This is a genomic window from Paraburkholderia sp. RL18-085-BIA-A, from assembly GCF_046027075.1.
In the GTDB taxonomy this organism is placed as follows: domain Bacteria; phylum Pseudomonadota; class Gammaproteobacteria; order Burkholderiales; family Burkholderiaceae; genus Paraburkholderia.
This window is the reverse complement of the sequence record NZ_JARESU010000017.1, coordinates 1-55,827: the sequence shown is the minus strand read 5'-3', so window position 1 is coordinate 55,827 and position 55,827 is coordinate 1. Positions and strand designations below refer to the sequence as shown.

Sequence of the window (55,827 nt, the reverse complement as noted above, 5' to 3'; positions counted from 1 at the left end):
CGGTGCCAGGCCCCAGGCCGATCACTGTGAGACGGCCGCGCGCACGGCCGATCGTGGCGGGGTCGATTGCGAGCGGCGCCAAGGCCAGCGCGACGCCTGTGTCGATGCCGTTGTGCAGTGTTTCGTATGGGATGCGCAGCGCGGCATGCAGCAGGTTGGCGGGCGGTTCTCCATCTTCTGGGCGGGTCTGCGCGAAGCGCAGCGGCACGCTGAAGCTTGCGGCGGCTTCGGCCAGCGTCGGGTCGGCCATGCTATCGGACGAAGCGAGTAATGCCGCAAGAGAAAGCGGCGCGAGACCGTGTGCATCCAGCGCGTCACGCACGCGTGCGACGATCTCCGCACCCGCACCCGCACCCGCACCCGCACCCGCACCCGCACCCGCACCCGCACCCGCACCCGGACCGATCACCGCCGCCACCACGCTGCGCGGATGAATCACCAACTCGTCCTCACGCCCGTTCCACACGCGCGGCGTCACGCGAATCGCGAGCCGCGCCGATGCGGAGCGCGGCAACTGCGCGTCGTCGAGCCACGGCGCGTCGCCTTCGATGCGCGTGCTTTCTCCCGCCAGCAGATCCGACACGAAGCGTTTGCCTTGTCCAATATCGGCAAGCGCGTAGCCATCGGGCGGATTGAGCACGCAGGTGCCGAAGCGCAGTTCGCCGCTCGTCGTGATCGCGGGCGGCACCGCCAACGCGGCGGCGATCTCGCGCGCCATCACGTTGACGCCCGCCAGCCCGCCGAGCAATGGCACGACCGCGCTGCCGTCCTCGGCGACGGCCAGCACCGGCGGCTCCATGCCCTTGTTCGACAACAGCGGCGCGATGCAACGAATCACGATGCCGGCCGCGCACAACGCGACGATCGGCGTGCCGCGCGCGTACAGCTCGCACAGGTGCGCGCCGAGTTCGGTGTACGGCACGTCGGCGTCGACTCGTCCTTGCAACGCATGCACCTGACAATTCGCACCGGCGTCACGCTCGACATACAGCGCCTGAATGCGCCGCGCGGTTTGTAACGCGCCCGCGCCGAGAATCACGATCGCGGGCGCCGTCATCCTTGCCATTTTTCCCCCGGCACGACGAGCAGCGAAAAATACGGCGACGCCATCGGATCGACTTCGGCGAGCGGCACGATGCGCTGATTGCCCATCGTCGCGCGTTCGACGTAGAGCGCGCGCTGCGCGAGACCGAGTTCGCCGAGCACGCGCCGCACCTTGTCGAAATTGCGGCCGAGCTTCATCACGACGGCGGCATCGGCATCGGCGAGACGGCGGCGCAATTCATCTTCGGGCAGAACGCCCGACAGCACCGAGAGACTCTGGTTGCGATACACGAGCGGCGCGCCGAGCACCGCCGCGCCGCCGAGCATCGAGCACACTCCGGGCACCACTTCGCTTTCGTAGCGCGGCGCGAGCCGGTCGTGCAGGTACATGTACGAGCCGTAGAAAAACGGATCGCCTTCGCAGATCACGGCGACATCGCGGCCCGCATCGAGATGACCAGCGACGATCCCGGCGGCGGTGTCGTAGAAGTCGGCGATGATCGCCTCATACGAGAGCGGCGGTTCGAGTGCTTCGGTCGTGACCGGATAGACCAGCGGCAGATGCTGCTGGTCATCGTGCAAATGCGCTTCGATGATGCTGAACGCGTTGCCTTTCTTTCCCTTCGCGACGAAGTACGCGACCACCGGAGCCGCCTTCAACAGCCGCAGCGCCTTCAGCGTGATGAGTTCGGGGTCGCCGGGGCCGACGCCGAGTCCGAACAGACGTCCTTGCACGCTCATTTATTCGACCTCCGTCGCCAGCGCGTTGACGGCGGCGGCGGCCATCGCGCTGCCGCCGCGCCGGCCGTGCACCACCACATAGGGCACGCCGCGGCTGTCCGCGGCGAGCATCGCTTTCGATTCTGCCGCGCCGACAAAGCCCACCGGAAAGCCGAGGATCAACGCGGGCTTCGGCGCGCCGGCGTCGAGCATGTCGAGCAGATGAAACAGCGCGGTCGGCGCATTGCCGATCACGACGACGCTGCCCGCCAGTTGCGGACGCCACAATTCGAGCGCGGCGGCCGAGCGCGTGTTGCCCAGCTCGCGCGCGAGCGCCGGCACGTCCGGGTGCGTGAGCGTGCAGATCACTTCGTTGTGCGCGGGCAGCCGTGCGCGCGTGATGCCTTGCGCGACCATGCCGGCATCGCACAGAATCGGCGCGCCTTGCGCGAGCGCCGTGCGGCCCGCGCTGCCCGCGTGCGCGGAAAACTGCAGCGCGTCGACCACGTCGACCATGCCGCACGCGTGGATCACGCGCACCGCGAGTTTTTCGAGGTCGGCGGGAATGCGCGAGAGATCGGCTTCCGCGCGGATCGTCGCGAACGATTGGCGATAGATCTCCTGACCGTCGCGTATGTAATCAAGCATCTGTGTCACTCCGGGACAGGTGGTCGAGCATGTCGGCGGCCTGCGCGATCGTCAGTTGGTGCGCGACGCACTGGCCGAAACCGGGCTGGCCGTCGCGTCGATAAAGGTCGTAGAGGCCGGGCGCGGCGGCCAGCAGCGTGTACGGCGCGCAATGCGCGGCGGCGCAGGAGCGTGCGCAGCCGCTCAGATGCACGTCGACGTTGGCGGGCAGCAGCGCGGCGAGTTGCAGCGCGTCGGCTTTGGTGTCGGCGAGACTCTTTGTGCAGCCGCTCGAACCGGCGCACGCGATTAGCCGCGCGATGGGTTGCGCGGGATCGCAGGTGAAGCCGAGTGCGTTCAGTCCGGCCAGCGCGGCAGGCAGCGCGTGCGTCGGGATGTCGGGCAGCAGCACGCTTTGCCAGGGCGTGGCGCGCAGTGTGCCATTGCCATGTTGCTGTGCGAGCGCGGCAAGGCCTTCCAGCATCGCGGCGTCGAGACGGCCGAGCGGCGGTTGGCCGCCTGCGTGCCACGTTCCTGACACGCGTTGAGCGTGCGCGCCTAGACGAAGTGTGGGATCGGCTGGGGTGCTGCGGCGCCATTCAGTGAACGTTGCGTCGCGTGATAGCGGGAAGTCGGCGTAGCGTTGGGCGTGCTGCAACAGTGCGTCGACGTCGTGCGTGGCGAGCAGGTGACGCATGCGGGTGGTGTCGGCGGGCGCGAGGTCGAGGAACGTATGCAGCAGCGCGCGAGAGAGAGCGGCAACTTGCGAAGGCAGTACGGCAGCTAGTGCGCCTTTGGCGTTGACGCGAGATTGATGGTGGGTTGGGGTGGCCGCGTTTTGTGCGCCGATCGCCGCCTTGGTAAGCGAAGGCGAATTGGCAACCGCGCTCGCATTTTCTTGCGCGAGTGCAAACGCAGGCGGACAACCCGCCAACCCGAACACGAATCGCACGCCATCGTGACTTTCCGTTGCCGCGAACCAGACATCGTGCGGATGATCGATTCTCGCAAGACGCTCACCGCCGTCGAGCAGCAGCGCGAATTTCGGCGACAGCGTCGCGAAACGCGATTCGCTTTGCAGCAGCGTCAGCAGTTCCGCGCATAGCGATGTCGTATCGGTCAGCGCGAACGGGTCGCGTCCGGCTGCGGGGCTGATCATCACGTTGCGCACGTCGTCCGCTGCGCTCGCCGCTGCGGTGCTCGAAGGGTCCGCAGCGTCGGTGGTTCGCAGAGGCGTCGGCCCAAGCGCCGCATCGACCAGCTCCGCGATCAGCGCCGCTTCATGCCCGCTGCGCACGCCGCGCACTTGCAGGTTCGCACGATTGGTCAGCTCGACCACCCCGGCCGCGTGCCGTGCGCTCGCATCGGCGACGACGCGCGCCTGGTCCGCGCTCAGTTCGCCGCCCGGCAGTTTGATCCGGCAGATCCCGCCGTCGCGCGCGGCGACGATGCGCAGCAGCCCCGGACACGCCGAGAGCCGCGGTGTCGCAGCCGCGTCGGGCAAAACAGTGGAGGGCGATGCTTGAGTCAAGAAGGACACCGGGTTTAGCGTCGCGCGACGGCCCGAGCAAGCCGCGAGGCGGATTGCTGCGGCATCGGCACACCCCGCCCGATGCTGGCTGGCACGAACAGTCTCGCCGGCAGGTCTCCTGGCTGGCAGGTCATCGTCCGTCGCGGCCGTTCCGGTCGAACCAGTGGCGCGCAGCGCAGGCAGACTCGCTGCATATAGTTGCGGGGTAGTTCCAAGGGTTCATTGCAGGCGATGTCAAAACCCACGTCAGGGTCGCCTTTGCGGCGTTTCTCGATGCCGGAAATACGGCCTTAAAACGTGTTTGGGGCAATCTGTGGGCATTGGCGGGCCATTATAGCGCGACCTGGTATCTTCCCAAGCCCCGCACATGCTTTATTCAGGGCGGGACGCCCCTCCGGCGCGGCCCTTCGGTCCAGCCTTCCTGCAGCACTCGCTCAATCGCGCACTGCGATTCGCAGTCTGCCCCACGCATTTTTTGTGCAACATCTTCAGGGATGGGCGCGGCTAACTCGCATGCGAAAAAGACCTTGGTGGTTTTGCGTGTGGCGGGTTGAGGCAGGTTTGCTTCAGCGGGTGGCAGCGGCTTCGTGCTGATTTTCAGCGCGAAGCCTTGATGCGTTGTCTTGCCGCAGGTCCATGAATTGGGGGACACGGTTGTTTCTGATCAGTCCGATCCTGGACGGAACATCCCTGACATATCCTCTCATTGAACATTTTTGAGGTCCTTACGGAGATTGCCATGAGCCCCTTTTCCCTGATTGAAGTGACGCATCTGCACAGCCGCGCAGGCATTACGCGCGACAGCCATTTCCGCCTGAATCCGTTGCGTCTGTTTTCCCCATTGCGCAGATTGTTCGCTTCACTGCGCACTGCCTGCGATTGCCGTTGAACAGGGCAGGACACGACACGATATGAATCCCTTTTACGTGGTCGCCTTGCTCGCTATATTGATGATCTGGTTCGGCGTCGTCGTGTGGCGCGGCCGGAGCGGGTATCAGTTCGACCGTGGTGATTCGTCAACTTTGCCGGCTTCGGCCACCGCGACGCTTCTGGACAGTCCGGAAGCGTCAACCCCAGTTCCTTCATCAGCCGGATTTCGGTCGCGCGCTGATGCTGCACTTCTTTGTAGTCCGGTCCCTTCTCCACGCATTCGCGCTTGAGCGAGGAGAGTGCCGCGTCCATGCCCATTATCGCGGCGGCTTTTTCCTTGGTCGGATCGATCCCGTCGCACGTAACCCCATCCATGAGCAGCGCGCGTAAGCCGAACGCGCACCGATGTAGGACGGCGCACCTTCGGGCAACGCCAGTTCGCCCCGGTCCATCACTTCCCATAGCGACATGCCATAAAACGGCGACGCGAAGTTCAGACAGAACTCATCGCGCCGCATCAGTGTTTTCCATGCTTTGAGCAGGGCTGCGTGTGCGTGCCAGTCCCGATATGAATCCCAGGAGGAGGCCACAAACAGATGCGCGCGAAACGTACATGACGACAACGGCGTTCTGCGCGAATCGCCGTATGAGCCGACAGCTTTACCAGCGGCTGAAGAAGAACGGGCGCGGCCCCGACGAAACGCGCTTCGGCAAGCGTGAGGTGCTGATTTCGCTCACGGCCGCGCGCGAGTTTCTTGCATGGCTTCAGGCCGAAGAGAAGCGCCTGAAGGCGCAACGCGCAGCCGAGGCGGCACGCGAAGCGGAACGGGCCAGCCGTGCCATGTTCAAGCCGTTCACATGAAAGCAATCCCCTTGCGGACGGCCAGGGGCTTCATGATCCGGCTGCGTCAGGCCGCGATGCGGTTATCCTGCTGCACATTCTGACGGGCCTATTGTGCCGTCGCTTTCATGCGCGCGACTGCGCTCTTGCGCTGGTTACGGTCGCTATGGAAGTACTTTTCGGTCGTCTTGATCGTGCTGTGACCCATCAGCACGGGGACCGATTCCATATCCGCGCCCGCTGGCACCAGCCGTGTCGCGAGTGTGCCGCAGATCGTGAAGCCGTGCGGTCGGCAAGCCAGCACCCTTTCGCACAGTTTGAGCCTCGCCAGATGCTTTTTGCGCCACCTATCGAAAAAGCCCGGCTGGATTTCATCGGGTTTCGTTGTCAGCGGTTCGCAGAAGTCCTTGCCGAGTCGCCGCGCGCCGAGGTCGCCGGTGTTGGAGAACGACACAAGATGGGCGTATAGCTTTCCAGCGGGTAGTAGCCGAATGCTGGCACGTCCGCGACGCGCCGAACCTCTTCACGCTTCATCTTCCGTTCGGTCTGGTCGGGTAGGGTGTCGCCCATGTGATCCAGCAGCGCCGACTCGCGCCGCGCCTTTGCGCGGGCTTCCTTTGGGCCAAGCCCCTCGTCATAGCAGCCGACCGTCAGGCGGGCATGCTTGCCGGTTGCCCGCCGCCAGCGATAGGAATACGTGATGCGCCCGGCAGGTGGGACACGCACGGTAAAGCCGTGCAGTTCGGCATTGGCGTATTCCCGGGAATGGCCGGTTACCGTGAGTTTCCGTATCAAGTTTTTCGGTGATGCGGAACCGGGTATGCTTGCAGGCCGGGCGATTGCTGGCGGCGATCATGCCGTCGGTGCTGCTCACGTCAGTGACGCCTGGGTGTCGCGAGATCTGCCCCGGCCCGCGTGGGCAACGTGGCAATTACGTTTATCCAGTACACCCGGCGTGACTCAAGAAGTTCAAGAATAAGCGCTTGCGTTACTCCAAAGTACTCCTCGTTACGCTGCGGGACACTCGAAATTACAGTTGCGAGGGCAGACACAGTCGCACTGTGTTCCCTCTTCGGTCCCGAAGGGCACCGGCGGCTGTATGATGCCTTTTTTCGAACCGCGCAATGAGGCTGGACGCTTTGACCAGCGTGGCCGAGCGCACTAGTTAAACACACAGATGAGGATGGTTGCATGCCGGCGTGGCTGACCGTGGTGGGCATTGGCGATGACGGCTTCGCCGGTTTGGGGCGGCCCGCGCGGCGTGCTTTGCTGACGGCGTCGGTGGTGTACGGCGGCGAGCGTCATCTGGCGATGCTGCCCGCGCGGCTCGCCGCGCGCCGCGCCATGTGGCCGCGTCCATTCGATCTCGCGCCTCTGCTGGCCGAGCGCGGCGGCGCCGTGTGCGTGCTGGCGAGCGGCGATCCGATGCTGTTCGGCGTCGGCGCGACGTTGGCGCGGCAGTTGCCGGCCGGTGAATTGCGGGTGCTGCCCGCGCCGTCGTCGTTGTCGCTGGCGGCCGCGCGTCTTGGCTGGCCGTTGCAGGAGGTCGCGACGGTGTCGCTGGTGGGCCGGCCGTTAGCGTCGCTGAATGCGCATCTGCATGACGGCGCGCGCGTGTTCGTGCTGAGTGCGGACGGCCGCACGCCGGCGGCGCTCGCCGAACAGTTGGGCGAGCGCGGTTTCGGCGCGACCCGCATGATCGTGCTCGAACACCTGGGCGGCAAGTTGGAGCGCCGCCTCGACGGCCGCGCGGATCAATGGTCCGCGGGCAATGTCGCCGCGTTGAATCTGATCGCGCTCGAATGCCGCGCGGCGGCGAGCGCGCCGCGTCTGCCGCTGACCTGCGGCTTGCCCGACGACGCGTTTCGCCACGACGGCCAGTTGACCAAACGCGACGTGCGCGCGATCACGCTCGCGCGCCTCGCACCGACGCCCGGCGAATTGCTGTGGGACGTGGGCGCGGGCAGCGGCTCGATCGGCATCGAGTGGATGCGCGCGCATCCGGCTTGCCGCGCGATCGCAATCGAAGCCCATGAGGAGCGGCAGCGCTTCATCGAACACAATCGCGATGCATTGGGTGTGCCGGGGCTGCAACTCGTCGCCGGCCGCGCGCCCGACGCGCTGCAGGGGCTGCCTGCGCCGGATGCGGTGTTCATCGGCGGTGGCGTGACGGCGCCGGGCGTGCTCGACGCGTGCTGGGCGCGTCTGCGCGACGGCGGCCGGTTGGTGGCGAACGCGGTCACGTTGCAGGGCGAGGCCGCGCTCGCCGCGTGGCGCGAGCGGCACGGCGGCACGCTGACGCGGATCTCGCTCGCCCACGCGCAACCGCTCGGCGGTTTCGATACCTGGCGCCAGGCGTTGCCGATCACGATGCTTGAAGTGACGAAGGGGGCGGGTGGCGGTGCCCCCGGCCAGGCGTAATGCGCGACGAATCACCCGAACAACCCGCGCCGCTGCGTAGCGGCTACACGACCGGCAGTTGCGCGACCGCGACTTCGCTTGCGGCGGCGCGTCTCCTGCTGGCCGGGGTGGTCAGCGAGGTTGCGGAGATCGTGCTGCCGAAGGGCCAGCAGGTGCCGATGCCGCTCGAGTTCTGCCGCCTCATCGGCGACGGCGCCGAAGCGGGCACCATCAAGGATGCCGGCGACGACCCCGACGTGACGCACGGCGCGCTTGTGTTCGCCCGCGTGCGTCTGCTACCCGAACCGGGCGTGACATTCCGCGCCGGACCAGGCGTCGGCACGGTGACGCGCGCGGGCCTGACGCTGCCGGTCGGCGAACCGGCGATCAACCCCGTGCCGCGCAAAATGATCACCGACCATCTGACCGAACTCGCGGCGGAGCACGCCTATCGCGGTGGCTTCGAGGTGACGATCGGCGTCGAAGGCGGCGAGCAGCTCGCGCTGAAAACGATGAACCCGCGCCTGGGCATTCTCGGCGGTCTGTCGATCCTCGGGACCACCGGCATCGTGCGGCCGTTCTCGTGCTCGGCGTATATCGCATCGATCCATCAGGGCATCGACGTCGCGCGCGCGAACGGTTACATGCATCTGGCCGCATGCACCGGCAACGCGAGCGAAGACGCAATGCGCGCGCGTTATGCTCTGCCGGATATCGCGCTGATCGAGATGGGCGACTTCGTCGGCGCGGTGCTCAAGCATATGAAGCGCGCGCCCGTCGAACGTTTGAGCATATGCGGCGGCTTCGGCAAACTCAGCAAGCTGGCGGCGGGCCATCTCGATCTGCATAGCCGCAATTCGAGCATCGACCTCGAACGGCTCGCGCAATGGGCCGCGGAACACGGCGCCGAAGCTGCGCTGCAGACCGCGATTCGCGCGGCCAACACGAGCCAGCAGGCGGTTGCGCTGGCGCACGCGCAGCAGGTGCCGCTCGCCGATATCGTCTGTCGGCACGCGCTGGCGGTGGCGCGCGAGATCGTGCCGCCCCAGGTCAACGTGGAGATGTTCGCGATCGATCGCCAGGGCAATCTGATCGGAGTGGCGCAATGACGCGGGTCCTGTTGCTCGGCGGCACCGGCGACGCATTGAAGATCGCGCGCGAACTTGGCCCCATACACGTGTACAGTCTCGCAGGCCTCGGCAAGGTGCCGGATGATCTGTCGTGCGCGGTGCGCGTGGGCGGCTTCGGTGGCGCCGAGGGTATGGCGCGCTACATCGAAAGCGAAGGCATCGACCTCGTGATCGACGCGACGCATCCGTACGCCGCGCGCATCAGCGCGAACGCGTTTGAGGCGTGCCGCGCGGCGCGTGTGCCGTGCTGGGCGCTGCGCCGTCCGGCCTGGCAGCCGCAAGCGGGCGACGACTGGCGCATGGTCGGCGACTGGAATGAACTGACCGCGGCGCTCGCGCCGTTCCGGTGGCCGCTTTTCACGCTCGGCCGCGAACCGCTCGCGCATCTCGACGAGATTCCGCCGCGGCAATTCTGGACGGTGCGCTGTCTCGATCCGCAGCCGGATCACGCACGGGCGCGCATCCTCGCGGCGCGCGGTCCGTTCACGCTCGAAGGCGAGCGCGCGCTGTTCGCGCTGCAAGGGTTCGACGTGGTGGTCAGCAAGAATAGCGGCGGCAGCGCAACCGAAGCGAAGCTCGAAGTCGCGCGTGAGCGCGGCTTGCCGGTCATCATGTTGCGTCGTCCGCCGTTGCCGGAGGTGGAGCGCGAATTCGACCGCGTAGCCGATCTGCTGGACGCGCTGCGGGCTCATCAGGTCGAACTTCGAGCCGTGCCGCACGCACCCGGCAGCGCGGCCAAATGAATCATTGGAGTACTGAATGACGGTGTTTTTTATCGGCGCGGGTCCAGGCGACCCAGAACTGATCACGGTGAAAGGGCAGCGCCTCGTGCGCAGTTGCCCGGTGATCCTGTATGCGGGGTCGCTCGTGCCGGCCGCGGTGCTCGAAGGTCACAGCGCGGAGCAGGTCGTCAACACCGCGGAACTCGACCTCGATCAGATCGTCGCGTTGCTCAAGGCCGCGCATGACAAAGGCCAGCACGTGGCGCGCGTGCATTCCGGCGACCCGTCGCTGTACGGCGCGATCGGCGAGCAGATCCGCCGCTTGCGCGAGTTGCGCATTCCCTACGAGATCGTGCCTGGCGTGACCGCGACGGCCGCGTGCGCGGCGGCGCTCGGTTGCGAACTGACGCTGCCCGACGTGTCGCAGACGCTGATCCTCACGCGCTACGCGAGCAAAACGACCATGCCCGAAGGCGAGCAGCTCGCCGACCTCGCACGGCATCGCGCGACGATGGCGATTCATCTCGGCGTGCGGCATCTCGCGCGCATCGTCGATGAATTGCGGCCGCATTACGGCGGCGCGTGTCCGATCGCGGTGATCTATCGCGCGAGCTGGCCGGATGAGGAGAAGATCACTGGCACGCTCGACGATATCGTGGGCAAAGTGCAATCGAGCGCGATCGAGCGGACCGCGCTGATCCTGGTCGGCGAGGTGCTGGCCGCCGAGGGCTTCTCGGAGTCGACGCTGTACGCGAAGGGCGGTTGAACAGCATGCGCGGCGCGCGCGCCCATCCGCGAGGCTTGAGTCACGGATGGGCGTCGCGGCGGCAATCCGGCAATCCAACTAGCTAGCCAATTCAGGCTACCGAGCCGCGAGCTTCACGCGCAAAGCCTTCGCCGCCTGAATCATGTTCGTCAACGCCGCTTCCGTCTCGGGCCAGCCGCGCGTCTTCAGCCCGCAATCCGGATTGACCCACAGGCGCTCGGCCGGAATCACTTCGCACGCGCGTTCCAGCAGCCGCTGCATTGCTTCCGCGCTCGGCACGCGCGGCGAGTGAATGTCGTAGACGCCGGGGCCGATCTCGTTCGGGTACGCGAAAGCGCCGAAGCCGTCGAGTAGTTCCATCGCCGAACGCGAGGTCTCGATGGTGATCACGTCGGCGTCCATCGCCGCGATCGACGGCAGAATGTCGTTGAATTCCGAATAGCACATGTGCGTGTGAATCTGCGTGCGGTCGCCGACGCCCGCCGCGGAAATGCGGAACACGCGCGTCGCCCAGTCCAGGTACACGGCCCAATCGCCCTTGCGCAGCGGCAGCCCCTCGCGAAACGCGGGTTCGTCGATCTGGATGATGCGGATGCCGGCCTTTTCCAGATCGACCACCTCGTCGCGGATCGCGAGCGCGAGTTGTAGTGCCGTGGTTGAGCGCGGCTGGTCGTCGCGCACGAACGACCATTGCAGCATCGTCACCGGGCCGGTCAGCATGCCTTTCATTACACGCGGCGTGAGCAATTGCGCGTAGCGGGTCGCGTCGACCGTGATCGGTTCGGGACGGTACACGTCGCCGTAAATGATCGGCGGCTTCACGCAGCGCGAGCCGTAGCTTTGCACCCAGCCGTTTTCCGTGAACGCGTAGCCCCACAACTGCTCGCCGAAATATTCGACCATGTCGTTGCGCTCGGCTTCCCCATGCACGAGCACGTCGAGGCCCAACGCTTCCTGTTTGCGCACGGCGAATTCGATCTCGGCGCGCATCCGTTGCAGGTAGTCGAGCGCGCGCAATTCGCCGCGTTTGTACGCGGCGCGCGCCTGGCGGATCGACGCCGTTTGCGGGAACGAACCGATCGTGGTGGTGGGCAGCAAAGGCAGCTCGAGCGCTTCGCGCTGCACGCGATTGCGTTCGCTGAATGGGCTTTGACGGTCGGTCATCGCATCGGTCACGGCGGTCACGCGCTTTTGCACCAATGCATTCACGACCGCGCCCGATTCACGGCGCGCCGCGAGTGCACGCTCGGCGGCAGCGAGCTTCGGTTCTGCCGCAACGGGATCGCGCAGCGCGAGAGCGAGCGTGCCGACCTCGTCGAGTTTTTCGGTGGCGAACGCGAGCCAGGATTTCAGATCGGCGTCGAGTTTCTGTTCCGCGGCGAGCGAGACCGGTACATGCAGCAACGAGCACGATGGCGCGATCCACAAACGCTCGCCCAGTTCGGCACGCAAGCCCTGCAACGAATCGACGATCTCGCCGAGATTCGCGCGCCAGATATTGCGGCCGTCGATCACGCCCGCCGACAGCACCGCATGCGCGGGCAACGCCGCGCGCCACGCGTCGAGCTGCTGCGGTGCGCGCACGAGGTCCAGATGCACGCCGGCGACCGGCAGCCGCGCGACGCGCGGCGCATGTTCGGCGGTGGTGTCGAAATACGTGGCGAGCAGCAGCTTCACGTCCGACGTGCCGAGCACGTCGTAGGTGGCGGAAAACGCTTCGAGCCACGGCGCGGGCAGGTCGACGCACAAGGCTGGTTCGTCGATCTGCACCCATTCGATGCCGCGCTGCTTGAGCTTCTCCAGAATGCGGCTGTAGCGGATCACCAGCTTCGGCAGCAACGACAAACGGTCGAAGCCGGCGACGTGACTCTTCGACAGCCACAGGTAGGTGATCGGCCCGATCAGCACCGGCTTGACCGGCACATTCAGCGTGAGCGCTGCGTCGATCTCGTCGAACAGCCACTCGACACCGCCGTCGAACGAGGTCTGCGGTCCGAGTTCGGGGACCAGATAGTGGTAGTTCGTATCGAACCACTTGGTCATTTCCATCGCCGGTTGCGCGGCGTTGCCGCGCGCAAGTTCGTAGTACTGCGCGAGCGACAGCGCCGCCGGATCGAAGCCGAACCGCTGTGGCAACGCGCCGAGCAGCGCGCTTAGCGTGAGCATCTGGTCGTAGTACGCGAAGTCGCCGGCGGTGATGAAATCGAGCCCGGCGTCTTTCTGCAATCGCCAATGGCGCGCGCGTAAGTCTCGCGCGACGCCACGCAGATGGTTCTCGTCGGTTTCGCCGCGCCAGAACGACTCCTGCGCGAATTTCAGTTCTCGCTGCGCGCCGATGCGCGGAAAGCCGGGGATGTGTGTGCGGGCCATGCGAAATCCTGTTGAGCGTTGTTTGAATTGGCGCCCAGTGTGCGAGTCGGGCTATGATTCATCAAGCGACATGTTTTCACCAATGTATGAGCCATATTCATATCCAGAGAATTTCCTTCCGCACGGAGCAATCGCATGCTTGAGCTTCGTCACTTGCGTTCGCTGATCGCGATCGCCGATTCCGGCAAGCTGGTCGCCGCCGCCGAACGCGTTCACTTGAGCCAGTCCGCGTTGTCGCATCAGATCCGCGATATCGAGGCGCATTACGAGGTGTCGCTATTCGAGCGCACCCGCCAGGGCCTTCGTTTCACCGCGGCGGGTGAGCGGCTGCTGGCGCTCGGGCGTGAAATGATCGCCGCGCTGAGTGCGGCCGAGCGCGATCTGGTGCGCCTGAAAGGCGACACGCGCGGCGAATTGCGCATCGTGCTCGAATGCCATACCTGTTTCGACTGGCTGATGCCGGTGATGGACGAGTTCCGCCGACGCTGGCCCGAGGTCGAGGTCGACCTCGTCGCGGGTTTTCATGCGGACCCGCTGCGTTTGTTGAGCGACGCCAAGGCTGACGTGGTGATCGGCTCGAAGCCGGCGAAGCGGCGCGGCCTGCACATCGCGCCGCTATTTCGTTTCGAGATTCTGGTGGTGCTGGCCAACGAGCACAGGCTGCGCAACAAGCGCCGCGTGATAGCAGACGATCTGCGCGACGAGACGCTGATTACCTATCCGGTGCCGGAGGCGCGCATTGATCTGATCCGCGAGGTGCTGGAGCCTGCCGGCATCAAGTTAGAGCGGCGCACGGCCGAGCTGACCATCGCGGTCATGCAGCTGGTGGCAAGCCGCCGGGGCATCGCGGCGCTGCCGAACTGGGGCGTGAAGAACTACGTCGATCACGACTACGTGCAGGCCAAACGCGTCGGCCCGCAGGGGTTGTGGAGCGAGCTGTACGCGGTGGCCGCGAAAGGCTTCGCGAGCCGGCCTTACTTCGCTGATTTCGTCACGATCGTGCGCGATACCTGCGCGGCGCAACTGGACGGCATCGAGTTGCTGACGGCGGACGAGGCGGGCTGAGGCGCGCCGCAGCGGGCGCGCGACCACCACGCTCCCGGCACCTCAGTGTTCCATCGACGACAACGCCTCGACCGGCACCTTCTTGCCAGTCCCGATGCTGATCGGCGGCACGAACGTCAGCAGCGCAACCACGAAAATCGCGATCACGAAGATCGACACGAAAGTCAGATGCAGCGACTGATGCAACACCAGCCGGATCATGTCGCTGTCGCCGAGACTCGCGGCCTGATTCTGCAGCAGCGCCTTCAACTGGTCCGACGTGACCACCCCCGCGCCCTTCGAATGACTGAGCCCGAAGTTGAGCACCGCGCCGAACAGTGTCGCACCGAGCGTGCTGCCGAGGTTGCGCGAGAAGAGATTCGACGCGGTGGCGCTGCCGCGTTCGTCCGTGTTGACGATCTCCTGGATCAGCACCAGCGAACTGACGCTCGACGTGCCCATGCCGAAGCCCATGATCAGCGAGGCGAACGCGGCGAGCAGCGGCGACCCGCCGGGCGACAGGAACAGCAGCAGCGCCGCGCCGAGCGGCACGAATGCGCTGCCGCCGAGCAGGATGCGCCGCAAGCCGAGGCGGTGGAACGACTTCGCCGCGAGCGTCGCGCCGGTCGGCCAGCCGACCATCATCATCGTCAGCGCAAGGCCGGCGACCACCGGGGAACGATGCAGCACGCCCTGCACGTACATCGGCAGGAACGTGGTGGAGCCCATCAGGATCATGCCGGACAGCAACGTCGAGCCGTTGCACGCGGCAATCGGCCGGTGGCTCCATAGCGCGAACGAGATCATCGGTTCAGCCGCGCGGCGCTCCTGCAGCACGAAGAACAGCACGCACAGCAGGAAAGCGCCGGCCGCGAGCGATGCTCGCGCGGTCTCGTCGTCGCCAGCATAGGTCAGCGCCATCATCAACGCGGCGATCGCCGCCATGAACAGCGCCGCGCCGCCGAAATCGATCGAGGGGCGCGCGTGCCGCTCCGACTCGCGCAGGAACGCAATGAAGCCCGCGGCCGATGCGAGGCCGATCGGCACGTTCATCCAGAAGATCCACGCCCACGACAGGTTGTGAATGATGAAGCCGCCGACCATCGGCCCGATCACCGCCGAGATCGCCCACACGCTGGCGAGATAGCCCTGCACCTTGCCGCGTTCGCGCGCCGGGTAGAGATCGGCGACGATGGTGAGCGTAACCGGCTGGATCGCGCCCGCGCCGACGCCCTGGATCAGGCGGAACGCGATCATGGCCGGCATCGACCACGCGAAGCCGGCAAGCACCGAGCCGATCAGGAAGATCGCGATGCCGGCGAGTACCACCGGCTTGCGTCCGTAGAGGTCGGCGAGCTTGCCGAACACCACCGTCATGGCGGTTTGCGTGAGCAGGAACGACGAAAAGACCCAGCTATACAGATGCAGATCGCCGAGTTGCGCGACGATCTGTGGCATGGCGGTGGAGACGATGGTGGCTTCGATGGCGACCATCGCCATGGAAGCCATGACGGCGGCGATGACGGGGGCGCGCGATGATTGAGGGCTGCGGGACATGGAGGCGTTAGTATGGGGTGTTGGGCGCGTCTGACGGCCTATGAGGAGGCAGGGCCGCGACGCATCAGCGCGGCCGCACGTGGCGGCCGATGTGGAGTATGCACCTAGCGGAGAATGCGCGCTCGGCGCCGTTCGCCTCTGCCGCAAGGCTCGTGGCGGCTTGGCACAGGGTTTGCGCGTTCACAGGTCTCTTTGGACACATGGAGGATCATTATGAGGATCGAATTCACCGGACGCCGTGAAGTGGTGGCGGCAGCACGCGTCGCCTTCGAGGCCAATGTGGATGGGGCGGACGTCTGGTGCAGCGTGTCGCTGGACGCGCTGAACGACCATTTCGGCAACGGCGGTCCATCGGCCCACGATCTGGTGGGCACCTTCGAGGCCAACCGCGCGCGGATTGAAAATGCTACCCGACGGGTGCTCGAAAAAAATGGTGGACGGTCCGTGGAACTCGAAACCGGGGATTTTAACAAGGTTTAAACCGGGGCCCTGGCTGGTCTCGGACATTCAGGCGGTGAGGGCCCGGCGTGTGCGCGCCGGGCCCGGAATTGTCTGGAGCCCGATGTAACCCTGATGTTGCCTTTTCGTTTTTCGCCCCTTTTGACCTGTTGTTCTCGCACAACTTCCGCTTGTGGCATGAAGGCGCGGCGACGCGCTCGAGGCCAGTCAAAACACCGCGAAGTCCGCGCAAGCCCGCGGCGAATCACGATTGCTGCACCCCCATGACCGATTGTTCCTGATTCCATAAAGGACTGCTCCAGGCCTCGCGCATTCGTTTTCGAGGTCCGCGTTTTTATACTCCGCGTCGCTGTTCATGACCCCATTCCAGCTACGCAGGAGCTTTACGTGAAAAGGATTTCCGCCGCACTCGCGGCGCTTGCAGGGCTTGCCGCCGCCACAGCGGCGCAGGCGCAAAGTTCGGTCACGCTGTACGGCCTCATCGATGCCGGCGTGATGTACACCAACAACGTCAAGAAGGGCGGCTCGCAGGGCGCGCTGGTGCAGGCGACGAGCGGCAACATCAACGGCAGCCGTTTCGGCTTGCGCGGCGGTGAGGATCTCGGCGGCGGCCTGCAGGCGATCTTCGTGCTCGAAAACGGCTACAACGTGCAGAACGGCAAACTCGGGCAGGACAACCGGGTGTTTGGACGCCAGGCGTTCGCGGGCCTGAGCAGCAAGCAGTTCGGCACGCTCACACTGGGCCGCCAGTACGACTCGCTGGTCGACTTCGTCGCGCCGCTGTCGGGCACGGCGGGCACATTCGGCGACGCCGGCTTCGCGCATCCGTTCGACAACGACAATCTGAATCACTCGGTGCGGATGAGCAACGCGGTCAAGTACACCAGCGCCAACTATGCGGGCCTGAAATTCGGCGGCCTCTACGCGTTCTCGAACAACACGGACTTCGCGCTCAATCGCGCGTACAGCGTCGGCGTGAGCTATGGCAACGGGCCCTTCAAGGCAGCCGCGGGATATTTGCAGATCAACGGCTCGAACTCCACCACGAACACCGCCGGCGCGGTCGATCTCGCGGAGTCGGCGGCGAACGGCACGGCTGGCTTCCGGCTCGGCGCCGACGTGCAGCGCACCGCCGGCGCCGCGCTCAGCTATGGCTTCGGCCCGGTGACCGCCGGCTTCGTCTACACGCACAGCCAGTTCCAGGACAGCGCGTCGTTCGGCGCGACGCATGGGTCGATGCGCTTCGACAACTACGAAGTCAACGGCAAATACGTGGTGACGCCCGCGTTGAGTCTCGGCGCGGCGTACACATACACGGACGCGCACGTGAGCGGCACGTCCACCTTCGGCTCCGATCCAAAATGGAATCAGGTGAATCTGCAAGCGGTCTACGCGCTGTCGCTGCGCACGGACGTGTACGCCGAGGCGATGTATCAGCATGTCAGCGGCAAGGGCTATACGGCGTTCATCAACACGGCGGGCGGCGCGTCGTCGACGGGCAATCAGGTGGTCGGCACCGTGGGTCTGCGCACGCGCTTCTGAGCATCATTCAGCAAGGGGCCGCGCGCTGCCGATGTCGCTACCGACACGGCCGCTGCGCAGTGCGCGGTCCGCCGATTTCTCCAGATTCCTCAACAATCCCTTCGACGCGGGGCCATTATTCTCGGACGAAGCGGCGCCTATATTGAGCCCAGCGGTCGCGCAGAGAAACACTCGACGCACCGCTGACCCTCAATTAATGGAGCTTGTTTTCATCATGAAGTCCTTGATCAACGCTGTTGTTGTCGTCGCTTCGCTGGCTGCTTCGGCCACGGTTTTCGCTCAATCGAATTCCCCCATCACGCGTGAGCAGGTGAGAGCGGAACTGGCTCAGCTCGCACAGGCCGGCTATCACGTTGGCGACGGCGACCAGGCCCGTTACCCCGAAGCGATTCAGGCCGCGCAAGCCCGCGTTGCCGCGCAAAGCAACAACGCCAGCGCTTATGGCGGCAGCGTTGCGGGTTCGTCGCAAAGCGGCCGGCCGGCGGTGTCCGCTGCCGACTGGAACGCGATGTACAGCCGTTGAGGCAAGAGCTTGCGCGCCACGAGGCGTGATGAGAGGCGGGTAAGGCGTGAAGCGGTTCGACACGTCTGGTTGTGTTGCGCTTATGCGTGTCTGGCGTGTTTGCGTGTGGGTTCGTGGGCATGCTCGCGTGTAATTCCGCGCATTAGCGCAACGCATTTAGATTCGAACCGCGCTGGAAAGGACTCTTCCAGCTTGACGCATAGATCCGCCGCGTCGACGTGGGTAAAGTAGTCATGCACGCACGGCCTCCGGTGTGCGAGCGAGAGAGTTGGCCCCGGCTGGCAACAGCCGGGGTTTTTTTATTTGTTCAAGCGAAGGTTCTCCCGGTGGACTTGCCTGAACTCGTCGAGCGAGTCGATAAAGACACGACCCGCCAGCCGATTCGGCGCGCCGCGCGGCTACGGTATAGTCACTCCCACCGACGGCACGCATGCCCCGCCTCACCCGCGCATGCGCTGCGAACGCAGTCCCGGATTGTCTGGAGAACATCGTGCAGGAAATCATCGAAGGTTTCATCCGCTTCCAAACGGAAGTTTTTCCACAGCAGATCTCGCTGTTCAAGCGTCTGTCGACGGCGCAAAGTCCGAGCACGCTTTTCGTGACCTGCTCGGATAGCCGCGTGGTCCCCGAGTTGCTCACGCAGACAGAGCCGGGTGCGCTGTTCGTGATCCGCAACGCCGGCAACATCGTGCCTTCTTACGGCCCGGAGCCGGGCGGGGTGTCGGCCACCGTCGAGTACGCGGTGTCGGTCCTCGGCGTGCGCGATATCGTGATATGCGGCCACTCCAACTGCGGCGCGATGACCGCGATCTCGACCTGCATGAACCTCGAGCATCTGCCGGCGGTGGCGGGCTGGCTGCGTCACGCGGATGCGGCCAAGGCGATCAACGCGTCGCGCACCTATCACTCGGACGCCGAGCGTCTCGATGCGCTGGTCAAGGACAACGTGATCGCGCAACTCAGCAATATCCGCACGCATCCTTCCGTGGCCGTGGGGCTCGTCAACAAAACGCTGCAACTGCATGGCTGGATCTTCGATATCGAAAGCGGCGTGATGCTCGCGCTCGACGGGCGAACCGGCAAGTTTTTGCCTCTCACGGAGAACCCGGAAATTTATGCCGTCTAACGCGACGGTGCGTAGCAGCGGTCGCGAGTAAAGCGCTTCGGCGTCGCAGGGAGCCGCCTATACTGCTTGAGCGTCTGAAAGCGAGCACGCCGTTTCGCGGCGTGTCGCAACGCAATCGACTCTGCTCGTGAGGTGGCTATGAATATCCTGGTGGTACTGACGTCGCACGATCAGCTCGGCGATACCGGCAAGAAGACTGGCTTCTGGCTCGAGGAGTTTGCCGCGCCTTACTACGTGTTCAAGGACGCCGGCGTCGCGCTCACGCTCGCTTCGCCCAAAGGCGGCCAGCCGCCGCTGGACCCGAAGAGCGACGCCGCCGACGCGCAGACCGATGCGACCCGGCGCTTCGGGAAAGACCCGCAGGCGCAAGCCGCGCTCGCGAACACGGCGCGCCTCGCGACGCTCCCGGCGGCGGACTACGACGCGCTGTTCTATCCCGGCGGCCACGGGCCGCTGTGGGACCTGGCCGACGATACACATTCGATCGGCCTTATCGAAGCCTTCCACGCGTCCGGCAAACCGGTCGGCGCGGTGTGTCACGCGCCCGCGGTGCTGCGTCATGCGAAGACGCCGGACGGCGTGCCGCTCGTGCGCGACAAGCCGGTCACGGGCTTTTCGAATTCGGAAGAGGCGGCCGTCGGTCTCACCGATGTCGTGCCGTTTCTCGTCGAAGACATGTTGAAGAAAAGCGGTGGCCGCTATTCGAAGGGGCCGGACTGGCAGTCGCATGTCGTTGTCGCGGGGACGCTGATTACCGGGCAGAATCCGGCATCGTCGGAAGCGGCGGCGCGGGCGCTGCTGACGAAGCTCGGCGTGGCGTGAAGTGACGCTGTGCCTCGCGGTTTGACAGGTGGAGCGGGGGCGTTTCCGACGATGAACCACCGCCCTGGTTGGCGCGCTGTGGCGAGTGGCCCCGCCTCACTCGGCGAAGCAGCGAAACGCAAGACTGATACGCGGCCCGCAGGCATCGGCGAGCTTGGGAATGCCGTGCTCGTGAGTGAATTGCGACGCGTAGCTCATCACGAGACAACTGCCTGGCTCCAGTTCGACATGAATGCTGCGGCCCGCGCCGGTCTTCGGGCGGATCGACATGCGGCGGCTTGCGCCGAGCGAGACAATCGCGATCGGCTGCGCGGGCACCAGCCTTTCCGTCTTGTCGCCGTGAAGCGCGACGCTATCGTTGCCGTCGCGATACAGGTTGAGGCCGACCCGATTGAACGGCGCGCCGACGAGCGCGCGCACGGCTTCGAATGCTTCGCCCAAGGGCGCGGGCAAATCCGCGGATGCGCGCGAGAAGGTGGCGAGCAAACGCGGCACGGCAACCTCGCGCTCGTACATCTTGCGTTGCTGACTAAGCCAGCCGACGTTCCGAAGCGCCTGCTCGAACCATTGCTGCGCGACGCCGGCCGGGATCGACTCGGGCAGGTAGCGGATGCCGCCTTCTTGATCGCGCAGAAGGGATACGGGCTCGGGAGCGAAGAGGGCTGGCTGGGAGACCATGGTTGAGGCGGCGCCCGGGCGCGCGCTATTGAGCAGCGGGGCGCTCGCGGAGTGATTGCGGTTCGGTCATTATACTGTGTTTTTATACAGTATTTTTTGGTTGCTCCCTGCATGAAAAAACGCGGCGCACCCAAACCGGATGCGCCGCGTCGCTCAGTCAACAGTCCAGAATCGACCGCCGGCCGCTTTCATTTACCCACACCTCAACTCGAAGTCACCAGCGAATCGGACGGCACGATCCGCAGCACGCCCGGATTATCAGCTGCCGGATTCGACCACAGCAGATGCATGCTGGCGGAGCCGGTGCCGTGCACATACTCGACCTTGATCGACGCGCGCTGCTTCGCGGCGAGCCGGACCTTGCCGCTCACGGTCGATTGCGACGCGCTCTTCTTGTCGATCACTTTCACGCCGTTGATCCACAGCCGCGCCACGTTGTCGCTGTCGATCGAGAACGTGTAGGTTCCGTCCTGCGTCGCCTGGATCGCGCCGGTCCAACGCACGCCGTAGCCGGTCGCGTTGACACCAGCGGACGCGTCAGGCGAATCGGTGCCGCGCTCGGTGTTCAGGTCGAAGTCGATCATCGGCGTGATCGAGGTCTTGACCGGCGCGCTGTTGAAGGTCGGATCGTTGTAGTAGCCGACCTGCAGCACCGGCAGTTTCACATTGAAGCCGCCCGTCAACGCCTGGGTCTCCGAGGTCTGCCACGGATGGCCGTCCGGATAGATCGTGCCCTGGAAGGGCGTCGCCGGTTCGACCGTGGCGGGCGCGTCCGGCACCTGGCCCCAGTGGAAGCGCGTGTTGGTGCGGCCGATCATCAGCTCCCACACGATGAAGCCCGTCGTCCCGCCGTAGTTCGCGACGATACCCGGCATGGTTTGACCCGCCGTGCCCGTGAACCCGCGTTGCAGCGTTTCCGAGTTCAGCGCGCTGACATTGCTGCCATTCACCGGACCCGTGTACGGGTTGCCATACGGATGGAACGCATAGAAGTCCGAGAAGTACGTGCCTTCATCCTCCTGCACCTGGGGCGCGTTGACCGGCTGCGTCGCGCCCGCGTTCAGGATCGCGATGCGCGCGTCGTTCATCAGCACCGCGCGGGTGTTCTGCAACGAGCCATTGCCGCTGCAGCCGGGCTCGTTCATCGTCTCCCAGAAGATGACGCGCGGATCGTTGCGATGCGGCGCGACGAAGTCGGTGATGTAGCTCGCGAGACTCGCCTTGTACGTGACGGCGGCATTGGTCGCGCTCGGCTGGAAATACGCCTGCTCGACCGGCGTGCCTGGCGACTGCACCCACCGGCTGTTGTGCACGCCCCAGACCGGCGCCGCCTGCGGGCCGTATTGCGGCGTCGGATTCCAGCAGTCGTCGTAGAAGATCGGCGAGACCTTGATGCCGTGGCGCGCGGCGATCTTCAGCAGGTTATCGAACTTGCTCAGGAATGCCACACGATCGTTGGCCCACACGAGGTAGTGCAGGTACACGGCGATGGTGTTCATGCCGTAGGTTTGCGCGTACGAGAGCTCGCGATTGACGATCTCCGGGTCGTAGTTCTCCCAGAAGTCGATCGCGTTCACCGCGTTGGACGGTGTGTAGACCGCGCCGACCACCTTGGAGAAGTCATAGCTCGGCGACGTCACGGTCGGATAGGTACGGATCGTGATGTTGCTGAAGGTCGCGCCGACGCCGAAGCGCCGCAGCCCGAAGCTGCCCGACTGGAATACCACGGGCAGCGCGTTGGTCGCGTCGTTGACGCTGATCACGCGTTGCTGGTCGAGCTCGACGGTAATCGCGGTGCCGCTCGTCGTCACTTTCAGATGATGCGTGCTGCCGCCGACGATCGTGCTCACCGGGTACGCGATGAAGTTCGTCCAGTTGTTGTTCTGGCGTCCCACCTGGAGCGAATGCGTGCCGGTGTCGAGGCCGATGTAGTAGCCGGTCAGGCTGTCGGGGCCGCCGGCCGTCGGGTTCGTCGTGCGCACGATGAAGCCCGCGTTCGCCGCGCCGCTGCCGACCGGCGCGCTGACCGTCACGTCTGCTTCGTACGAGGCGGTCGCATAGGTGCTGGCGAGCGCGACGGTTTTGTCGCCCGCGCCGGTGCCGTTGGTCGCGGGCGCGGGAATCGTGATGGTCGAATTGCTGGCGCCGGGGCGCCAGCCTTCGGTCGAGCCGGGCGCGAGAAAATTCGTGAAGTCGCCGAACGACAGGGTGGTCGTAGAAACCGCCTTGGGGGCCGCGGGCGGCGTGTAGGGCGGCAGGTTGAGCGTGGGATCGGCGATCACGAGCGGCGGGGTGGTCGTTTTCATTCCGAGCGGAATGGTCTTCGCGGCCTTGAATTCGCTCTCGACATTGGCCGCGTCGGCCTGTGACGCGGCGGAGGCCGCGGCAGCCGCCGACGCCGAGGAATCGACCGCGTTGACCTGCCTGTCCGCCGCTGCGGACGCGTTCGGCGAACTGTCGTTGCCACCACCACAAGCACCCAGCATGGCGAGAGTCGCCAGCACAAAGTAATTGCGCACCTTTATCTCCTGAGGTCCCCGCCTAATTGATGGTCATAATTATTATTAAATTTGCATACGGCAACAGAACGCAGGATCGAGCCGTATTGAGGAGGAAATCGGTATGAATAATATTATTAGTTGAGCTGGCCTGTATCGGTAAATACCCGTAATTGTCGGATGAAGGCCGCCGCGCTACGCGCGAGGCGTAACGCTCGCGCGTGCGATGCGCACTGGGTCAAGTGCAGTCGAGGTACGGTTCAGCACCCGGCCAGCGGGCATAATCCGCATTCCAGCCGCGCAAGCCATGCGAAGCGCTCGCGAGATCCTCACGAAACCCGGCGACGCGTTGCCTCGCGCGCTTCCAGGACAACCCATGCCGCCTGTCACCGCCGTCCGCCATAGCGCCGTTCCGCTGCGCAGCGTTGCGCTGATCCTCGTGTCGATGTTCTGTTTCGCGCTTGTCGACGCGCTGGCGAAGTCCGTGGCGCTCGTCTATCCGGCCAACGAAGTGACGTTCTTCCGCATGCTGTTCGGCCTATTTCCGGCGGTGGCGGTGTGTCTGCGCGGCAAGCCGCTTGGCGCGCGGCTCAGGCATCTGGATGTGCGCGGGCAGACCTTGCGCGCACTGACGCTGCTCGGCGCGTCCGGTCTGTTCTTCGCCGGTCTGCCGTACATGCCGCTCAGCGAAGCGGTGGCGATCGTGTATTCGGAGACCTTGCTGGTGATCGTGCTCGCGCCGTTGCTGCTGAAGGAATCGCTCAAGCCGCGCGATGCGCTGGCGGCCGCGGTCGGCTTCGCAGGCGTGCTTTTCGTGGTGCGCCCCGACGGCTCGCATTCGAGTTGGCTGGGTCCTGTGCTGCTGATCTCGAGCGCGTTGTTCGGCGCGCTGTCGATCATTCAGATCAAGCGCATTCGCGCGACCGACGATTCGGGCACCACCGTGCTGTATTTCACTGCGATCGGCATGTTGGTCACGGGGGCTTCGCTGTTCTTTGCGTGGCGCACGCCGTCGTTCAACGCGCTCGCAGTGATGGCGTTGCTCGGCGCGTTCGCGACTGCCGGTCAGTTGCTGATGACGATGGCGTTTCGCCAGGCCGACGCCGGTGCGCTCGCCCCGTATAACTACACGAGCATTGTGTGGGCCGCGCTGTTCGGCTACGTGTTCTGGGGTGAGACGATCGGCGCGATGTCGCTGTTCGGCGTGGTGCTGATCGTCGGCAGTTCGATTGCCGTCGCAATGCGCGGGAAGCCGGAAGAGGGACCGCTCGTTTAGGTTCGCCTACTGTTTGGTCCGATCACGCAGCGCACGAGGATTGCGTTTGATTCGGAGTTCCAAGGATCAATCGTCGGAAGATAACTATCCTGTCTTTTGCGGCGGCTGGCTCTTTCGGACACATGGCTGCCGGAATCCGACGATTCGCCGTTTGCGGAGTATAAACACGGATTCAGGTGCATCCAGTTCGCGCACACTTTCGTACGTGAGTGACCGGCCGGAAGTCGCGGTCGAAATGGCGGCATCCAGCGCATTGATCGCCACCAACCCTCTGATGAATCCGCGCGCGTCTGCTGCAGCAGACGCGCGCGTCCACGCAGGGAAGGGGACATGTCTTGTATAGCGAACCCAAAAAGATGATCTTCACAGGTCTGGTTGTCGGCGCGCTCGCTGTTGGCGGCTATGCGTATGTATCGCAGTCGGCAGACGACTCATTGTCGACCGACGAACTCGGCTTGACCCATGGCGACGACTCGACGGGTTCGTCGCGCGGCGACATCATCAGCGGAAGGATCGCGCGCGGCCCGGTCACGGCGGGCCGCGATTCGGCCGCGAGCGTGGCCGCTCGTGTGCAGGCGGCGCGCAATAGCCTGCTGCGCGACGATGTCGCTGCCGCGCGGGCGCAACTGAATGCAGTACGGCCGTCGCACAAGCGCGACGAGCAGGTGATCGATCTGCAAAAGCAGATTCAGGCGCAGGCGGATAAGGAGCAGCGCGCACTGGCGGCGGCGCGGGTCAGTGAGGCGCCGCGAATGACGCCGTCTTCGTCCGCGCCGATGAAAAGCGGCCGTTCGCATGATAGCCGCAGTGCGGCGCACGAGCATTCGAATCGCTCATTGAGGTATGCAAAGAGCGGGCGTGAGGCTGAAACGGTGACGATGAGCGCTCGCAATGATGGCGCGTCGAGCAGGAGTGCATCGGTTGTGGGCGCGCAGGCTGTTGCAAGTCAGCCTGACTATACGCGACCGACAATGAAGGCCGGAGAGAGCGTGGTCAATACTGCCAACGCTTCCAATGCGTCCGCTACCCTCAACGCACCCAATGCACCCAACGCGTCACAGGCGATGCAGCAATCGACGCCCTCCAATCCACCCGCCGAACTGACCGCGCAAACCGCGTTGTCACCGCGCGTCGTGCCGCCCGCGCCATCCACCGACACACTGCCGAAATCCGACGGCGGCCCGAAGACGCGTGCCCAGGTCCGCGCGGAGATTGCCCGCGCGCGTGAGGACGGCAGCCTTCCGGCATTCGGCAATCCCGATCCCGCCGGGCCGGGCGGTGCACCACGCGTGATTGGCGCGGCGCGTCCCTGAGCAAGCCCGCGGCTTCGTGTCGAGCCGGGCGCCGGCAACGTGTGCTACACAGCGGGGCCTTCGCGAATGGCAGTCGAGGCGGGCGGGGCGATTGCGTCAGTCGCGGCGATCGGCGCGCCGCGCAGGCCTTTCAAACTGACGTTTAACGCAGCGACGCAGCGAGCCGCGCGAAGGTCGGTTCGTCGGTGCGATCGAAAGCCAGCGGCGTGACCGACACGCGGCCCGACGCCACCACGGCCGTTTCGCTATCGGGATCGTTCGCGCGCGCGCCGCGCTGAAAGCGCAGCCAGTGATAAGCCATGCCGCGCGGGTCGACCTGCGGCAACACGTCGATGTCTTCGACGAGTCCTACGCCTTGCCGGGTCGGCGTGAGCGGACCGGCGGCCGCCGCGTCGACATCAGGGAAATTGATGTTCAGGCAGGTCGGCACCGCGTGCTCGATGGCGAGCAACTGGCGGATCACGCCCGGCGCGAGCGTGCGCGCGGTGTCCCAGCGCACTTTCTCGCGCGCGCTGAAGGTCTGGCTCAGCGCGAACGACGGCAACCCGAGCAGCAGGCCCGTCATCGCCGCGCCCACCGTGCCCGAAAACATCGTCTCGACGCCGAGGTTTCCGCCGCGATTGATGCCGGAAAGAACCAGCGTGGGCGGCGCGTCGCGCATCAGATGGCGCACGCCCATCACGACGCAATCGCCGGGCGTGCCTGTCACGCCGAAACGCCGGTCGCCCTGGCGGCTCACGCGCAACGGCGAATGCAGGCTGATCGAATGCGACGTGCCGCTCTGATCGTGCTCGGGCGCGACCACCCAGACTTCGTGCGCGAGTTCGGCGGCGACGGCTTCGAGCACGGCGAGGCCGGGCGCGTCGATACCGTCGTCGTTCGTCAACAGTACTCGCGGCACTTTGGATTCGTAGGTGGACATTGCGACAAGCTCCTCTCGGTGGGTAGGCAGATGGAAGGCTCATTATCGAGCTATCGGCGTCGCGTGTCGTGAACGGCGCGATCGGCGCACATTCCTTCCCGATTTCCACCGGGTGGACAAGCTTTACTGGATACTTTTAAAATTGGAAAAAACTATTTGCGGTTAAAGCAATAATCTCGGAATCAATTGGCAAAACCTTACATTAAGCTGGCATTTGTTTCTATCGAAATTACATGCAATGGATAATTCCGTTCTTCCATGTAATGGAGTTTAAGGGAAAATGTATTCCGTATTGGAGTCGCCCGGCGGTATCGCCGTTAAATTGGCGGCTTGTGGCATACCTGCCAATTAACATGTTCCGTATTGAACTATTTCTTTATTTCGAGCGACCTGCCACTCCGCGACAGGAAATAATAGGAAATAAAAAAATCCACCTGAGTGGCAAAAACGCAACACCGCAATTAATTGAAAAACAGTCTTTCAATTTGTCCGCTATTCTCCGCCGCTCGATGGTATTCGCCATTCGAATCAGGAGATCAATTAATGAATAAATTCGTACTGTCGAGCCTCTCGCTCGCTCTCATCGGCGCCGCGGGTGCCGCTCATGCACAAAGCTCGGTCACGCTGTATGGCCTGATCGACACCGGTCTGACCTATACCAACAACTCCGGTGGTCACAGCAACTTCCAGCAGGCCAGCGGCATTCTGAACGGCAACCGCTGGGGCCTGCGCGGCTCGGAAGATCTGGGCAACGGCCTGAAGGCGATCTTCGTACTGGAGAACGGTTTCAATCTGTCGACCGGCAAGCTCGGTCAGAACAGCCGCATGTTCGGCCGCCAGTCGTTCGTCGGTCTGTCGAGCAATCAGTACGGCGCAGTGACGCTGGGTCGCCAGTACGACAGCGTGGTCGACTATCTCGGCCCGCTCTCGCTGAACGGCACGCAATACGGCGGCACGCTCGCCTCGCACCCGTACGACAATGACAACCTGAACAACTCGGTGCGTATCAACAACGCGGTCAAGTATCAGAGCGTCAATTACGGCGGCTTCAAGCTCGGCGCGCTGTACGGTTTTTCGAATGCGGCAGGCGCTTTTGCCAACAGCCGCGCGTATAGCGTCGGCGCGTCGTACACGTTCGGCGGCCTGAACGTGGCGGCCGGTTATCTGCAACTGAACGGCGGCGGCTCGACCACCAACTCGGGCGGCGCGGTGGCCGCCGGCGACTCCACGTTCACGGCGGCGCGTCAGCGCACCTATGGCGCGGGCGCCAGCTACGCGTTCGGCGCGGCGAACGTCGGCCTGCTATTCACGCAGACGCAACTGACTGACGCGAGCGCGATCGGCTCCACGGCCTCGGGCACGACAAGCGGCCTGACGCTCAACGGCGGCAGCGCGCGTTTCACGAACTATGAAGTGAACGGCCGCTACGCAATCACGCCGGCGTTGACGGTGTCGGGCGCTTACACGTTCACCGACGCGAGCCTGAACGGCGCGAGCCCGAAGTACAACCAGGTCACGTTGCAGACCGACTACGCGTTGTCCAAGCGTACCGATGTGTACGCTGAAGCCGCGTATCAGCATGTCGGCAGCACGGGCAACTCGGGCGTCACGGCCGACCTCCTCGGCGTAAGCGCTTCGTCAACCGACACGCAGGTGGTCGGCACGGTCGGTATCCGTCACCGCTTCTAAGCGGACGCTCTGGCGGCTCGCTGCAGAAAGGCCCGCATTTCGCGGGCTTTTTCCGCTTGCGCCGCTTTTTTTCTCTGGGCGCAGTACCATGCAGACTGCTTCGTGCGCGAGCGCCGGCCAGTCTGCAAGCGGCTTTTATCTGCGAATGACTGAATCGGCCTCGCACGCAATCCATCACCATGTGCCGGATGAGCCGCCATGCAGATAGAACCGTTTGAGATCGCGATTCCCGACCATGCCATCGACGATCTGCGCCGCCGGATTCGCGCGACGCGCTGGGCGCCGGTCACACCGTCGCCCGCGTGGCAGCAGGGTGCGGACTATGCGTGGCTGCGCGAACTCGCCGCATACTGGGCCGATCATTTCGACTGGCGCGCAGCCGAACGCAAGCTGAATCAGCAGCCGCAATTCATTGCCGACGTCGACGGTCAGCGCGTGCACTTCGTGCGTCGACGCGGGGAGGGCATTGCGCCTTATCCGCTGGTGATCACACATGGCTGGCCCGGCTCGTTCTTCGAGTTCCATGCGCTGCTCGACCAGCTCTGCGACCCGGCCGCGTTCGGTGCCGATCCCGCCGATGCGTTCGATGTCGTCGCTCCGTCTCTGCCTGGCTTCGCGTTTTCACCGGCGCCCGCGCGGCCCGGCACATCCGCGTTTCAGGTGGCGGACTTGTGGATGTCGCTGATGCGCGGTCTCGGCTACGAGCGCTTCGGCGCCCAGGGCGGCGATCTGGGTGCGGGTGTGTCGGTCGCGCTCGCCGCGCGGCATCCGCACGTCGTCGCAGGCATTCATCTCAACTTCCTGCCCGGTTCGTATGAGCCCGCGATCGGCGCGGCCCAACAACCGCTCACATCCGCAGAGGAAAAATTCCTGCTCGACAGGAGCGACTGGGTCGCGCTCGAAGGCGGCTATGCGCACATGCACAGCACCAAGCCGCAGACCGTCGCCGCATCGCTCAATGATTCGCCGGTGGGACTCGCGGCGTGGATCGGAGAAAAATTTCGTGCATGGAGCGACTGCGAAGGCGACATCGAACGGGTATTCTCGAAAGACGAACTCCTCACCAACATTTCGCTCTACTGGCACACGCAGTGCATCGGTTCGTCGATGCAGATGTACTGGGAAAACCGTTTGCAGCCGATGCGCTTCGCGGATGGCCAGCGCGTCGCGCCACCGGTCGGCTACGCGCATTTTCCGAAGGAGTTGAGTCATCCGCCGCGCAGCTGGCTCGAAAGAACCTTCGACGTGACGCAATGGACCGACATGCCGAGCGGCGGACATTTCGCGGCGATGGAGAAACCGGGCTTGCTCGCGACCGAGATACGCCGGTTTTTCAGGCCGCTACGGCAACACGCACAGAACGAGGGCTAGCCGCGCAATGCGTTCACGGTACGGCGCGTTGTCGATGCATCCGCGTCGCAAGCTGGAACCGATGCACGACACCCACCTGCAAGCCGCGCGCATGCGCGAACGTACCGCAACCCGCGCGCCGAATTTCTTTTCCCACGTGGCGTCGGCAATTCGACACGGCACAATACGAGCGGCAATCATCCCGCACGATCACGCGACGCGGTTGCTTCATCCCTGCAAGCTCTCGACGCGAGGCTCACAGCATGACTGCATCCATCACGCTGGTTCTGTTCGATATGGAAGGCGTCCTCTCGCACTACGACCGCGCGGCACGCGTCGATCGACTGGCGGCGATCACGGGCCGCACGGCGCAGGCGGTGCGTCATGCGATCTGGGGTTCGGGCCTCGAAGCGCGTGCCGACGCCGGCCTGATCGGCGATGACGAATATCTGCGCGAACTCGGTGCGCTGCTGAACTATCCCGTCAGCCGCGACGACTGGCTCGCGGCGCGTCTTGCGTCGATCACGCCCAATGAGTCCGTGCTCGCGCTCGCAGCTCAAGTCGCCGAACGTCACCGTATCGCGATACTGACGAACAATTGCCGCTTGCTGACTGATCACATCGGCTATCTGAATCCGCCTGTGGCTCGCCTGTTCGGCACGAACGTTTATTCGTCGGCCGCGTTCGGCGCGGCGAAGCCGGCGGCGCAAACTTATCTTCGCTGTCTCGAACAGCTCGGCGCGCCTGCGGCCGAAACGCTTTTCGTCGACGATACCGAGAGCAATGTGAGTGGCGCGATCGATGCGGGCCTTCAAGGATACAAGTTCGTCAGCGCGGCTCATCTGCTGGATGAGTTGCAGCGCCGCGGACTGCTGTAGGGGATCGGTCGCGATGCGGCGTTGCATCAGCATCGGCATTCGCAACCCCACTCGCGCCCAGCTACACCCACACCAAAAAAACTTGACGCCGCCCGCCGACCGCCTATAGTTCACCATATGGTGAAGTCTCCAGTCAGTCAACTCGATCGCACGTTTTCCGCTCTCGTGGACCCCACGCGGCGCGCCATACTCGCGCGTCTCGCGAGTGAGCCCGGCCTGTCGGTGACGGAAATCGCGCGTCCACTACCGCTCAAGCTGCCGGCGGTCATGAAGCATCTCGACGTGCTGAGCGACGCCGGTCTGATCGCCCGCACCAAGAGCGGCCGAACGGTTTCGGTCGAACTCGTTGCCGGTCCGATGGAAGAGGCGATGACGTGGCTCAGGCGCTACGAGCGCTTCTGGTCCGCGAGTCTCGACCGGCTTGCCGATTTTGTCGAAGGAGAACAGGAATGATCAAAGAGAAGCCCAGCCTGACGATCGTGCGGCGCCTCAAGGCGCCACCGTCCAGGGTCTACGCGGCATGGACGCGCCCCGAGTTGATGGCGCGCTGGTGGGGCCCCGACGCGGGGCCGGTGCTGAGCGCGCAAGCCGATCCGCGCGTGGGCGGGCACTTTCGCGTGGTGTTCCAGTCGCTCGACGGCGAAACGCACGACTGCCGCGGCGAATACCGCGAGGTCGAGGTGGATCGCAAGCTCGTCTTTACGTGGGAATGGGTCACGATGCCCGAACGGCGCTCTCTCGTGACGATCCGCCTGCGTGCGACCGAAGAGGGCACCGAGATGACTTTCACGCACTCGCAGTTCTTCGACGAAGCCGCGCGCGACGGTCATCAGGCCGGCTGGAGCGGGGCGTTCGAGAAGCTGGACGGTTTGATGGCCGAGTTGGCAAGCGCGCAGGAGTGAAGCGCGTTCCGAGGATTTCAACGCATACCGAGGTCGAACATGAAGCTGTACTATGCTGAAACGCTGGCGCCCAGGAAGGCTTGCGCGGTGGCGGGTTATTTAGGGTTGCCAATCGACTATGTGTTCGTCGATCTGCGTAATGGCGAGCAAACGAGGCCCGAGTACCTCGCGATCAATCCGAACGGCAAGGTGCCAAGCCTTGTCGACGGTGAGAGAAATCTGTGGGAGGCCGATGCGATCATCTGCCATCTCGCGCAACGCGCGGAATCCGCTCTCTGGCCTCGAAGCGTGCCGCAGCAGATCGACGTGGTGCGCTGGATGAGCTGGAACAGCCAGCATTTCTACCGCCATGCCGGATCGCTTTACTTCGAGTATCTGGTCAAGCCGTGGGTCGGCATGGGAGAGCCGGATCCGTCGAAGGTCGCTGAAGCGCAGGGATTTTTTCGCAAGCATGCGGGCGTGCTCGACCAGCACCTGAAGGGGCGCAAGTGGCTGCTCGGCGACGACCTGTCGGTCGCCGACTTCTCAGTCGCGGTGGCGCTCCCGTATGCGAAGAGCGCAGCAATGCCGCTCGACGAATTCCCGCAAGTGCAGCGCTGGCACGATCAGCTGAACGCGTTCGAAGCCTGGCGCAATCCGTTTCCGGCGCGGCCTGCGCAAAGAGCGGCGCACGCGTGAAGGACAGGTCATGTGCTGCGCGATCGTTGCGCTGACGATGACGCTGCTGGCCGGGTGGCGAAGCGTGTCGGACACACTCGGCGGGCGCGCGGGCCGTCTGCGGCGGATCGCAATCGTGGTCATCGCGATCGGCGCCGCCGCCGGGTCCGCGATGGCTGCGGATCAATTTGCGGCGGCGGGTGAAGGAGCGCCGTCGCTGGTCACGCGGCTGGTCGGCGTGCCTGTCTGCGGGCATTTCATCCGATAGTGGTTTTTTCCGCGCCGTAGCGCGTTGTATCTCGCTGTAACCTTCGGGTGCGCGAGCGGGCGCGTGCATGGCGCACGGCGCACTGTGGACGCGCCGTGCCGGATTGCCGTATCGTACGAGATCATGGGTTTGTTCGCGGATCGAGGGTACGGTATGGCACTTTCGTTAAAAGCCGATGGATCGCATGCCGGCAGACGTCGCTTTTTGCGCACGGCGGGCAGCGCCGCGATCGGCGTGCCGGTTTCGCTTGCGCTGACGCGGGTCGCAGCGGCGCAAACGCAAGCTCAAGGTCAAGCGCAAACCCACGAGCAAACCCAACCCGCCATGACGGCGCCGCCGCGCATCGCGCGACGCGTGATTCCCTCGACTGGCGAACTTTTGCCGGTGGTAGGCTGCGGCACCTGGCGCACCTTCGATGTCGGCGACGATCCCGCCGCCCGCGCGCAACTCGCCGAGGTGCTGCGCATCCTGTTCGAAGCGGGCGGTTCAGTGATCGACTCTTCGCCGATGTATGGATCATCGGAAGCCGTCGCCGGAGCGTTGCTCACGCAGCTCGACGCGCACGCAAAAGCCTTCGTTGCCACCAAGGTGTGGACCGAAGGACGCGACGCGGGCATCGCGCAGATGGAAGAATCGCTGCGCCGCTTCCAGCAACCGCGCATCGATCTGATGCAGGTGCATAACCTGCTCGACTGGCGCACGCAGCTCGCCACGTTGCGCGACTGGAAGGCGCGCGGCCGGATTCGCTATATCGGCATCACGCATTACACGTCCAGCGCATTCGATGAAGTTGTGGCCGTGATGCGCAGCGAAAAGCCCGACTTCGTGCAGATCAACTATGCCGCCGACGATCGGGCCGCCGAAGATCGCATCCTGCCGCTCGCGGCGGAGTTGCGGATCGGCGTGGTGGTCAATCAGCCGTTTGGCGGCGGCGGTTTGCTGGCACGTGTCGGCAAATCGCCGTTGCCCGGGTGGGCGGCGGAAATCGGCTGTACGAGCTGGGCGCAGGTTCTGCTGAAGTTCGTGCTCGCGCATCCGGCGGTGACGGTCGTGATTCCCGGCACGGGCCGTCCGCAGTACATGGCCGACAACGTGCGGGCCGGCTCGGGCCCGCTGCCCGATCAGGCGATGCGCGCGCGGATCGTCGCGGCGATGCATGGTTAGCGATTTGTTCGGCGCTCTGACAGGTGAAAAATCAGGCGTTGATTCGGATGACACGCTGATCTCGCGTTCAGCGGCGAAAATGGCGTTTCCGCAGCGTCTCTCGGTCGGAAACGTCCGTTGGCGTCGGGCCGCGCTCGCGGTTGTCAGCTCTTGTCGGTGGGATCGCGTTTGAAGCCGGTCAGCATCGCACCGATCAGATTGTCACGCGTCCAGATGCTCATGACGACGGCCGCGAGGATATGGACGCACACGCAGACTTGCAGTGCGATTGACAGACCCGTGTGAAGGTTATGTGGCCAGTCTTCGCCCCAGAAGGCGTCGACGCGCATCAGCCAGCCGCTTGCTGCCAGTGCGAGAATCAGCAGCCAGAGTGCGAGTGCCATCAGGCCGCCGAGCGGATTGTGCGACAGATGGTGCAGTGGCTTGCCGGCGGCCAGCGAGCGCACGTAGTCTTTCAGATGCTCTGGTGTCGGCCACCAGGCGGAGAATCGCGCGTACGACGTGCCGATAAACCCCCACATGACGCGACACGCAACGAGGCCCGCAGCGATATATCCGAGTACCCGATGCGCCTGATCAGTCGGCCCGAACAGATTCCACACGACTATGCCGGCGACGGTCCAGTGCGTGAACCGCACGCCCGTGTCCCAGGTTTTGACGGGCATCGCGTGCGCCGGGCGTTAGTCAATCTCAGACTTCACGTTGGCAAGCGTCTTGGTGTCGTAGTAGATCTCGACCTTTTTGCCTTCTTTGTTATGGCCGTAGATTTCGTAGCAGTTGCCGTCGACCTTGAACTTCTTGATCTTATAGCCCTCTGCTTCGAGCTGAGCGCGCGCATCCGATTCCTTCATCCACTCGCTCTTCGGATGGACCGGGCAATCGGCTTTAGCGAACGCCGTGCTGGAAACACCCAATGCGACACATAACGCCAGGAATACATCTGTCGCCTCATGTGCGGTTTGTCGAGCGCCTACTCTACGTCCAGCCAGATTGAATCGCAAGCTTGTTGTAGGCTTTTTTAAATAAAGCTGGAGAGTATCCAATCGCCGCTGTATCGATGCGGCGTTGCACTCACTGTCGTCATCGGACCGGGTTCGACAGGCTGCCGCAGTCGACGATCGCAAAGAAATATTTGTGCTGGCGGATGTCCATGGGAGAGGCCTAACGCATGCCCCAAGCCATTCCGTGTTCCGGGGTCGAATGGACCGCGCTTATCAGGTCGGCGGTGGTCGTTGCGATCGCACTCGTTCGACAGTAGGTATAGGTACCCGGTGTCGCAAAATCGTGATGAGCGGCACGTCGGTCCGTCGTCAGAGATCGGCGGTGGAAAGCGTTATCCGTTCGCCAGTGGCCGGCAACGATTTCGGCTCCACAACCTGCAAAAGCCGGCGCTTACCAAGCTCGAAGGCAAGCATGAGTTGTTTCGGGGTCTCGTTTGCAGCGCCGAGTTTTTCGCAAACCGTTTCAGCAGGGATCGCAAAGGCGCAGTATCCCCAACCGAAGCCGTAGGGCCGAAAACCATACTGTCGAGTCGACGGAAAGGAGAGGTGCCGTCAGGTTTGTACAGGGTTGGTCCATGGCTGACACTTCCTTGGCCGATAGGGTGGATTCTGATTTTTTCACGGCGAACTTACAAAAATCCTATTCCTTGGGCCTCCGTGGCGAGTCGCTCGCGGGTGCCGCTGTCCGCCAGGTTGACCAGCGCTTGACGCCCGTCCTCGCGAGCGGCGTCCTCAACCGGGAAGGTTCTCTCACTGAATGCAATGAGCTTGAATCCGCTCCCCCTTGCGCGCGGTACAGTGATGCCCCAATGCCAGCCTCCGCCTTGCTCAAAGACATGCAAAACAGGGGCGGGTGGCGCATCAGCCTGAGAAGTCGTCATGGCTCATTCTCCCCTCATATTGCGGCCGCGGGCGCACGGTTGCAGACGCCCTGTTTTTAGTCTACAGGTATTTTGCTGCGCCGCAATATCTCGACCGTGGTAAAAATGTCAAATCATGGCGCGTCACAATTTTGAAAAGATTCGCCCCGCGTGGACTTGTGCGAACATGAGTTGACGAGCTTTTGATCTGACATGATTCACGGGGACTCCATGGCTAGCCATTCGCTCATCTGGGCAGCAGTGCCGCACAACGGTGACGGCGTCGTCTTCCAGGTTCGTATTGTCCACGGACTTCAACGTTTCCACGTAACGCGCCGCGTGCTCGAGGATGTGTTCGATCTCGAACCAGCAGCTTCGGACGCGAAACAACTCGAACACTTCTATTTGTATCTTCATCGCATTCTGGCTCAAGCCGGCACGAAGCGTTCGATCGCCAGTTCGGGCACGGTCCCACTTCGGGCAACCGATTTCACTTCGACGAGCAAGGAGCAACGCGGGTCAAGTCAGCATGCAGTGGCGCGAAGTGCGGCCTGAGCAACGGTGTTGAAGAGGGCGTCAGTCAAATTGATGTGGCACATAGGCGGCGCGTGGAGCGAGCCGGACGATTACCGCCTCGCCCTGCGTTCGACCCGTCCCTCGGCGAATCCATGAAAGTGAAGATTACCAATCGCGCTCGCCCAGGCGATGACCCAGCAGGTTGCGCGAGCCTTTTCAACGGCCGAATCTGCGCGCATAAGACGGCTCGTCGCGATACGCAGGCGAGCAAACGCGTATTCCCTGCGCGCACATTCCCGACGCGGAGCGAGCATGTCTTCACACCGTTGACAAGAAGAAGGAGCGAAAGAACCGTAGCCAGGTAGAACGCGGTTAGCGCCTGATAATGCCAAGGATAGTCGAGCGGCAGCGTGCGCGTCCAGGTGGGACTTTCGCGAAGGGCGATGACGGCCTGACTTCGGTCGTTCGGTCTCTCGCGCGCCGAAGATCCGCCAGGGGGCTACGGAAATTCGGCCTGGGTCGGCAGCCCCGCTTAGACGCGCTGAGCTCGTACTTCCGGATTCGGCGAGAAGCGCCGTCGCCCGAAGCGTTCGTAAGGACGCTTGAACGTCGCTACGACTTTGACAACTGACATACGAGCCTCGAAGGTCGCTGTCGCATGACGATCCCCAGTTGCTTGTGGAGATCGTCATGTGACCGCATTCCCGAGCGTCACGCGAAGGCGCGATTCGGTTCAGGTCAAATGTGGATGGCAAAACCCGCGTCGTCCGGTTCTTCACGTGCGCAGCGGACGCAAACCCGCGCGAACCTCTTCGGCAAATAGCTGCGGCTGTTCCCACGCCGCGAAGTGACCGCCTTTGTCGAGCCTGTTGTAATGGATGAGGTTGTGATACGCACGCTCGGTCCAGCTTCGCGGCGCCTGATAGTTCTCGCGTGGGAACACGCTCACGGCAGCGGGGACGGACACATCGGCGGCCGCGAGGAAGTTGAAGTGCGACTCCCAATAGAAGCGCGCTGCGGAAACGCCCGTGTTCGTGAACCAGTAGAGCGTGATGTCGTCTAGCACGTCGTCGCGCGTCATCGCGCCGGAGGACTCTCCGTTTACCGTGTGCCCATATACGGCCGAGGTCAATGCTGCCGCTGGCTGCGTATATCCATCGCCGTGATCGAGTAGCCACGCTGCCAGTCCAATTGGCGAGTCCGCCAGCCCGTAGAGCGTTTGCGGGCGTGTGCCCATTTCCAGCGCGTATGCGCGTCGCTTTCGGGCCGCACTGCTGAGCTGGTCGTACGCGTGCTTTTCGTCGTCGGACAGCCCCGCGGGTGGCGGATCGCCGGCCTGGAGGGCCTTTACGATGTCCGCGGGAATGGTAGCCGGAAAGTTGACGTGAATGCCGAGTAGTTCAGGGGGCGCCTGTTTGCCCATCACATTGCAGACCACCCCGCCCAGATCGCCGCCTTGCGCCGCAAACTTCTCGTATCCAAGGCGCTTCATGAGTACGACCCACGCGCGCGCAGTGCGCTCTGGACCCCAGCCGGTCCCGGCCGGTTTGCCTGAAAATCCATAGCCCGGCAATGACGGAATGACCAGATTAAAAGCGTCCGACGCGCTTGCGCCATATGCTGTTGGATCGGTCAACGGACCGATGATCTTGAACTGCTCGATGACTGAACCGGGCCACCCGTGCGTGACGATGAGCGGCATCGCATTTTCGTGCATTGATCGAATGTGAATGAAGTGGATATCCAGCCCATCGATCTCGGTGACGAAATTCGGCAGTGCATTGAGTTTCGCCTCGACCTTGCGCCAGTCGTAATCGCTCGACCAGTGACGCGCCAACTCCTGCATCATCGCAAGCGGTACGCCTTGCGAGTCATCGGTGACGGTTTCGCGCTCAGGCCATCGAGTCGCCTTGATGCGTCGCCGCAAGTCGACAAGCTGCGCTTCAGGCACGTGCACACGAAGCGGACGAATCGCGGCCTTGTCGCCTCCCGTCGCCGTGGCAACTTCAGCAATCGCTTGCTTCGTATCTGCAAAGGCGAACTGACTTAGCGAGCCCGCAGCAACGGTCGCGGCTGCCACGCTAACGAAGCGGCGCCGCGACGGTGAATAGAGGGAGTTGTTGTCTGACATAAGTTTTCCAATCGGCAAAGGAGCAGGGTTTCAAATTAATGGCAACGTGTTCTCACGAACCGATAGGGCATTCTGCGCAGGGTCCTCCCGGAGTGGGCACATTGAAACGCAAGTGTGTCGCTTGTTTCACGGAAGGACGGTTTTGAAAGCGTATGGATGAACGCCCAACGGGTGCATTTCTATACAAGGAGGAACGGGTGTCCGCAAGCAAGTGCTTCAGCGGCTGGACGTCTCCAGCCTCAGGGTTCAGCCTGCCACGGACCTCGTTTTTTTCGTCAATCTGTTACCTCAGGACGTGGCTTCACTCCGCGTAAACTCGGAAGCATGAAGCTTCACGAACTCAAGGACGCCTGTCGCTGTGGTGCCCGTGAGCTTGAACAGGTCGTCGGTCATGCGGTCGTATCGTCCCTGCTCATGAAGTTCGGCCATCACTGCGAGGTGGCGGACAAGATGTTCCGGCAGCCCTGCCGCCCGGAGCTTGTCGGCCCATGCCGAAACGGGCACGTTGCGGTAGCGGATCGTGCGGCCGAGCGCTTCCGAAAAAAGCCGCGCATAGTGGTCGAGATCGGCCGACTCGAAGCCCGTCAGGTTGTAAACCTTGCCGATGTGCGGCGCCGGATCATCGAGTATCACGGATACGGCGCGCGCCACATCGACAGCGGAAATGGGCGAGGTCCGGCCGCTGCCAAGCGGCAATACCAGTTCGTCGTTTTCCCGCACGCCAGCCGAGGCGAGGACGAGAAAGAAGCCCTCGAGGAAAACGGTGGGCCGCATCGTGATGACGGGCAGGCCCGACCATTCCAATGCCTGTTCCGCTAACCAATGCTGCTTGTGCTGCGGGCTGCCGGTAGTCTCGGTGATGCTCATCTGCGTGACTGTCATCTGCGACATGTTCACGATGGCTTCGACGCCATGGTGTCGCGCAACCGCGGCGAGGTTGACCGTGGCCTCGAGATAAGCCGCGGATATAGACATGCCAAAGTAAATGCGCGAGCAGCCTTCGATTGCCCGATGCATCGAAGCGAGGTCCGTCAGGTCGCCCTGCACAACCTCGGCGCCGAGCCGGCGCAGATCGTCAGCGCGCTCATCTTGCCTGCGAACCAGTGCGCGCACTCTATGTCCTTTCTCCAGCAACATGGCCGTCAGCGTGCGGCCGATGCCACCGATTGCGCCTGCCGCTCCGGTTATGAGAATAGGGCGGTCGTGTTCAGATTTGATCTTCATGTCATTCATCCTTCCAGATGATAAGTGTGTATGCACATACATACGCGTGGGTGCCGGAAATGGCGATATGTCTCAGGCTTTGCGAGCCATGCTCACTGATGATCGCTTTGCAGGAAATCGGTCATTGATATAGCGATAGCGATCAGATCAGGATGCTCCTGAATGAAATGGGCACTGTTTTCAACGTCTACTGTACTCAGGTTGACCAGCTTCACGCAGCCGAGGTAGGCAGATCCTCCGGGCGAGGCTCACTGCCCGACACCGGGTGCGCTGCGCGTTCGTGAGCGTGCGCGGTCGGGGAACGGTCGATCGTGAGACTGAGCAGTTCGGGGCGGTTATAGTGGCCGGCCGAGTCCATCAACATCTTACGTCGGTCGATTAGCGTGAAGTCGAGATCTACGATGACTGCGCCTTCGCCCGAGCGGAGCGGTTCGGCCATCATCACTTCTATCCGGCACCGAGCATCTCAGGCTGCTCGATCGATGCCCGTCTGGACTGCGGAAAAGTACGGATAGTAGGCGTGACGGTCTCGGGAAAGGTGGCGAACTGCACGCCACGTCGACCAAGCTCATGCATTTTCTGCGCGACCTTTTCGACGGTTGCCTCATGACTCAAGACTCTTGAGATTTTCCGGGTTCGCGTGAGCAGACAGGTGCGCGCGATCTTCCTGGTCACCGCGTTACCCGCTGTACGGTTCAGGTCGACAGTCCTGCCCGGTTCGTGTTGCATATGCAGTACCTCGATAAGCTCAGTTTTTGCAGCGCGGGCGTGAGCTCGCGATGGACGTATTTGAGCGCACGGATGTATCCCGCAGGTGTCGAAAAACAGGGTTTTTGTATGCGCGCGTATCCACACGCGCAGTAGATACGCTCTGATACAAAGCGGAATGTGTCGCGATGCAGGCAGCGAAGCCGAGCTTAAGCATAGGAGGAGGTGAACATGTTCACCCATCCCGCGAGTCCAAGCGTCATTCCGAAGGCTGATTCTCTCGAATCACGGCGTGACTCACGCGATAGCAGAACTCAGCCCCGCTTTTGTGTCCTACAGCCCCACCGTCTGGGAGGATCGCGTAGAACTCATGCGGACGTTCGAGCGTTACCTGCGCTTAATCAACTGTCACTCGCGCGTCGCCGGTAAAAATCGCATCACGGGCTTTGTCGAACGCTAGTCCGTCAACGTGCCAACCACTGAGCAGGTCGGTAACGCAGCGGTGCCAAGCAATCCGGGGCAGCGGTTGTCTTCAGTCGAGATCAGAAGAAGGTATCCAACTCGTAATCCCGTTCGCCGGAAAATCCCGTTGGATAGACGGAGGCGACAAATAACTCGCCGCCGATTTTGCGAATATTGATCGCAGCGCTCGTAACCTGTTTAGGCACGTCGCCGTTTTGCTCGAACCCGTAAATTGTGCCGTCTGTTACCGGAATGTTTTTGATCCATTTCTGCGGGTCGCCAACGTTATTGTCCAGGTCGTCGAGCGCTTGTTGTCCTTGTGTGCTGTTCAGCAGATATCGAGTGAGCCGGGCTGACGTATACCGATTCTCGGTACGACTCTTTTTCAACATATTCGTTTGGCGCGGGTTAAGCGTAACGAAGCCTGCCGGGTGATCGCCACTATGATTTCGTTGCTCGATGTGCCCCCGGTGCATGTATTCATGCCCTTGTTTTTTTCCGGTATCGTTGTAAGCGATTCGACCGTCAGGTTCTAGTGCACGAGGGCGGGGTGAGCCTGGCCCATTTGCCAGTTCGTGACCGTTGCTACGGTCAATCGCTCCCATGGCTTCTTCTATCGTGTAGAGCTTCTTCACATTCGGCATCTTGTCACCCAGCGAAATGAATATGAACATCAGGCGAGGATTGAGCGCTCCGTCAAAAACGAGACGCTACCTCCCAGAGCCTCGATGTTAACGGAACGCTCGATGCGTGAATTTATTCCAGGTGCGCTGCTTTAAACCGATCGCTCGCTCTCAATTCGACGTGTTGTTGATATGCCGACGAGGGCCGGGGTTTCGATCTGCCGGCCTCGTCCTGACGACCTGGATTACCACGCGACTCAACACGCCAGCAATGCCTGGCAGCGGTCACCTGCTTGTCGTATCGCGCTGCAACACCCGCAACCGCTAGCCAGTCCGCCACTCAAAACCATACCCGCACAACCCGGGAATAAAACCCGCACACCCGCAGTCATGCCTCATGAACCGAGTCGCAAACGCCGCCGGACGATCTCCGGTGTGCGTGCGAATCCCTATCGTGAGGTCACCATGTCGTCACATCATTCATTCGATCCGGCGCGTCGCGGCGCGCTGAAATGCCTTGCGTTCGGCGGTCTGGGCACCGTGTTCGTACTGTCGGGCGGCGTGCTCACGCCGGTGGAACTGGCGCTTGCCGCCGACGCGAAAACATCCGCGGCAACCGTGGGCGTGCCGCTCTTCCTGCAGATCAGCGACACGCATATCGGCTTCAGCAAGGAAGCCAACCCGGACGTGGCGGGTACGCTTAAACAGACGATCGACTTCGTCAACGCGATGCCGGTCAAGCCCGCGCTGACCATCCATACCGGCGATATCACGCATCTGTCGAAGCCCGCGGAGTTTGATCTCGCCGCGCAGTTGATGTCGGGTCTGAAGATCACCGAGCTGCATACCGTGCCCGGCGAGCATGACGTGACGGATGGCCCCGGCACCGAGTACTTCAGCCGCTTCGGCCAGGCGTCGGACAACAAGGGCTATTACAGCTTCGACCATCAGGGCGTGCACTTCGTCGGCCTCGTCAACGTGATGCATTTCAAGCCGAACGGCCTGGGTGGCCTCGGCGACGATCAACTCGAGTGGCTCGAAAACGATCTCAAGGGACGCTCGTCGAGCACGCCGATCGTGGTCTTCGCCCACATGCCGATGTGGACGATCTACGAACCGTGGGGCTGGGGCACCGGCGATGCGGGCCAGGCGATCAGTTACCTGAAGCGCTTCGGTTCGGTGACGGTGCTCAACGGCCACATCCACCAGATCGTGTCGAAAGTGGAGGGCAATATCACGTTCCACACCGCGCGGTCGACCGCGTATCCGCAGCCGACAGCGGGCAACGGCGAAGGCCCCGGCCCGCTGAAAGTGGCAAGCGACCAGCTACCCAGAATGCTCGGCGTCACCAGTGTCAGCATCGCGCGCCATCCGTTGAAGGCCACGCTGGCCGACAAGACGCTGGCTTGATATCAGCTTCATTTCACGCATTTCACGTTCAGGAGATCAGTCATGCCAACTATCCGGATTGGTCGCGCGCTGTTTGTTTTTCTCAGCGGCTCTGCGGTGATCGCCGCGTCGGCTGCGATTTGCGTGGCACGCGCGGAAACGCCCAACGCGGTCGTCATCAAGAACTTCATGTTTTCGCCAATGGCGCTCACGATCAAGGCGGGTTCGACCGTGACCTGGAAGAATCTGGACGGTGAGCCGCACACGGTCGTCAACGACGCCGGCATGTTCCGTTCCGCAGCGCTCGACCAGAACGATTCCTATCAGTACAAATTCGACAAGCCCGGCGTCTACAATGTGTTTTGCGGCATTCACCCGAACATGAAGGAGAAGATCACCGTGCAGTGAGCGGCGCGCGGCGCCACGCACACGGACTCGAGCCGACGCTCACGCGGTATGCAGTTCGCTGAGGCGGCAAAGCAGAATGCCGTAGCCGGTCAGGTGGCCGAGGTACACACTCGTGAATACGTTGGACGCGGGCAGATCTTCGATCAGGTGGCGCAACTCTTCCATGTGCAGCGGCGGCGCCGGTGACGGCGGGCGCTCGACCCGCAGGTCGGCCGCCTCGGCCAGCCGGCGGTGCGCCGCCACCAGCGTGCCGAGCCGCGCGAGGAAGGCTTCGCGCCACGATGCGTCGAGTGCGGCGAACTGATCGTGGAACGTATCCATTGTCTCCAGGAAGTTGACGAGCGAATCGAAGGTCTCCTGATAGCACGCGAAGAGCGGCGTGCGGGCCCGGTTGCGCTTCAGATGAGGCGAGACCCACGCCTGCTCGATATCCGTTTTCAACAGCAGGTGCGCCTGTTTGAGATTGGTGCTCAGCGCGCGCAGTTTTGCAGTGGCCGGTTTGATCTGCGCGCGGTCGAGCTTGCCGGCGGCCAGTTGCGCGAGCGTCCCGGTCGACTGCTCGTTGCCGTCGTTGACGAGCGTGTTCGCCCAGTAGCCGTGATCGGGCGGAAACGCCATCTGCTGGATGATGAAGCCGAGCAGCATGCCCAGCACCACACCGATCAGCCGCTGTTCGAGCAGCGGGATGTGCTCGCCGGTGTAGAGGACGAGTGTCATCGGCACCGTGACGCTGGTCATCTGGAACAGCGACGGCCTGAGGCCGACGATGCCGAAGATCACCACCGGCAGCAGCATCGCGCCGAGCCACAGATGCGGCGCGGTCAGCCAGATCAGGAGCGTGCCCAGCGGCATCGCGACGACGTTGGACAGCACGCGCTTATAGAAGTAGCTTCTAGCCGCCGAAATCGAGCTTCCAAGCGCCAGCGTCAGCATGGCCGAACCGGCGAGGGACACTGCGGCGTCGGGGTAGCCGAGCAGCGAAGGGATGGCGAAACCGATCCACAGGCCCAGCGTGAGCTTGGTGTATTTCGCCGTTTCGGATAACGAAAAGCGCGCGAGGGCGCGGCGAAATGGCGTGAGCGGCAGATGGGTGTAAACGTTGGGCATGGTTTTTCGCTGACCGATGACGTTAAGCCTGGCGCGTGGGCAGGCGGACGAGACATTACCACTGCGCGGGCGCTCTTTCGGGAATCTGAACAGTAGCAGCTGTGGCGCACTGCACGTCGCGCGGGCCGCGTTTTAAATGGTGGCCGCAAAAGGGCGCGAGAGGCCGAGCGAGCAGGCGAGCGGCCGGGCTTGGTTGTTGCGTGTTGCACGGCGACAGCGGCCGCCTGTCCTGCGGACCGCGTGGCGGTGGTAGTCGAAGCCCGTGGCACGGTTCGCAGCGTGAGGCCGTAGGCCGCAGTTGAATCTTTTACCGGTCTCCGGCAGAAAGGCTGTGTTGCGGGGCGGCGTTTAAAGCGCGGCGCGCTCGTGTTGTCGTCGGCTGAGGAGCGAGTTACATTCGTCCAGCGGCGCTTGCATCGACCTGGCGATGTCGTGTGATCGAAGTTTGGTGTGGGTCTGGGTTTGGTCTTGAGTTGGGCCAGGAAAACAGATGTGGGACGTACTTCGGAGCTATTGCGATGGCTAACGATACTGACTTGCCTTACCCGGAAGCAGACGGCCGGGATGCGGGTTTCGAAGACCGCGACCCGTATGGAGCGAATGCGTCGCCGGCACGCTTCGGCCGTCTCGCGCTTTGCACGGCCGCGGCCGGTGCGCTGGCGTTTGGTGTGCTGGGGACGGTGGCTTACAGCGTCTGGTTCAATCACGACCAGCAGGCGTATGCCGAGGCCATCGCGACGGCGCGGCAGGCGCTCGGCATTCGAGGGCCGGCGGCGGCTAGCGTGTCGGGGCGGCAACCGCCGCCGCAAGCCGTGATGGCGGCGCCGGCGCCAGCAGTCCCGGTCGCGGATGCACCCGCGAGAGCCACAGCAGCAGCAATGACAGGCGCGCCCGCTACGATGACGCCGGACGGCGCAGCCACGGCGAACGCATTGATGAATGCAGCGTCAACCGAAAAAACCGCAGCGGCGCAGGCTGGCGAAGAGGGCGGCAAGCACGCGGTCTGGTCGGGCCAGGTGGCGCGAGCCCCTGCGACAACGGCAACAACGGTAACAACGGCAACAATAGCGCCGACGCTCGCCGACGCCACGCCTGCTGGCAACGCACTTCCCGACACCACCTTCGCCGACAACATCCACCCGGCCCCAGCCACCCCGCCGACACCCGCACCTTCGCCTCGCCGCCACAACCGTCGCGCAACGAACGCTGATCCCGCCGCGCAGCCGTCCACCGCAAGCCGGCCCGCCAAGGACTCACGGATCGCGCAACAGGAGCGCAATGGTTCGGCGCCGAACGCGACGAAGCACACGAGCAGTCTGTTCGCGCGGATGGGGCTGTTCTTTCGACGCGTGAGCTATCGGCAACATGACACCGGGCGCCAGCAACAAGACGTGTACTCCCACCCCTGAGCCGCGGCGGACCCGGCACGTGGCGCGCGGACCCGTCCCGGCGATGCGCTTCACGCCCGGTCCGGCGACTGTCGCCGTGGCGTCGATGCTGTGTCTGCTGCTCGGCCTGCTGTACCTGGCGATCCAGATCAGGACCGTCTTTTCGGATCAGTTGAAACAGGAATACGCGAGCCTCGTTCTCGACGCGGCCGCGCGCGCCGAGAGCGCGCGTGAACAGCTCGGCGTCTGGCAACACATGCCCAAAGGCGGCGCGACCCAGGCGCAGGACTACCAGCGCGCTCGCGCTGAGTTCACCCAGCGTCTCGCGTCGCTCGCCGCGCTGGTGAACGCGAGCCCGGCCCAGGCGCCGCACTTTGCGCCCGCTATGCTGACCCCGGACGCGAGCCTCGCCGATACCGACGCGATGCTCGCCGAAGTCTCCGCGTACTGGCGCGCGCAACGCGACGCCGACGGCGCCGACGTGCGCGTGCGGATCACACATGTCGCGCGCACGTTGATCGCGTTGGCGGCGCTGCTGTTCTGCATGCTGATCACGGCACTGGCCATGTACGCCAAACGCAATCGACTACTCGCGGGTCAGTCGCACGAGTTCGAGCATGCATCGCTGCACGATTGGCTGACCGGCTTGCCGAACCGGCGCAAACTGCTTGCCGCGCTCGAAGAGGCCGCGGCCAGCGCGCGCGCCGCTACGCCGGCTCGCAGCATCGCGGTGCTGTATGTCGATCTGGACGGCTTCAAGCAGGTCAACGATTCGCTCGGCCATCATGCGGGCGACGAATTCCTGATCGCGGTCTCCATCTGTTTTCGCGAATCGATGCGCGAGGCCGAACTCGTCGCGCGCATCGGCGGCGACGAGTTCGCGGTGCTGGTCAGCGCGTATTCGACCCGCGCGCAGCTTGTCGACATCGCGCGGCGGCTGATTGCGTGCGTGGTGCACATCGACGAGCGGATGGGACTCGGCCTCGTGCGCGCCAGCATTGGCATTGCGTGCTTTCCCGAGCCCGTCGACGACTACCGCCGCCTCGTCGCCGCCGCCGACGAGGCGATGTATCAGGTCAAACGCAGCGGCAAGAATGGCTATGCGTTCGTCGCGCCGGCGACCCGTCCGGCGAGTTCATGACGTTCAGGGAGCGGATGTTTGCGGCGCGGGTGTGGTGGTGGCTGGCAGTTTCGCCGCGCGGCGCGCGCGGTCGCTGATGATCTCGTGACGCCGGTGATCGGTCATGCCTTTCCATTCGCGGATTTCTTCGCGGGTACGGAGGCAGCCGACGCAGAAACCCGATTGGCCGTCGATTCTGCAAACGTCGACGCACGGTGATTGTATTGCCATGTCCGGATCATGAATTGCGGTGGAATGAATTTCGACGGCAGCGTGCGAAAACCGGCGAACCGGTTCAGCGACGCGCGTTGAAACGATGCGTGCGTTGGACTCGCTGTAGCAGTCGAGCTGCCGTCGCGTTCGTCGCCGTTGCTTGCGTCGACCAGGTGGTTCGCAATGCGCCCCATGCCGTTGAACAGCGTTCGCTTCTCGCGACGCGTGCAAACCACCTCGTAGCTGCCCGCGCAGGGGCGAGTATATCCGATCCGCAAGCATGCGCCACGCATGCCGCATATGCATCAACGCCGTCACGCACGCGCAATTCTATTTCGTGTTAAAAAACCGGAGCCCGCTGGCGTGGCACAGCGTACGTCGGTGGGCGTGGTGACTCCGATTCATCCGCAGCGGAAGGGGCAATGTCCAGAGATTCGTATATGCGCGCCGTCGCTCGCATGAGCCGGCCCGAGTGGTTCGTGGCTATCGTCGCGGCAGCGTTGGCCGCCTGTGCGCCGTTGCCGCCGTCCGCCAGCCAGGGGGATGGCCATCCGCAAATGGCCGCTCAGGTCAGCGCGCAAGGCCTCGCGCAAGCGTCGCCGTCAGCTTCCCCACCAGCCGCGCCGCGTGCGGTCGAAGGGCCGTTGCCCGTCCCGGCCAATCTGATCCCGTTGACGCAGCCGGCGGGACAGAAGCGGCTGATGTCCAGCGCCTACAGGCAGGCGTACTGGCCGCTCGCGCAATACTTCGAAACGCAGCGCAACGAGGCTTACTGCTCGGTGGCGACATCGGTGATGGCGCTCAACGCGTTGGGCATTCGCCGTCCCGAGTCGAGCCAGTATCCGGACTATCCGTTTTTCTCGCAGCAGGATTTCTTTCGCGGCATCGATGCACAGGTGGCGAACGCCGCGCAAGTCTCGAAGGAAGGCATGACGCTCGATCAGCTCAGCGCGGCGCTGGGCGCGTTTCCCGACGAGGTGACGAAGTTCCACGCCGCCGATCTGACGCCCGATCGCTTTCGCGATCTGATTCGCGACACCGTGATTCGTCACGATCGCTTCGCGTTGCTGAACTTCAGGCGGGCGGAGATCGGCGAGACGGGCGGCGGGCACTGGTCGCCGCTCGCTGCATACGACGCCGCGAGCGACAGCGCGCTGCTGCTCGACGTCGCGAGGTACAAATATCCGGCTGTGTGGGTGCCGGTCGCGCAACTGTACGCGGCTGCGCTGACGGTCGACAGCGTGAGCGGTTTGTCTCGCGGACTGGTGATCGTCGGCAGGCGCGGGGAGTGATGCGGGTTTGCGGGCACGTGGCGTGAGCGGTGGCGCTTACGTGTCACTCGCGTTGAACACTCCAATGGCGCGCCCGCGCCAGGCGCCTCAACGATCCTCGTTGAGCCACTCCGTCAGCTTTTCCCGCGCATTCAATTCGATAAACGACGGCAGCGCCCGCAGCCCGCGAATATAGCGCGCGAGATGCGGCCAGCCCATCGCGGGACGCGGCATGTTGCGGGTCCAGCGCATCAACATCACCGCCAGCAGGTCCGCAGTGCTGAGCGTGCCGCCGACCAGATAGGCGCGGCCATCCGCGAGCCGCGCGTCGAGCTGGTCGCACGCCTGTTCGATCCGGCGCCGCGCGAGCGCGCGAACCGCTTCGGCGCCGGCGGGATCGCCATCGCTGTCGGCGTAGAACCAGTCGCGCATCGCGGGCAGGATCGTGTTGGCGAGATAGATCATCGACTCCAGCCACGCGGCGCGCTCCGCCGAACCGGGCGCGGGCGCGAGCGCGGCCTCCGGATGCCGCTCGGCCAGCAGCATCAGCAACGCAGCCGATTCATGGCGCGGCGAGCCGTCGACGACCAGCGTCGGCACGCGCCCGCTCGGATTGAGCAACCGATATTGCGGATCGTGCTGCTGGCCCGCGTCGATATCGACGAGCCGCGCTTCGAACGGGACGCGCATTTCGATCAACATCCAGTGAACGGCCATGCTCGCCGCGCCCGGCGAGTAGTAGAGAACATAGGACATGCATCGGCTCCGCGTGTGGATTGAATTTGCCGGCCTTCATCGGCCATTGATGCACGCGTAGTTTAACGGCGTTCGTGAAAAGCTCGAACGCGGTCGGGGGAAACTTCGTTCCCGCGAGACCTTTTACCTGACGCAAACTGATCCGCTAGACGACTTGATGCGCAGTGTGCCTTCAGCCACCAAGAGATGAGATTCGAATCGGCGAAGCTTCAGCAAAGGGTGTGTCTCGGAATCGGAGAGCGTTGAAGGGCAATGGGCATGCGTTTGCATTGCACTGCGCAACGGGCGTCGTTGGCGCGAAGGCGCGTTTCAAACGCAGTGTGTTTTTTCATTCATGTGTAGATCTGACCTTTGATCGAGGCGGTTTCGGCGCGACGTCTGATCGTGAGCACGCGCAAAACATCAGGACGGAGAAAGAGAAGGGGGCTGTTGCATCAAGCAAACAGCCCCTTCAGGTACCACTGCGGGTACTACTACGCGAACAACGCCTTAATGCAACACTCAGTGAACCGACGCCTGCGTCTGCTCGACCGGCTGTGGCTGCGTCACCGCGCTCACCACGGCGAACACGACCACGTTCACCGCCAGAGCGAGGAAGCCGATGTTCACGTCCTTCAACGCATCGGGCAGGAACGGCATCAACTGGCCGACGCTCCAGTGCAGCGTGGTCGTCAGCGTGACCACCGCGACACCGGCCACGATCCCGCAGAATGCGCCCTGTTTGGTCGCGCGGTTGTGCGGGAACAGGCTGCAGATCACCGCGGGGAACAGCTGGGTCACGAAGCTGTAGCCCATCAGCAGCAACGCGACGATGGTCTCGCCGCCGTTCAGCGTGAAGCCCACTGCCACCAGCGCGACCACCGGCACCAGCACGCGCGCGAGCAGCGCCACCGACGCATCCGACGCGCCGCGGTTCACCATGCCGCGGTACACGTCGTTGGCGAGCAGCGTCGACGCGGACGTGAGGATCATGGAGCCCGGCACCAGCGCGGTCAGAATGCCGGCCGCGCCGATCACGCCGACGAACCACGGGTCGAAGGTCTGCAGCGACAGGCGGAACAGCGAAAGGTCGATGTCGCCGCCCTTGAGGCCCGGCACCCGCAGCGTCGCCGCAAAGCCGACGAAGAACACGAACAGCAGGATCAGCTGATACAGCGGCAGCACCATCGCATTGCGCCGGAAGATGCGCTCGTCCTTGGCGGTAAAGATCGAGCCGAACGTGTGCGGCCACATGAAAAAGCCGAGCGCCGTCAAGAGCACGGTCGACTGGAACCACGTCACGCTCGAACCGCGCGCCGGGAACGCGAGGAAGCCGGGACGGGCGGCGTCGATCGCGCGGAACATGTCGCCCAGGCCGCCGTAGTAGTGCAGCGGCAGATAGATGCCGAGGAACAGCACGATCGCGAGGATCAGCAGGTCTTTCACCACCGAATTCCACGCGGAGCCGCGCACGCCCGAGACGATCACATAAGCCGTCACGACGCAGGCGCCGATCCACACAGCCGCCGTCGACGAGATCGCCCCATACGACGCGGTCGCGACGATGATGCCGAGCCCCTTCAGTTGCAGCACGAGGTACGGAATCAGCGCGGCCACGCCGACCAGCGCGACCAGCGTGCCGAGCGCCGGGCTGTCGTATTTGCGCGAGAAGAAGTGCGGCTGCGAGACGAGGCGCTGTTTCTTCGCGTAACGCCAGATCGGCGGCAGCATCCAGTACGACAGGATGTACGCGAGCGTGCCGTACGCGAGGATGTAGTAGACCGGCGCGCCCTTGCCGTACGCGAAGCCGCTACCGCCGAGGAAGGTGAAGGTCGTGTAGATTTCGCCGGCCATCAGCAGGAACACGAAGGCGGTGCCGAAGCTGCGGCCGCCCACGCTCCACTGTTCGAGGCTCATGTCGTGGCCGCGCCGCGCGCGCACGCCGAGATAGAGCGCGAACAGCGTGACGGCCGCGATGATGACGAGTGCGCTCATGAGCGGACCTCCTCGCCATCGGCGACGAAATTGCGATTGGATGGGTCCAGACGGTAGACGATCGCCATGATGATCGAACTCAGCACCACCCACATGACGATCCAGGCCAGCACGAACGGCATGCCGAGCACCAGCGGCTCGACTCGATTCACAAACGGGACGCCGAGCAGAATGCCGATGAACGGCAGCGCAGCGAGTGCACGAAGCAACATAGGGGCAACTCCTCGAACGGTTAAGTACGTCTCGTAGAAAGCGTGGCTTCGCTGAGGACTGTATGCCTGTTAGTTTGCTTACGTAAAGAGCGACAAAAAAGTGTAGGCTTTCTGAAAGTTGCGCGTGCATCGTTCGGCTCGCGCTTGCTGCGCTGCAAGGCGGCGCGCGCGCAGCGGCACGCCGACGGGTGGCCGGCCGCGCGCGGCGATTTGCGGCATTGGCTGGCGCGCCGCGATATGATCTGCACCACGCAGTGTGGTCTGCACCAGGTAGTGCGAGCATTGGCCGGATCGCGCGAAGCGCTCCGGGTTCACCAACATGGTTGGGCGTCTTCGGCGGGCGCACTGAGTCGCGCCAACCGGGCCGCCGTTCGATACGGATCGCATATGGTCGCCAGTCTGATCTCGGACATTCTGTTTGGCTTCACCGGGCTGATCAGCATCATCAACCCGATCGGCATTGCTTTCGTCTTCCTTGACCGGACCGCGGCATTGACCACCGAGGAGCGCACCGCGCTCGCGAGGAAGATCGCCGTCAACGTGGTCTGCGTGCTGCTGGTGGCGTTCTTTATCGGCACGCCGATCCTGCATTTCTTCGGCATTTCGATAGAGGCGCTGCGCATCGGCGGCGGGCTCGCGGTGGCGGTGGGCGGCTGGCAGATGCTCAACGCACCCGACACGCAGCCGGCCGATCCGGCGGCCGTCAAGCGCGTCGACGCGGACAACGCGATGTCGAAGGCGTTCTTCCCGCTTACCATTCCATTGACCACCGGACCCGGCGCGATCGCGACCGCCATCGCGCTGACCGCGAACCGCACGCACAAGCTGTCGGAGTTCGTGCTGTCGAGCATTGCGTCGGTGGTGATCTCGTTTGCGGTGGCCGTCACCGTCTATCTGATCTACAGCCGCGCGGTGGTTTTCGCCAGATACCTCGGTGTCGACGGGACCAAGGTGGCGATGCGTGTATCTTCGTTTCTGTTGCTGTGCATCGGCGTGCAGATCATGCTGACCGGCTTCTCCGAATTCCTGATTCCGATCGCGACGATGCAGCCCGTCGTCAAGTAGCCCGCACCCGGCGGCGCGTCGCGCCGGAGCGGTCAGCCCTATCCACAAGGAGAGCATTCATGTGTCGCTGGCTCGCTTATACCGGTAACCCGCTTCAGCTCGAAACGGTGCTGTTCAACGCCAAACATTCACTGATCGACCAGAGCCTGCATTCGCGGCTCGGCCATACCACCACCAATGGTGACGGCTTCGGGATCGGCTGGTACGGCCATCAGACCGACATTCCGTATCGTTACCGCTGCATCCAGCCCGCGTGGAGCGACCGCAATCTGCGCGAGGCCGCGCGGGCGATTCACTCGCCACTGTTCGTCGCGCACATCCGCGCGGCGACCGACACGCCGTCGCAGGAAACCAACTGCCATCCGTTCCGTCATGGCCGCTGGCTGTTCGCGCACAACGGGCTGGTGCGCAACTATCCGTCGGTGCGCCGCGATCTGATGGTGGCGATCGACCCTGATCTGTTCCCGTCGATCGAAGGGTCGACCGATTCCGAAGTGCTGTTTTTCCTTGCGCTGACGTTCGGCCTGGAGTTGGCGCCCGTCACCGCGCTCGAACGGATGGTGGCGTTCGTCGAGGACACCGGGCGGCGGCACGGCGTGGACGAGCCGCTGAACATGACCGTGTGCGCGACCGACGGTGAGCAGATCGTCGCGGTGCGCTATTCGAGCGAAGGGCAGTCGCGCTCGCTGTATCACAGCACGTCGTTCCGTCATCTGCACGAGCTGTATCCCGACGATCCGCGCATCATGCTGGCCGGCGAGGACGCGTTCCTGGTGCTGTCGGAGCCGCTCGCGGATTTGCCGGGCTGGTGGCAGGAGATTCCCGAGAGTTCGGCGGTGGTCGCGCGCGGCGGCGAGATCGAGCACTTTCCGTTCAAGCCGCAACAGGCGTGAACAGGGGGCGTTGCAGCCGCACGCGGACGGGGCACGGCGTGAGATACAGGAACGCTAGCGCGTCAGCAGCAGCGAACTCAACACCGAGAACACCGTTGACGGCAATTCGGCGAGGCGGCTGACCACCACGTTGCGCGGATAGAAGTCCTCGACCGCGTCGGTCAGCACGCCGATCCCTACGAGTTCGATGCCGCGCTTGCCGATTGCCGCGACGCGTTCGCGCAGATCGCGGCGCAAGACTTGCGGATCGCCGTCGCCGGTCGACGGATAGCCGTCGGAAAACACCATCAGGATGCGCCGCGCGGCCTGATGATCGGCGAGCCGCGTCGCGGCCCACGCGAGCGCTTCGCCGTCGGGGTTCTCGTGGCCGCAGTCGATCGCGGCGATCCCGCTCAGGTCGGTCGCGCCGAAGCGTTTGTACACCTTCAGATCGAGCCGCTCGACGAAACGGTTGTAGCGCCGCAAGTCCGCGCCGGCCGCCAGTTGCCGCTCGTAGAGCTGCCGCATCGGCGTGGATTCGAGCGAGCAATAGCCGAGCACTTCACAATCGAACGAGAGCTGAGTGAGCGCATCGCATAGCGCCGCCGCGCACAGGCGCGCGAGTTCGATCTTGCGCCCGGCCATCGACCCGCTCCGGTCGATCAGCAGCGTCACCGCGACGTCGCGCCCTTTGGCCGCGCGTTGCGTGCGAAACGGCGTGCGGTAGCCGGGCGAGGTTGCGAGCTTCGCCAGCGCGGTGCGGTCGATTTCGCCGCGCTCCTGCTCGCGGCGCCAGCGGATGCGCTCGTCGGCGCTCAGCGCGCGTTCGAGTTTGTCCTTCAGCGGCGCGGTGTCGGCGCGGGCTTGCGCGCGCAGCGCGCGCCACGCCGCGCTGTCGCCCTGGCCCGTGAGATCGGCGAGCACGTCGAATTCGGTGGCGAGCGGAATCGATAGGTTGGCTCGCGTGGCGTGCGTCGCGGTCGCGCCCGCTTCGCCTTCGGAGCGGGTGGACGGCTGCTGCGAGTCGGCGAGCGATTGCCCCATGCCGAGTGCGTCGTCGGCCTGCGCGCCGCCGCTGCGCTCGGCGCTCGGCGCGGCCGCGCTGTCGTGATCGGGCAGCATGCTGTCGTCATCGTCGAAGGGCGCCAACGACGCAGCGGCGCTCTGTGTGTCGATGTCCTCGACCGCATCCGCGCTGAACGCCATGCTGTTCACGTCACCCGCCGACAAGGCCCGCACGCGCGCCACCAGCGCGTGCGCCGCCGCGATGCTCTGCGCGGTCGAACCGCTCGCGCGCGCGTCGCGCAGCAGATCCTGCGCGGCATGCAACGCGGCCAATAGCGACGGGCTCGCTTCGGTGCGGCGGGGCGGTTCGTCCCACAGCGCGCGTTCGACCAGCCACACCAGCCGCTCGCGCCAATGCAGCTTCGGCCAGCGTTGCCGCACGCGCTCCGCGGCGTGCTCGCGCAGCTTGCCGATGAACCAGCGCGCGCCCGGATATTCGTCGAGCAGTTGCGCGCATACGCGGCGGTCCTCGATCACTTGCGCGAGATTCGCGGCGATACCGGCGGGCAGCGCATCGAGCTGCGCGAGCGACGCATGCTTCGCGCGCGCCACCAGCAAGTCGAGATAGCCGATCAGCACATCGCGTTCGATGCCGCCGTTCATCTCGTAGTCGGGAATCACGATGCGACCGGGTTCGACGCGCGGTCCCTCGGGACTGAACACGACGGTCACGCCGTATTGTCCGGTGAGCACGCGGGCCACCTTGCCGAGCGTCGATTCGAATGCGAAACCGCGCTTGTCGTGCGTTGTGTGTGCGGCGTTCATGCGCGCGTTCCTGGTCGCTTTCCTTGCCGCTGTCCGCTCACGCGGGCGGCGCGATGTGATGCCGAACGATGCCGCGAATCAACGCAGCGTCCTCCGGGCTCACCTTCGCGTAGATCGCCGGGCCGGCGGCGCGCTCGGGGTCGCCGTTGCGCAGCATCAGCTCGGCCCAGTCGAGCAGCCGGCGGGTCGAGAACGCGCTCGACAGATCCTCGCGGGCGAACGCCGCGCGGCAGTCGGCGGCAATCGCGGCGAGCGTCGCGGCCAGTGTGCGCGTCATATTCGGCGCTAGCGTTCGCATCAGCACGTCGGCTTCTTCGGCGGGCGTCAGATAGTCGAGCAGGTAGACGCGCCAGCGATCCAGAAACGCCTCGTTCATCAGATTCGAGCCCTGGTACAGATGCCGGAACTGACTCATCGCGCCGACCGCGTTCGCCGTTGCGAAGAGGCGGAATGACGGATGCGGCGCGACGATCTCGTTGCCTTTCTCCTTCAGCACGAGGCGCCCGTGCGGTTCGAGCACGGCGGTGAGGGCGGCGAGAATCGACGGCTCGGCAAAATCGATTTCATCGACGATCAGCCAGAGCCCTTCGCGCATCGCCGTGGGCAGCACGCCGTCGACCCACAGCGTCTCGCCGCCCTTGACGGTCCAGAAGCCGACGAAATCGCCGACGGTGGTCTGCCCGTTCATGTTCGAGCGCAACACGCCGTGACGCGAGCGCGCCGCGACCTGTTCGATCAGGCTGGTCTTGCCCGCGCCGGTGTGACCGATCAGCATCACGCGGCGATTCTCGACGATGTCTTCGACGATGTCGTTAAAGCGCGCCGCGAACAGATAAGCGGGATTGACGCGCGGCACGAGCGCGCCGCCGGCGCCGCAGCGCACCTCGACCTGACCGATGCGCACGGTCTCGCCAGCGTCTTCATAAGGCTGGCGCCGGGGGGGGGGGGGCCCCCCCCCCCCCCCCCGCCGATAACGGGGGGAGGGGGTTTGGTGAAAAGCACCGGGGG

54 protein-coding genes, 1 pseudogene and 1 riboswitch (1 of these 56 only partly in view) are annotated in these 55,827 nt (G+C 64.0%); of the genes and pseudogenes, 30 read left to right on the top strand and 25 right to left on the bottom strand.

Features of this window, described 5'->3' with window-relative positions:
• The 4 genes in view from cobJ to P0D89_RS14620 are tightly spaced (each overlapping or abutting the next) and all read right to left on the bottom strand, a layout consistent with a single transcriptional unit that may run on beyond the window.
• Positions 1-1,057 carry the 5' portion of a precorrin-3B C(17)-methyltransferase gene (gene cobJ, locus P0D89_RS14635; protein WP_408376884.1) on the bottom strand. It extends 719 nt beyond the left edge of the window, so only the first 1,057 of its 1,776 coding nucleotides appear in the window; the start codon lies at positions 1,055-1,057; the stop codon falls past the left edge of the window.
• Entirely contained in the window at positions 1,054-1,785 is a 732-nt protein-coding gene (locus tag P0D89_RS14630; protein ID WP_408357748.1) for a precorrin-2 C(20)-methyltransferase, read from the bottom strand. The genes cobJ and P0D89_RS14630 overlap by 4 nt, the downstream gene beginning before the upstream one ends.
• The gene (locus tag P0D89_RS14625; RefSeq protein WP_408376817.1) at positions 1,786-2,412 is read right to left on the bottom strand and encodes a precorrin-8X methylmutase; all 627 of its coding nucleotides are present in this window, start codon (positions 2,410-2,412) and stop codon (positions 1,786-1,788) included. It abuts the gene before it with no gap.
• Entirely contained in the window at positions 2,405-3,931 is a 1,527-nt protein-coding gene (locus P0D89_RS14620) for a ferredoxin-like domain-containing protein (protein ID WP_408376815.1), read from the bottom strand. Before P0D89_RS14620 ends, P0D89_RS14625 begins: the two co-directional genes overlap by 8 nt.
• 82 nt (positions 3,932-4,013) lie before the next feature.
• Positions 4,014-4,218: riboswitch (cobalamin riboswitch) on the bottom strand.
• 443 nt (positions 4,219-4,661) lie between these two features.
• Here P0D89_RS14620 and P0D89_RS14615 point away from each other — a divergent pair.
• Together P0D89_RS14615 and P0D89_RS14610 are read left to right on the top strand one after the other, a co-directional pair.
• Positions 4,662-4,811 carry a hypothetical protein gene (locus P0D89_RS14615; protein ID WP_408357751.1) on the top strand — a complete coding sequence of 50 codons (150 nt, stop codon included), beginning with the start codon at positions 4,662-4,664 and terminating at the stop codon, positions 4,809-4,811.
• A 627-nt stretch (positions 4,812-5,438) separates the two neighbouring features.
• Entirely contained in the window at positions 5,439-5,654 is a 216-nt protein-coding gene (locus P0D89_RS14610; protein ID WP_408357752.1) for a hypothetical protein, read from the top strand.
• Between the two features lie 366 nt (positions 5,655-6,020).
• Here P0D89_RS14610 and P0D89_RS14605 read toward each other — a convergent pair whose 3' ends face one another.
• Positions 6,021-6,428 carry an integrase arm-type DNA-binding domain-containing protein gene (locus P0D89_RS14605; protein ID WP_408357753.1) on the bottom strand — a complete coding sequence of 136 codons (408 nt, stop codon included), beginning with the start codon at positions 6,426-6,428 and terminating at the stop codon, positions 6,021-6,023.
• A gap of 396 nt (positions 6,429-6,824) precedes the next feature.
• On the opposite strand from P0D89_RS14605, the gene cbiE reads away from it, so the two are divergent.
• From cbiE to cobM, 4 genes are read left to right on the top strand one after another with little or no spacing between them, the layout of a single operon-like run.
• The gene (gene cbiE / locus P0D89_RS14600; protein WP_408376813.1) at positions 6,825-8,054 is read left to right on the top strand and encodes a precorrin-6y C5,15-methyltransferase (decarboxylating) subunit CbiE; all 1,230 of its coding nucleotides are present in this window, start codon (positions 6,825-6,827) and stop codon (positions 8,052-8,054) included.
• Complete coding sequence (locus tag P0D89_RS14595) at positions 8,054-9,142, top strand: cobalt-precorrin-5B (C(1))-methyltransferase (protein WP_408376811.1); 1,089 nt, start codon at positions 8,054-8,056, stop codon at positions 9,140-9,142. Before cbiE ends, P0D89_RS14595 begins: the two co-directional genes overlap by 1 nt.
• Positions 9,139-9,906 (top strand): cobalt-precorrin-6A reductase, encoded by a 768-nt coding sequence (locus P0D89_RS14590; RefSeq protein WP_408357756.1) that lies wholly within the window; start codon positions 9,139-9,141, stop codon positions 9,904-9,906. The genes P0D89_RS14595 and P0D89_RS14590 overlap by 4 nt, the downstream gene beginning before the upstream one ends.
• 16 nt (positions 9,907-9,922) lie before the next feature.
• Positions 9,923-10,651: a precorrin-4 C(11)-methyltransferase gene (cobM, locus tag P0D89_RS14585; RefSeq protein WP_408357757.1), complete on the top strand. Its 729-nt coding sequence runs from the start codon at positions 9,923-9,925 to the stop codon at positions 10,649-10,651.
• A gap of 96 nt (positions 10,652-10,747) precedes the next feature.
• On the opposite strand, the gene metE is transcribed toward cobM, so the two are convergent.
• The gene (gene metE / locus P0D89_RS14580) at positions 10,748-13,021 is read right to left on the bottom strand and encodes a 5-methyltetrahydropteroyltriglutamate--homocysteine S-methyltransferase (protein WP_408376809.1); all 2,274 of its coding nucleotides are present in this window, start codon (positions 13,019-13,021) and stop codon (positions 10,748-10,750) included.
• A gap of 135 nt (positions 13,022-13,156) precedes the next feature.
• Here metE and P0D89_RS14575 point away from each other — a divergent pair, with 135 nt between their 5' ends.
• Entirely contained in the window at positions 13,157-14,086 is a 930-nt protein-coding gene (locus tag P0D89_RS14575) for a LysR family transcriptional regulator (protein WP_408376807.1), read from the top strand.
• 42 nt (positions 14,087-14,128) lie between these two features.
• Here the strand turns inward: P0D89_RS14575 and P0D89_RS14570 are convergent, their stop codons facing one another.
• The gene (locus P0D89_RS14570) at positions 14,129-15,622 is read right to left on the bottom strand and encodes an MDR family MFS transporter (RefSeq protein ID WP_408357760.1); all 1,494 of its coding nucleotides are present in this window, start codon (positions 15,620-15,622) and stop codon (positions 14,129-14,131) included.
• A 213-nt stretch (positions 15,623-15,835) separates the two neighbouring features.
• On the opposite strand from P0D89_RS14570, the gene P0D89_RS14565 reads away from it, so the two are divergent.
• The 5 genes from P0D89_RS14565 to P0D89_RS14545 all read left to right on the top strand — a co-directional run bounded on the left by P0D89_RS14565 (position 15,836) and on the right by P0D89_RS14545 (position 20,094).
• The gene (locus P0D89_RS14565) at positions 15,836-16,102 is read left to right on the top strand and encodes a DUF1488 family protein (protein WP_408357761.1); all 267 of its coding nucleotides are present in this window, start codon (positions 15,836-15,838) and stop codon (positions 16,100-16,102) included.
• A 366-nt stretch (positions 16,103-16,468) separates the two neighbouring features.
• Positions 16,469-17,623, top strand: coding sequence for a porin (locus P0D89_RS14560; protein WP_408376806.1), 1,155 nt, complete (start codon positions 16,469-16,471; stop codon positions 17,621-17,623).
• 214 nt (positions 17,624-17,837) lie between these two features.
• Positions 17,838-18,146, top strand: coding sequence for a DUF4148 domain-containing protein (locus tag P0D89_RS14555; protein ID WP_408376805.1), 309 nt, complete (start codon positions 17,838-17,840; stop codon positions 18,144-18,146).
• A 490-nt stretch (positions 18,147-18,636) separates the two neighbouring features.
• On the top strand, positions 18,637-19,272 hold the full coding sequence (locus tag P0D89_RS14550) for a carbonic anhydrase (RefSeq protein ID WP_408357763.1): 636 nt from the start codon (positions 18,637-18,639) through the stop codon (positions 19,270-19,272).
• A gap of 138 nt (positions 19,273-19,410) precedes the next feature.
• Positions 19,411-20,094, top strand: coding sequence for a type 1 glutamine amidotransferase domain-containing protein (locus P0D89_RS14545; protein WP_408357764.1), 684 nt, complete (start codon positions 19,411-19,413; stop codon positions 20,092-20,094).
• 96 nt (positions 20,095-20,190) lie between these two features.
• On the opposite strand, the gene P0D89_RS14540 is transcribed toward P0D89_RS14545, so the two are convergent.
• Complete coding sequence (locus P0D89_RS14540; RefSeq protein WP_408376804.1) at positions 20,191-20,772, bottom strand: alpha-ketoglutarate-dependent dioxygenase AlkB family protein; 582 nt, start codon at positions 20,770-20,772, stop codon at positions 20,191-20,193.
• A gap of 203 nt (positions 20,773-20,975) precedes the next feature.
• A complete protein-coding gene (locus tag P0D89_RS14535) occupies positions 20,976-23,291 on the bottom strand; it encodes a PA14 domain-containing protein (protein ID WP_408376802.1) in 2,316 nt (771 codons plus the stop codon).
• Between the two features lie 355 nt (positions 23,292-23,646).
• Here P0D89_RS14535 and P0D89_RS14530 point away from each other — a divergent pair, with 355 nt between their 5' ends.
• Both P0D89_RS14530 and P0D89_RS14525 read left to right on the top strand, forming a co-directional pair.
• Positions 23,647-24,546 (top strand): DMT family transporter, encoded by a 900-nt coding sequence (locus P0D89_RS14530; protein ID WP_408376801.1) that lies wholly within the window; start codon positions 23,647-23,649, stop codon positions 24,544-24,546.
• A 335-nt stretch (positions 24,547-24,881) separates the two neighbouring features.
• Entirely contained in the window at positions 24,882-25,859 is a 978-nt protein-coding gene (locus P0D89_RS14525; RefSeq protein WP_408376800.1) for a DUF4148 domain-containing protein, read from the top strand.
• Between the two features lie 142 nt (positions 25,860-26,001).
• Here P0D89_RS14525 and surE read toward each other — a convergent pair whose 3' ends face one another.
• A complete protein-coding gene (gene surE / locus P0D89_RS14520) occupies positions 26,002-26,781 on the bottom strand; it encodes a 5'/3'-nucleotidase SurE (RefSeq protein WP_408357769.1) in 780 nt (259 codons plus the stop codon).
• A 543-nt stretch (positions 26,782-27,324) separates the two neighbouring features.
• Here surE and P0D89_RS14515 point away from each other — a divergent pair.
• The 8 genes from P0D89_RS14515 (at position 27,325) to P0D89_RS14480 (ending at position 33,689) form a co-directional block, all read left to right on the top strand.
• Positions 27,325-28,470, top strand: a complete 1,146-nt coding sequence (locus P0D89_RS14515; protein WP_408357770.1) for a porin — start codon at positions 27,325-27,327, stop codon at positions 28,468-28,470.
• 198 nt (positions 28,471-28,668) lie between these two features.
• Positions 28,669-29,841 (top strand): epoxide hydrolase family protein, encoded by a 1,173-nt coding sequence (locus P0D89_RS14510; protein WP_408376799.1) that lies wholly within the window; start codon positions 28,669-28,671, stop codon positions 29,839-29,841.
• A 242-nt stretch (positions 29,842-30,083) separates the two neighbouring features.
• Complete coding sequence (locus P0D89_RS14505) at positions 30,084-30,698, top strand: HAD family hydrolase (protein ID WP_408357772.1); 615 nt, start codon at positions 30,084-30,086, stop codon at positions 30,696-30,698.
• 117 nt (positions 30,699-30,815) lie between these two features.
• Entirely contained in the window at positions 30,816-31,151 is a 336-nt protein-coding gene (locus P0D89_RS14500) for an ArsR/SmtB family transcription factor (RefSeq protein WP_408233305.1), read from the top strand.
• Complete coding sequence (locus tag P0D89_RS14495; protein ID WP_408376798.1) at positions 31,148-31,600, top strand: SRPBCC family protein; 453 nt, start codon at positions 31,148-31,150, stop codon at positions 31,598-31,600. The genes P0D89_RS14500 and P0D89_RS14495 overlap by 4 nt, the downstream gene beginning before the upstream one ends.
• Positions 31,601-31,639: 39 nt before the next feature.
• Positions 31,640-32,278, top strand: coding sequence for a glutathione S-transferase family protein (locus P0D89_RS14490; RefSeq protein WP_408357774.1), 639 nt, complete (start codon positions 31,640-31,642; stop codon positions 32,276-32,278).
• 10 nt (positions 32,279-32,288) lie between these two features.
• Entirely contained in the window at positions 32,289-32,525 is a 237-nt protein-coding gene (locus P0D89_RS14485; protein WP_408357775.1) for a hypothetical protein, read from the top strand.
• A 153-nt stretch (positions 32,526-32,678) separates the two neighbouring features.
• Complete coding sequence (locus P0D89_RS14480; protein WP_408376797.1) at positions 32,679-33,689, top strand: aldo/keto reductase; 1,011 nt, start codon at positions 32,679-32,681, stop codon at positions 33,687-33,689.
• 143 nt (positions 33,690-33,832) lie between these two features.
• On the opposite strand, the gene P0D89_RS14475 is transcribed toward P0D89_RS14480, so the two are convergent.
• From P0D89_RS14475 to P0D89_RS14465, 3 genes are all read right to left on the bottom strand, one after another.
• On the bottom strand, positions 33,833-34,354 hold the full coding sequence (locus tag P0D89_RS14475) for a cytochrome b/b6 domain-containing protein (RefSeq protein ID WP_408357777.1): 522 nt from the start codon (positions 34,352-34,354) through the stop codon (positions 33,833-33,835).
• Positions 34,355-34,369: 15 nt separating this feature from the next.
• A complete protein-coding gene (locus P0D89_RS14470) occupies positions 34,370-34,621 on the bottom strand; it encodes a PepSY domain-containing protein (RefSeq protein WP_408376883.1) in 252 nt (83 codons plus the stop codon).
• Between the two features lie 698 nt (positions 34,622-35,319).
• On the bottom strand, positions 35,320-35,571 hold the full coding sequence (locus P0D89_RS14465; RefSeq protein ID WP_408357780.1) for a hypothetical protein: 252 nt from the start codon (positions 35,569-35,571) through the stop codon (positions 35,320-35,322).
• A 210-nt stretch (positions 35,572-35,781) separates the two neighbouring features.
• Between P0D89_RS14465 and P0D89_RS14460 the strand changes: the two genes are divergently transcribed.
• Positions 35,782-36,105, top strand: coding sequence for a hypothetical protein (locus tag P0D89_RS14460; RefSeq protein WP_408357781.1), 324 nt, complete (start codon positions 35,782-35,784; stop codon positions 36,103-36,105).
• 736 nt (positions 36,106-36,841) lie between these two features.
• On the opposite strand, the gene P0D89_RS14455 is transcribed toward P0D89_RS14460, so the two are convergent.
• From P0D89_RS14455 to P0D89_RS14435, 5 genes are all read right to left on the bottom strand, one after another.
• The gene (locus tag P0D89_RS14455) at positions 36,842-38,197 is read right to left on the bottom strand and encodes an epoxide hydrolase family protein (protein WP_408376796.1); all 1,356 of its coding nucleotides are present in this window, start codon (positions 38,195-38,197) and stop codon (positions 36,842-36,844) included.
• Positions 38,198-38,485: 288 nt separating this feature from the next.
• Positions 38,486-39,421: an NmrA family NAD(P)-binding protein gene (locus P0D89_RS14450; RefSeq protein WP_408376795.1), complete on the bottom strand. Its 936-nt coding sequence runs from the start codon at positions 39,419-39,421 to the stop codon at positions 38,486-38,488.
• Between the two features lie 211 nt (positions 39,422-39,632).
• The gene (locus P0D89_RS14445; RefSeq protein WP_408376794.1) at positions 39,633-39,863 is read right to left on the bottom strand and encodes a hypothetical protein; all 231 of its coding nucleotides are present in this window, start codon (positions 39,861-39,863) and stop codon (positions 39,633-39,635) included.
• Positions 39,864-39,868: 5 nt separating this feature from the next.
• Complete coding sequence (locus P0D89_RS14440; protein ID WP_408376793.1) at positions 39,869-40,150, bottom strand: hypothetical protein; 282 nt, start codon at positions 40,148-40,150, stop codon at positions 39,869-39,871.
• Between the two features lie 521 nt (positions 40,151-40,671).
• On the bottom strand, positions 40,672-41,226 hold the full coding sequence (locus P0D89_RS14435) for a hypothetical protein (protein ID WP_408357785.1): 555 nt from the start codon (positions 41,224-41,226) through the stop codon (positions 40,672-40,674).
• A 453-nt stretch (positions 41,227-41,679) separates the two neighbouring features.
• Between P0D89_RS14435 and P0D89_RS14430 the strand changes: the two genes are divergently transcribed.
• Both P0D89_RS14430 and P0D89_RS14425 read left to right on the top strand, forming a co-directional pair.
• Complete coding sequence (locus P0D89_RS14430; RefSeq protein WP_408376792.1) at positions 41,680-42,624, top strand: metallophosphoesterase family protein; 945 nt, start codon at positions 41,680-41,682, stop codon at positions 42,622-42,624.
• Positions 42,625-42,666: 42 nt separating this feature from the next.
• Complete coding sequence (locus P0D89_RS14425; RefSeq protein WP_408357787.1) at positions 42,667-43,011, top strand: cupredoxin domain-containing protein; 345 nt, start codon at positions 42,667-42,669, stop codon at positions 43,009-43,011.
• A 39-nt stretch (positions 43,012-43,050) separates the two neighbouring features.
• On the opposite strand, the gene P0D89_RS14420 is transcribed toward P0D89_RS14425, so the two are convergent.
• Positions 43,051-44,118 carry an aromatic acid exporter family protein gene (locus P0D89_RS14420; protein ID WP_408376791.1) on the bottom strand — a complete coding sequence of 356 codons (1,068 nt, stop codon included), beginning with the start codon at positions 44,116-44,118 and terminating at the stop codon, positions 43,051-43,053.
• Between the two features lie 518 nt (positions 44,119-44,636).
• Between P0D89_RS14420 and P0D89_RS14415 the strand changes: the two genes are divergently transcribed.
• Together P0D89_RS14415 and P0D89_RS14410 are read left to right on the top strand one after the other, a co-directional pair.
• A complete protein-coding gene (locus P0D89_RS14415) occupies positions 44,637-45,527 on the top strand; it encodes a hypothetical protein (RefSeq protein WP_408376790.1) in 891 nt (296 codons plus the stop codon).
• A complete protein-coding gene (locus P0D89_RS14410) occupies positions 45,484-46,647 on the top strand; it encodes a GGDEF domain-containing protein (protein WP_408376789.1) in 1,164 nt (387 codons plus the stop codon). Before P0D89_RS14415 ends, P0D89_RS14410 begins: the two co-directional genes overlap by 44 nt.
• Positions 46,648-46,650: 3 nt before the next feature.
• Here P0D89_RS14410 and P0D89_RS14405 read toward each other — a convergent pair whose 3' ends face one another.
• Complete coding sequence (locus tag P0D89_RS14405; protein ID WP_408357791.1) at positions 46,651-46,857, bottom strand: DUF1289 domain-containing protein; 207 nt, start codon at positions 46,855-46,857, stop codon at positions 46,651-46,653.
• Between the two features lie 404 nt (positions 46,858-47,261).
• Between P0D89_RS14405 and P0D89_RS14400 the strand changes: the two genes are divergently transcribed.
• Positions 47,262-48,131 (top strand): phytochelatin synthase family protein, encoded by an 870-nt coding sequence (locus P0D89_RS14400; RefSeq protein WP_408376788.1) that lies wholly within the window; start codon positions 47,262-47,264, stop codon positions 48,129-48,131.
• 87 nt (positions 48,132-48,218) lie between these two features.
• Here the strand turns inward: P0D89_RS14400 and P0D89_RS14395 are convergent, their stop codons facing one another.
• The 3 genes from P0D89_RS14395 to P0D89_RS14385 all read right to left on the bottom strand — a co-directional run bounded on the left by P0D89_RS14395 (position 48,219) and on the right by P0D89_RS14385 (position 51,052).
• Complete coding sequence (locus tag P0D89_RS14395; RefSeq protein ID WP_408376787.1) at positions 48,219-48,866, bottom strand: glutathione S-transferase family protein; 648 nt, start codon at positions 48,864-48,866, stop codon at positions 48,219-48,221.
• 501 nt (positions 48,867-49,367) lie between these two features.
• On the bottom strand, positions 49,368-50,840 hold the full coding sequence (locus P0D89_RS14390) for a sodium:solute symporter family protein (protein WP_408376786.1): 1,473 nt from the start codon (positions 50,838-50,840) through the stop codon (positions 49,368-49,370).
• Complete coding sequence (locus P0D89_RS14385) at positions 50,837-51,052, bottom strand: DUF3311 domain-containing protein (RefSeq protein ID WP_408357795.1); 216 nt, start codon at positions 51,050-51,052, stop codon at positions 50,837-50,839. Before P0D89_RS14385 ends, P0D89_RS14390 begins: the two co-directional genes overlap by 4 nt.
• 387 nt (positions 51,053-51,439) lie before the next feature.
• On the opposite strand from P0D89_RS14385, the gene P0D89_RS14380 reads away from it, so the two are divergent.
• Positions 51,440-52,117, top strand: a complete 678-nt coding sequence (locus tag P0D89_RS14380) for a MarC family protein (protein ID WP_408357796.1) — start codon at positions 51,440-51,442, stop codon at positions 52,115-52,117.
• Between the two features lie 59 nt (positions 52,118-52,176).
• Positions 52,177-53,010 (top strand): class II glutamine amidotransferase, encoded by an 834-nt coding sequence (locus P0D89_RS14375; RefSeq protein ID WP_408357797.1) that lies wholly within the window; start codon positions 52,177-52,179, stop codon positions 53,008-53,010.
• A gap of 54 nt (positions 53,011-53,064) precedes the next feature.
• On the opposite strand, the gene P0D89_RS14370 is transcribed toward P0D89_RS14375, so the two are convergent.
• Together P0D89_RS14370 and P0D89_RS14365 are read right to left on the bottom strand one after the other, a co-directional pair.
• Complete coding sequence (locus P0D89_RS14370; protein WP_408376785.1) at positions 53,065-54,819, bottom strand: cobaltochelatase CobT-related protein; 1,755 nt, start codon at positions 54,817-54,819, stop codon at positions 53,065-53,067.
• A gap of 37 nt (positions 54,820-54,856) precedes the next feature.
• Positions 54,857-55,729 (bottom strand): annotated as a pseudogene (locus P0D89_RS14365) (AAA family ATPase); the annotation flags it as partial.
• Positions 55,730-55,827: the final 98 nt, after the last annotated feature.

Excerpts from the sequence above, each read along its gene's own strand:
- P0D89_RS14630 (WP_408357748.1), bottom strand. The coding sequence starts at position 1,785 with ATGAGCGTGCAAGGACGTCTGTTCGGACTCGGCGTCGGCCCCGGCGAC.
- P0D89_RS14625 (WP_408376817.1), bottom strand. The coding sequence starts at position 2,412 with ATGCTTGATTACATACGCGACGGTCAGGAGATCTATCGCCAATCGTTC.
- P0D89_RS14615 (WP_408357751.1), top strand. The coding sequence starts at position 4,662 with ATGAGCCCCTTTTCCCTGATTGAAGTGACGCATCTGCACAGCCGCGCA.
- P0D89_RS14610 (WP_408357752.1), top strand. The coding sequence starts at position 5,439 with ATGAGCCGACAGCTTTACCAGCGGCTGAAGAAGAACGGGCGCGGCCCC.
- cbiE (WP_408376813.1), top strand. The coding sequence starts at position 6,825 with ATGCCGGCGTGGCTGACCGTGGTGGGCATTGGCGATGACGGCTTCGCC.
- P0D89_RS14595 (WP_408376811.1), top strand. The coding sequence starts at position 8,054 with ATGCGCGACGAATCACCCGAACAACCCGCGCCGCTGCGTAGCGGCTAC.
- P0D89_RS14590 (WP_408357756.1), top strand. The coding sequence starts at position 9,139 with ATGACGCGGGTCCTGTTGCTCGGCGGCACCGGCGACGCATTGAAGATC.
- cobM (WP_408357757.1), top strand. The coding sequence starts at position 9,923 with ATGACGGTGTTTTTTATCGGCGCGGGTCCAGGCGACCCAGAACTGATC.
- metE (WP_408376809.1), bottom strand. The coding sequence starts at position 13,021 with ATGGCCCGCACACACATCCCCGGCTTTCCGCGCATCGGCGCGCAGCGA.
- P0D89_RS14575 (WP_408376807.1), top strand. The coding sequence starts at position 13,157 with ATGCTTGAGCTTCGTCACTTGCGTTCGCTGATCGCGATCGCCGATTCC.
- P0D89_RS14570 (WP_408357760.1), bottom strand. The coding sequence starts at position 15,622 with ATGTCCCGCAGCCCTCAATCATCGCGCGCCCCCGTCATCGCCGCCGTC.
- P0D89_RS14565 (WP_408357761.1), top strand. The coding sequence starts at position 15,836 with ATGAGGATCGAATTCACCGGACGCCGTGAAGTGGTGGCGGCAGCACGC.
- P0D89_RS14555 (WP_408376805.1), top strand. The coding sequence starts at position 17,838 with ATGAAGTCCTTGATCAACGCTGTTGTTGTCGTCGCTTCGCTGGCTGCT.
- P0D89_RS14545 (WP_408357764.1), top strand. The coding sequence starts at position 19,411 with ATGAATATCCTGGTGGTACTGACGTCGCACGATCAGCTCGGCGATACC.
- P0D89_RS14540 (WP_408376804.1), bottom strand. The coding sequence starts at position 20,772 with ATGGTCTCCCAGCCAGCCCTCTTCGCTCCCGAGCCCGTATCCCTTCTG.
- P0D89_RS14530 (WP_408376801.1), top strand. The coding sequence starts at position 23,647 with ATGCCGCCTGTCACCGCCGTCCGCCATAGCGCCGTTCCGCTGCGCAGC.
- surE (WP_408357769.1), bottom strand. The coding sequence starts at position 26,781 with ATGTCCACCTACGAATCCAAAGTGCCGCGAGTACTGTTGACGAACGAC.
- P0D89_RS14515 (WP_408357770.1), top strand. The coding sequence starts at position 27,325 with ATGAATAAATTCGTACTGTCGAGCCTCTCGCTCGCTCTCATCGGCGCC.
- P0D89_RS14510 (WP_408376799.1), top strand. The coding sequence starts at position 28,669 with ATGCAGATAGAACCGTTTGAGATCGCGATTCCCGACCATGCCATCGAC.
- P0D89_RS14505 (WP_408357772.1), top strand. The coding sequence starts at position 30,084 with ATGACTGCATCCATCACGCTGGTTCTGTTCGATATGGAAGGCGTCCTC.
- P0D89_RS14500 (WP_408233305.1), top strand. The coding sequence starts at position 30,816 with ATGGTGAAGTCTCCAGTCAGTCAACTCGATCGCACGTTTTCCGCTCTC.
- P0D89_RS14495 (WP_408376798.1), top strand. The coding sequence starts at position 31,148 with ATGATCAAAGAGAAGCCCAGCCTGACGATCGTGCGGCGCCTCAAGGCG.
- P0D89_RS14490 (WP_408357774.1), top strand. The coding sequence starts at position 31,640 with ATGAAGCTGTACTATGCTGAAACGCTGGCGCCCAGGAAGGCTTGCGCG.
- P0D89_RS14485 (WP_408357775.1), top strand. The coding sequence starts at position 32,289 with ATGTGCTGCGCGATCGTTGCGCTGACGATGACGCTGCTGGCCGGGTGG.
- P0D89_RS14480 (WP_408376797.1), top strand. The coding sequence starts at position 32,679 with ATGGCACTTTCGTTAAAAGCCGATGGATCGCATGCCGGCAGACGTCGC.
- P0D89_RS14475 (WP_408357777.1), bottom strand. The coding sequence starts at position 34,354 with ATGCCCGTCAAAACCTGGGACACGGGCGTGCGGTTCACGCACTGGACC.
- P0D89_RS14465 (WP_408357780.1), bottom strand. The coding sequence starts at position 35,571 with ATGACGACTTCTCAGGCTGATGCGCCACCCGCCCCTGTTTTGCATGTC.
- P0D89_RS14460 (WP_408357781.1), top strand. The coding sequence starts at position 35,782 with ATGGCTAGCCATTCGCTCATCTGGGCAGCAGTGCCGCACAACGGTGAC.
- P0D89_RS14455 (WP_408376796.1), bottom strand. The coding sequence starts at position 38,197 with ATGTCAGACAACAACTCCCTCTATTCACCGTCGCGGCGCCGCTTCGTT.
- P0D89_RS14450 (WP_408376795.1), bottom strand. The coding sequence starts at position 39,421 with ATGAAGATCAAATCTGAACACGACCGCCCTATTCTCATAACCGGAGCG.
- P0D89_RS14445 (WP_408376794.1), bottom strand. The coding sequence starts at position 39,863 with ATGATGGCCGAACCGCTCCGCTCGGGCGAAGGCGCAGTCATCGTAGAT.
- P0D89_RS14440 (WP_408376793.1), bottom strand. The coding sequence starts at position 40,150 with ATGCAACACGAACCGGGCAGGACTGTCGACCTGAACCGTACAGCGGGT.
- P0D89_RS14430 (WP_408376792.1), top strand. The coding sequence starts at position 41,680 with ATGTCGTCACATCATTCATTCGATCCGGCGCGTCGCGGCGCGCTGAAA.
- P0D89_RS14425 (WP_408357787.1), top strand. The coding sequence starts at position 42,667 with ATGCCAACTATCCGGATTGGTCGCGCGCTGTTTGTTTTTCTCAGCGGC.
- P0D89_RS14420 (WP_408376791.1), bottom strand. The coding sequence starts at position 44,118 with ATGCCCAACGTTTACACCCATCTGCCGCTCACGCCATTTCGCCGCGCC.
- P0D89_RS14415 (WP_408376790.1), top strand. The coding sequence starts at position 44,637 with ATGGCTAACGATACTGACTTGCCTTACCCGGAAGCAGACGGCCGGGAT.
- P0D89_RS14410 (WP_408376789.1), top strand. The coding sequence starts at position 45,484 with ATGACACCGGGCGCCAGCAACAAGACGTGTACTCCCACCCCTGAGCCG.
- P0D89_RS14405 (WP_408357791.1), bottom strand. The coding sequence starts at position 46,857 with ATGGCAATACAATCACCGTGCGTCGACGTTTGCAGAATCGACGGCCAA.
- P0D89_RS14400 (WP_408376788.1), top strand. The coding sequence starts at position 47,262 with ATGTCCAGAGATTCGTATATGCGCGCCGTCGCTCGCATGAGCCGGCCC.
- P0D89_RS14395 (WP_408376787.1), bottom strand. The coding sequence starts at position 48,866 with ATGTCCTATGTTCTCTACTACTCGCCGGGCGCGGCGAGCATGGCCGTT.
- P0D89_RS14390 (WP_408376786.1), bottom strand. The coding sequence starts at position 50,840 with ATGAGCGCACTCGTCATCATCGCGGCCGTCACGCTGTTCGCGCTCTAT.
- P0D89_RS14385 (WP_408357795.1), bottom strand. The coding sequence starts at position 51,052 with ATGTTGCTTCGTGCACTCGCTGCGCTGCCGTTCATCGGCATTCTGCTC.
- P0D89_RS14380 (WP_408357796.1), top strand. The coding sequence starts at position 51,440 with ATGGTCGCCAGTCTGATCTCGGACATTCTGTTTGGCTTCACCGGGCTG.
- P0D89_RS14375 (WP_408357797.1), top strand. The coding sequence starts at position 52,177 with ATGTGTCGCTGGCTCGCTTATACCGGTAACCCGCTTCAGCTCGAAACG.
- P0D89_RS14370 (WP_408376785.1), bottom strand. The coding sequence starts at position 54,819 with ATGAACGCCGCACACACAACGCACGACAAGCGCGGTTTCGCATTCGAA.